Origin of the sequence: Micromonospora sp. URMC 103 (assembly GCF_051386435.1) — a bacterium.
Taxonomy (GTDB): Bacteria; Actinomycetota; Actinomycetes; order Mycobacteriales; family Micromonosporaceae; genus Micromonospora.
The window spans coordinates 568,196-624,947 of sequence record NZ_JBPQTR010000004.1; the positions used below are offsets into that span (position 1 = coordinate 568,196).

The window sequence follows — 56,752 nt, forward strand, 5'->3', positions numbered from 1 at the left end:
CCGCCGCCCGGCACAGCGGCGGGACGGCCGTGACCGCCGCCATCGACGAGATCGTCTTCTCCGAGCCGGTCCGGGTCGGCGACCTCGTGCACGCGCACGCGCAGGTGAACTGGACCGGCCAGACCTCCATGGAGGTCGGCGTCCGGGTCGTCGCCGAGCGGTGGGACTCGGCCGAGGACGAGCCGATCGACGTGGCCACCGCGTACCTGGTCTTCGTGGGTGTCGACGTGGGTGGCGCGCCACGCCAGGTGCGGCCGGTGCTGCCGGAGACCCCGGAGGACGAGCGCCGGTACCGGGAGGCGGAGATCCGCCGGGCGCACCGGCTCGCCCGCCGCCGCGCGATCCAGGCCCACCGCGCGGCCTGACCGGCCGCCTCCCACACAGGGTGGCCGGTGGGGGTGTGGGCCGGGCACGCGTCGTGGGCGGCACCCGGTGCGCAGAATGGCGCTCTGAGGTAGGGCAAGATGGCGCCACGGCCCATTCACAGTGTCGTGCGAGGGCCAGGGGAGGGTGGAGCAGTGGGTGACGTGCTGTGGACGCCGCCGGCGGACGTACGCGAGCGGTCCCGGATCGGGGCCTACCTGCGCTGGCTGCGGGAGCACCGCGGCCTGGACTTCGCCGACTACGACGCGCTGTGGCGGTGGTCGGTCACGGACCTGGAGGCCTTCTGGCGCTCGGTCTGGGACCACTTCGAGGTGGTGGCGCACACCCCGCCAACCGCCACGCTGACCGACCGGCAGATGCCCGGCGCGCGGTGGTTCCCCGGCGCCACCCTCAACTACGCCGAGAACGTGCTGCGCATGCCGGGCCGGGCCGACGACGACCCGGTGGTGGTGGCGCACGGCCAGACCCGCCCGCCGGTCACCCTGACCGCCGCCGAGCTGCGCGAGCAGGTCCGCCGGGTGGCCGCCGGGCTGCGCCGGCTCGGCGTCACGGCGGGTGACCGGGTGGCGGCGTACGCGCCGAACATCCCGGAGACGTACGTGCTGCTGCTCGCCACGAGCAGCCTCGGAGCGGTCTTCTCCTCGTGCGCGCCCGAGTTCGGCACCCGCAGCGTCACCGACCGTTGGCAGCAGATCGAGCCGAAGGTGCTGGTGGCCGTCGACGGCTACCGGTACGGCGCGAAGGCCGTGGACCGGCGGGCCGAGGTGGCCGCCGTCCGGGCCGCCCTGCCGTCGCTCGCGCACACCGTGCACATTCCGTACCTCGACCCGACCGGCGCCCCGCCGCCGGACGCGATCGGCTGGGCCGAGCTGGCGGGCCCCACCGACGAGCCGTTGGCCTTCACCCCGGTCGCCTTCGACCACCCGCTCTACGTGCTCTACTCCTCCGGCACCACGGGGCTGCCCAAGCCGATCGTGCACGGGCACGGGGGCATCCTGCTGGAGCACCTGAAGATGCTGGCCCTGCACCACGACCTCGGCCCGGCGGACCGGTTCTTCTGGTTCACCACCACCGGCTGGATGATGTGGAACTTCCTGGTCTCCGGCCCGGCGGTGGGCGCGGCCATCGTGCTCTTCGACGGCAACCCGGCCCACCCGGACCTGGGCACGCTGTGGCGGCTGGCCGAGGAGACCGGCACCACGTACTTCGGCACGTCCGCGCCGTTCCTGCTGGCCTGCCGCAAGGCCGGCCTCGTGCCCCGGGAGATCGCGGACCTCTCCGCGCTGCGCGGTCTCGGGTCGACCGGCGCGCCGCTGCCCGCCGAGGGCTTCACCTGGGTGTACGAGGCGGTCGGCGACCGCCTCCAGCTCCAGTCCCTGTCCGGCGGCACCGACGTCTGCACCGGGTTCGTGGGCGGGGTGCCGCTGCTGCCGGTGCACGCCGGGGAGATCACCTGCCGGGCCCTCGGCGCCAAGGTGGAGGCCCGCTCCGCCGACGGCACGCCGGTCGTCGACCAGCTCGGCGAGCTGGTGATCACCGAGCCGATGCCGAGCATGCCCGTCGGCTTCTGGAACGACCCGGACGGGTCGCGTTACCGGGAGGCGTACTTCGACGTCTACCCGGGCGTGTGGCGGCACGGCGACTGGATCACGGTCAACTCGCGGGGCGGCTGCGTGATCACCGGACGCTCCGACGCCACGCTCAACCGGGGCGGCGTACGGCTCGGCACCGCCGAGTTCTACTCGGTCGTGGAGGGGCTCGACGAGGTCGTCGACTCCGTGGTCGTGCACCTGGAGGACGGCGAGGGCGGCGCCGGCGAGCTGCTGCTCTTCGTCGTGCTGGCCGAGGGGCTGGAGCTGGACGACGCGCTGCGCGGGAAGATCTGCCGCGAGCTGCGTACGGCCCTCTCGCCCCGGCACGTGCCGGACGAGATCCACCAGGTCCGCGCCGTCCCGCGCACCCTGTCGGCCAAGAAGCTCGAGGTGCCGGTCAAGAAGATCCTCACCGGCACGCCGGTCGACCGCGCGGCGGCCAAGGGCGCCCTCGCCAACCCGGAGTCCCTGACCGCGTTCGCCCAGTTGGCCCAGCGTCGCGCCCCGCACGACAACCCGGCCCCCGCCTGACGCGCCCTCAGCCGGCCGAGCCGGGGCGGGGGATCAGGTCAGGTCGCGGGTCACCTTTTCGGACGTGCGGCGGGTGGGGAGGCGGGACTCGTCCGCGTTGCCGCAGAGCACCACGCTCGCTCCGGCCGTGAGTGGGGTGAGCAGCCAGTCCACCGGGTCGGGGTGCCGCGCGGCGTCGACCAGGACCCGGTCGTCGGGCGTGAGACCGGCCGCCGTGGCACGGGCGCGTGCCCGGGCGAGCAGGTCCTCCTCGACCGGGCCGCCCGCGGGGGCGTACGGCGTGAAGTGGTCGCCGTGGCCGCGCACCTCCACCACGTAGTCGAGGAAGCCGGGCGGCACCTCGCGCAGCGGCATCGCGAACGGGGCGAGCGCGAGCGCGTACCGCTCGCCGGCCGGCCAGGCGTCCGCCTCGGTCACCCGGTCGGCGGCCGCGAAGAGCACGTCGACCGGCCCGGCCACCTCGGCCACCGTGAGCCCGGCGGACCAGCAGCCCAACAGCACGGCGGCGGTCTGCCAGTGCGGAGGCAGCAGCACGCCGGCCCGGTCGTCGGGCCCCAGGGTGAGCCCGTCGACCAGCAGGTTGGCCGTCTTGGCCACCCAGTTGGCCAGCGTGGCACCGGAAAGTTCGGTCCGCTCACCGGTGGCGTCGTCGTACCAGGTGAGCAACGGTCGGGTCGGGTCGGACGCCACCGCGTCGGCGAGGACCCGGGCAATGTTCTCGGCCATCGGCGCGAACGATACGCCCCCGCGGGCCGTACCCGATGGCGACGACAAGTCGGCGTACGGTCGGGTCGCAGTCAGCGCCCGGGCCGGGCCCCGGCGTAGGCTTGCCCCCGGAGTGTTGTTCCCCACAGATCGCCAGCTTCCAAGGAGTCGCCCCGTGACCCCCGGTCGCCCGCCCCGCGTGCTCATCGACGCCACGAGTGTCCCCGCCGACCGCGGCGGCGTGGGTAGATACGTCGATGGCCTCCTCGGCGCCCTCGGAAAGGTGTGCGGGTCGGGTGTGGACCTGGCCGTGGTGAGCCTCCGCACCGACCTCGAGCGTTACTCGCGCATGCTGCCCGGGGCCGAGATCATCCCGGCGCCGGCGGCCGTGGCACACCGGCCCGCCCGGCTCGCGTGGGAGCAGACCGGCCTGCCGATGCTGGCACAGCAGGTGGGCGCGCAGGTGCTGCACTCGCCCTTCTACACGTGTCCGCTCCGCGCGGGCTGCCCGGTCACGGTGACCGTGCACGACGCGACGTTCTTCACCGAGCCGGAGCACTACGACAAGTCCCGCCGCACGTTCTTTCGCAGCGCCATCAAGACGTCGCTGCGCCGGGCCGACCGGGTGATCGTGCCGAGCAAGGCGACCCGCGACGAGCTGATCCGCCTGCTGGACGCCGACCCGACGCGGATCGACGTGGCCTACCACGGGGTCGACCACGCCGCGTTCCACGCGCCGAGCGACGAGGAGAAGGCCCGCGTACGCGCGCGGCTCGGGCTCGGCAGCAGCAGCTACATCGCCTTCCTCGGCGCGAAGGAGCCGCGCAAGAACGTGCCCAACCTGATCCGGGGCTGGGCGCGGGCGGTCGCCGACCGGCCCAACCCGCCCGCGCTTGTGCTGGCCGGCGGCCAGGGGCACGACGACGACATCGACCGCGCGGTGGCCGACGTGCCGTCGCACCTGCGACTGCTGCGCCCCGGCTACCTGCGTTACGCGGACCTGCCCGGTTTCCTCGGCGGTGCGCTGGTGGCGGCCTACCCGTCCTACGGCGAGGGCTTCGGCCTGCCGATCCTGGAGGCCATGGCGTGCGCGGCTCCGGTGCTCACCACGCCCCGGCTCTCCCTGCCGGAGGTGGGCGGCGACGCCGTCGCGTACACGAGCGAGAGCCCCGACCAGATCGCCACCGACCTGGCGGCGCTGCTCGACGACGAGCAGCGCCGGTTGGCACTGGCCAAGGCCGGATTCGACCGAGCCAAGGAGTTCACGTGGGAGTCCAGCGCCGAGGTGCACATCGCGGCGTGGAGCCGTGCGCGGTCCTGACGTCCGCGCAACCGGCGCTCCGGGCGTGCACGGGTCGGGCATGATGTGCTGATGCTCTATGCCGTCATCCCGGCGGGTGGCAGCGGCACCCGGTTGTGGCCGCTGTCCCGTGCCGGGCATCCGAAGTTCCTCCACCCGCTCACCGGCACGTCCGCCTCGCTGTTGCAGGCGACAGTGGAGCGGCTGGCGCCGCTGACGACGCCCGACCGCACACTCGTGGTCACCGGTGCCGCGCACGTGACGGCGGTGGCGCGACAGCTCGCCGGCCTGCCCGAGGAGAACATCCTGGTCGAGCCCTCGCCACGGGACTCCTGCGCGGCGATCGCGCTGGCCGCCGCCGTCATCGCGCTGCGGGACGAGGACGCCGTGATGGGCTCGTTCGCCGCGGACCACCTCATCGGTGACCCGCAGGGCTGGGCGGAGACGGTCCGGGAGGCGATGCGGGGGGCCGAGCAGGGGCTGCTCATGACGGTCGGGATCACCCCGACCCGGCCGGAGACGGGCTACGGCTACCTGGAGTGTGGCGACCTGATCGGCGACGGCCCGCTGCGGATGGTCGCCGAGTTCAAGGAGAAGCCGGCCGCCGAGGTGGCCGAGGCGTACGTGCGTTCGGGACGGCACCTGTGGAACGCGAGCATGTTCGTCTGGCGGGTGGACGTCTTCCTCGCCGAACTGGCCCGGCAGCAGCCGGCCCTGCACGCGGGCGTCACCGCGATCGCCGCGGCCTGGGGCACCCCCGAGCAGGACGACGTGCTGGGCGCGGTCTGGCCGACGCTGCCGAAGATCTCCGTCGACTACGCGGTGATGGAGGGGGCGGCGACGGCCGGTCGGGTCGCCACGGTGCCCGGCGACTTCGGCTGGAACGACGTGGGCGACTTCCACACCCTGGGTGAGGTGCTGCCGGCGGACCACACGGGCAACGTGGTGCTGGGCGCCGCGAAGCCCGGCGTCCTGCTGCGGGACAGCACCGGCGTGGTGGTCGTGCCGCACTCGGGTCGGCTGGTGGCCGCGCTCGGGGTGCGTGACCTCGTGGTGGTGGACACGCCGGACGCCGTGCTGGTCTGCCCCCGCGATCGGGCCCAGGACGTGAAGGCCCTGGTCGACGAGCTCAAGGAGCGCGGCGAAGAGGGCTACGTCTGAGCGCCGCCCGGGCCGGCGCGACGAGTTGGACGGTGCCGTCGGCCAGCGGCTCGGGCAGCGCGCCCGGCGGGAACCAGCCGAGCGCCGACGACTCGTCGCTGACCCGCTCCACCGCGCCGGCCGGTGCCAGCACGGCGAACCGGACGTCGTGGTGCAGTGAGCCGCCCTGACAGGCGACGGGATGGATGTCCACGTCGATCGGCACGGGGTCGATCCGCAGGCCGGCGATCCCGGACTCCTCGGTCGCCTCGCGCAGCGCGGCCCCGGCCAGGGTCCGGTCGCCGACCTCGCAGTGCCCGCCCAACTGCACCCAGCGGTGCAGCTTGCCGTGGAGGCAGAGCAGCACCCGAGTCCCGGTGGCGTCCAGCACCAGGGCGCTCGCGGTGACGTGACCGGCCCGGTGCGTCCGGCTCATGGCCACCGGTCCCGCGGCGAGCAGCGCCAGGGTGCGGTCCCGCGCCGCGGCGGCCGTCCGGCTGGTCGGTTCCCAGCTGGCGAGCACCGCGGTGGCGTCGGCGTGCAGCGCCGCGTACGCCTCCTCGTGGGCCACCTCCGGCGACCCGGTGGACGCCACGGGCGTCCGGCCGGCGGTGGTCGGGGCGGAGGCGTGTGGTGCGTCGGGCATGCGGACACTGTACGAGCCGGCCCCGCCTACCCTGGCCGGGTGACCCTGCGACTCGTCGAGTTCGTCGTCGGCGGCAACGAGGCAAGTGACCTGCTTCCGGTCCGGTCCGCGGCGCTGCTGCGCGCCCACCGCGCCCGGCGCGGCTTCTGGACGGTGCTCGACGAGGGGCCGGTGGAGCGTTGCCTGGCCCTGCTGCTGGAGCGGGAGGACGGCGTCTGGGTCGCCCACCACATGCCCGCCGACGCGGGCGCGGAGAACGGCCGGACCGAGGACGGGGAGGCGCTGGCCCACCACGACGGCTGGGTGTACGTCTTCGGCTCGCACTTCGGCTCGAAGGCGGGCCCGCTGCGCCCGCGCCGGGCGTTCGTGGCCCGGTTCTGGGAGGAGGCCGCCGCGACCGGCGCGCTGCCGGTGCAGGTGGTGCGCAACCGGTTCCGGCTGCACCGGGCGGTCAACGACGCGCTCGCCGGCTCGGCGCTGAGCCTCCTGCCGCCCGGTGAGCGGGTGCGGGCCCGGTTCATCGTGGAGACGTTGGCGCGGGGCACCGCCCGGGAGAAGAGCTGGGTCCGCCGCCTCACGCCGGACGACGTGCCGCTGAACGTCGAGGCGGCCACCTTCACGCCGGCCGGCACCGTCCTGCTGGGCTTGCGGTTTCCGGTCACGGTCGACGGGGAGCCGATCCTCGTGGAGCTGGCCGGCGTGCCCGCCATGTTCGACGCCGCGCCGGCCTGGCCGCGAGCGGTCGGGGCGTACGCGGTCGGCGGGGTGACCCCGCCGGGCGCCCTCACCGGGTTCCGGGCGATCGCCCCCGTCGCCGACGGCGGGTACGCGGCCGTGATCGGCTCCATCGACGCGCTCGGCAAGGGCTCGGTGCTGCTCGACGACCACCCGACGGGCGGCGACGTCACCTCCCGCCATGTCCGTTTCCGCCTGCCCGCGACGCGCACGCCGGCGACGTTGCCCGCGACGCGCACGCCGGCGACCCTGCCCGCGACGCGCACGCCGACGACCCTGCCCGCGACCGACACGTTGGCGGTGCCCGGTGCCGGACCGATCGGGACGCGAAAGCCGGACGAGCAGGTGCTCGCCGGCGAACTGGTGGCGGACCTGGCGCCGTTCCACCACGTGGAGGGGCTCGCCGAGTCGGACGGCGGGTGCTTCTACGTCACCGACGAGGACCACCGGGTGGCGCTCTGGGTGGGTTGACCAGGAGCGACGCGTGTCGGTCACGTACGGCGGGACAGCCGGGCGGCACCCCTGCGGTGCGAAGGGCCGCAGACCCTCGTGGTGCCGCCCGGTCGCCGGTCCTCCCCGGTCCCGGTGCCCGGATGCCGGGCGTGCGCGACGCGCCGACACCGGTGGGCATTCGAAGCATGCCCAACCCGCCCTGTGGACGTCGAGGTTTTTCAGCTCACGCTTAAAGATGGAGATAAGTGCCGGCCGGTAGAGTGCTAACGGTCGTCCGGCACCCCCATGCCGGGCGAGCGGGAGCGCGACATGCTGAAGATCTACTTTTCGGGTGAGGACATACTGCGGACCCGGGTGGCCCCGGCAGCGGACCCGGTCTGGGAGCTCATTCTCAGCCTGCACCTGCTGCAGGGCCGCAGTCGCGAGCCCATGATGGCCACCTGGCGCCGCACCGTGGCCCGCGGCCTGCGCCAGGAGAGCACCTCGGACCAGCTCCGCCTTCTGTTCGCGCTGAACCCGCCCCGCGGCTACTTTCCCGACTTCCTCACCCCGTACGCCAGCCTCGGCGGTTTCGAGGCGGGTCTGGACGCCGTCCGCAGCACGCCCACACCGCTACTGCATCACGACCTCACCGTGCTCGCGAGCGAGAGCCCGCTCCCGGCGTCGGCGTCGGCGCTGGCGCGGGGTGAGCCGGAGGTGCTGCGACACCTCACCGACTCGATGCAGCGGTACGGCTCGGTGGCCATCAACCCGTACTGGGGGCGGATCCAGGCCGCCGTGGAGGCCGACCGCACCCGGCGGGCCCGAGCCCTGCTCGACGGCGGCGTCGAGGGGTTGCTGACCAGCCTGCGCCCGGCCATGCGGTGGGCCTCGGGTGTGCTCGAGGTACACGACTATCCGGACAGCCGCGAGCTGCACCTGGACGGCCGGGGGCTGCTGCTCGTGCCGTCCTTCTTCTGCGCGCGTACCCCGGTGGCGCTGCTCAATCCGGCGCTCCCGCCGGTGCTCGTCTATCCGGTGGACCGGCTCGGCGGCCTGTTCCCGTCGTCCGGCGAGGGTGGCGGGCCCGCGCCGGGGCGTGAGGCGCTCGCCGCGCTGCTGGGCCGGACGCGGGCGGCGGTGCTGGAGGTCAGCGACGAGGGCTGCACCACCGGCGAGGTGGCGCGCCGGTTGAACATCTCGGCCGCGGCGGCCAGCCAGCACACGGCCGTGCTGCGCAACGCCGGCCTGCTGGTCAGCCACCGGGACCGCAACACGGTCCTGCACACCCTGACCCCGCTGGGGCGCGCCATGCTGGACGCCTGACCCCGACGTCGGGGCCCGGCCCTCGCCCCGCCCCTGGCGGTGATCATGAAGTTATTGCCGCGACACGCCGTGTCGACGGGCGACAACTTCATGATCACCGCGGAAGGAAGCGCGGCGGGCGGCGGTCACAGGGCCAGGGCGGCGCTCGCGGTGCTGGCGTCGGGGGGTGGCAGGAGCAGCGAGGGGATCCCCTCGACGGCCAGGGCGACGCGCAGGCGGTGCAGGTCCGCGCCGAACCGGACCAGGTCGACCGGATCCACCGGGGTGGGCGGCGAGCCGAGCACCAGCGCGGTGGCCGCCTCCGGCCAGCCCGGAACCGCGGCGGTCAGGCCCGCGCGCAGGTCGTCGGCGACGAGCGTGAACACCGTTCCGGGTGCGACGACGGCGGCCACCGCGTCGATCGCGCGCCGGATCGCCGCCGGGTCGGCCGGCGTCTCGCCCGGGCCGTCGGGCAGCGCGGCGGCGGCCGCCAGGCCGGCGGCCCGCGCCTCGGCGGTACCGAGGGAGAACAGGTCGTACGCCGCGTCCCGGATCAGCGCCGAGGCGCCCGCCCCGTCCTCGTCGCGATTGGTGGCCGCGCTGAGGTAGCCGCGGACCACGGCCACCGGCACCTGGTCGATCTTGCCCTTGATCAGCTCCCCGGCCCCGGCCAGCTCGTCCACCACGGCCATCTGGGTCAGGTGGAGCTCGTTGCCGTACGGGTCGAACTCGCCCCGGTGGTCGCGGATGGCGTCCATCCCGGCCACGCCGAGCGCGACGTCGGTGAGCCCGTTGCGCCAGGGCCGGCCCATGGTGTCGCTGATGATCACCGCGACGTTCCGATCGAAGCGCTCGCGCAGGGCGGTGCGCAGCGCCCGGGCCGAGGCGTCCGGGTCCTTGGGAAGCAGCACGAGCCGGGTCTTGTCGACGTTCGAGGCGTCGATGCCGGCGGACGCCATCACGAAACCGTGGTGCGTCTGGACGATCCGGGTGGTGCCGCGGCTGGCGACCACCCGGGCCGTCTCGGCGGCCAGTACCTCGTCCCGGGCGGCCTGCCGCTCGGGGCCGTCCGCCGGGACGTCGACGAGCCGTCCCTCCGCCTTCGAGACGATCTTGCTGGTCACCACCAGCACGTCGCCGTCGCGCAGCCACGGCGCCGCCGTGGCGATCAGCGTCGCCAGGTCGTCGCCCTCGGACACGTGGCCGATGCCCAGCACCGGCAGGATCTCCAGCTTCACCGCAACTCCACCGCGGCGCGGACCATCGCCGCCGTCGCCGCCTCGTCGGTCATCCGCAGCGGTACCGCGCGGACGGTCACCTCGGGCACCAGCGTGCCCTCGTCCTCCTCGGCCACGAGCCAGCCGTCCAGAAGGCCGCCGGCCGAACGGCTGCCGTAGAGGCCGCCCACCCCGGCCGCGCTGCACTCGACGCCGAGCACGGCGAGGCAGCGGTCCGCCATCCCGCGCACCGGGGCGCCGCCGATGATCGGCGAGACGCCGACCACGGGCGCCGGGCCGTCGGTGACCGCCTCGCGCAGTCCCGGCACGGCCAGCACCGGCGCGATGCTCACCACCGGGTTGCTCGGCGCGACCAGCACGACGTCCGCCGAGGCGATGGCGTCGAGCACGCCGGGTGCCGGCTTGGCCGTCTCGGCGCCGACGAACACGAAGCGGTGGGTCGGGACGTCCGCCCGGTGGCGTACCCACCACTCCTGGAAGTGGATCGCCCGCTGGCCGCCGTCGAGGTCGACCACCGCGTGCGTCTCCAGCCGGTCGTCCGTGGCCGGCAGCAGCCGTACGCCGGGCTGCCAGCGGGTCGCCAGCGCCTCGGTCACCGCGGAGAGCGGGTAACCGGCGTTGACCATGGTGGTGCGCACCAGGTGCGTGGCGATGTCCTTGTCGCCGAGGCCGAACCACGTCGGTTCCGCGCCGTACGCGGCCAGCTCCGCCTTGACCGTCCAGCTCTCGCCGACCCGCCCCCAGCCCCGCTCCGGGTCGGCGCCGCCGCCGAGCGTGTACATGACGCTGTCCAGGTCGGGGCAGATCTTCAGGCCGTGCAGCCAGAGGTCGTCGCCGACGTTGACGACGGCGGTCACCTCGGCGCCCACCTCGCGGGCGTACGCCCGCACACCGACCAGGAACCGGGCGCCTCCGATGCCGCCCGCGAGAACCACGATGCGCATGTCGACCATCCTCGCGCACATGACGCCTGCGGTCCGCCGGTGGCCGGGGAGACTAGGCTCACGTCGGCAACTGTCCGCTTCCGCCCAAGGGAGAGCTCGTGACCAGCCCCGCCGAGCCCACGTCCGCCGACGCGACGCAGGCCCGCCAGCTGACCAAGCCGCTACGCGACCTGGCCGCGCTCGTGCTGCTCGGCGCGAACGCGGTGCTGCTCTTCGTCGCCCTGCTCCGGCTCCTCGCGCCCATCGGTCCGCAAGACTTCACGGGTCGCGCGGGGGACGCGTTCCTCGCGTTCGTCGGCCTGCAGGCCGCCGTCCTGCCGGTGCTCGCCGTGCTGCTGGCCACCCACATCCAGCCGGTGCTGCCGAGGGCGCGGACCATCACGCAGGTGGCGCTGGCCGAGTACGCCGTGAGCACGTTGTTCGGCGCGCTCACGTTCCTCATCTGGATGGTCGGCCGGCTCGCCCAGGGCGAGCTGGTCGACGTCCTGCTCGGCCTGCTCTCCCGCCTGGCCTGGTTCGCCATCTTCGGCGTCGCCGCCTTCGTGGTCTACACGATCTGGCGGGCGCTCTACTACGTGCCGAAGCCCAAGCCGCAGCCGGGCGTCTACGGCTCGCCGCAGCCGGGCTGGCCGCAGCAGCCGGGTGGCTGGCCGGGCGCCGGGCAGCCCGGCGGTTACCCGGCACCGGGGCAGCCCGGCGGATACCCGGCGCCGGGGCAGGCCGGCGGTTACCCCGGCCAGCCGGCCGGCTACCCGGCGCCCGGCCCGTACGGCAGCCCGTACGGCCAGCCGCCGTTCGCCCCCGCTCCGCAGTCGGCTCCGCCCGCGAACCCCGCCCCGCAGTCGGCTCCGCCCGCGAGCACCGCGCCGCACTCGGCCCCGCCCGCGAGCCCGGCTCCGCACTCCGCCCCGCCGTTCGGGCAGCCGCCGTCGGCCGACCCGACCCAGGCCATCCCGCGCCAGGGCGCCGAGCCCACCCAGGCCATTCCGCGCCCGGCGGACGGTGGCAGCGACCGGACCCAGCCGATCAACCCGGGCGACGACCCGACCGCCACACGCTGATCCCGCTCCGGGCAGTGCTGCCTTCCGAGCCAGGAGGCAGCACTGCCTCGGCGAAGCCGACGTCCGTCGATCCGCGGCGGAGGTGTGGTGCGCCACGGTGCGGGCGGAGGCGGCGGGACCGTGCCGATCACGTCATAGGCTGAGCGGATGGTTGATCGCACCAGTTCCGGCGTCACCGAGGCGAGCGTGCGCAGGGCCCTGCGCCGGGCGGCCACCGGGCGGGCGCTGGACGTCGACGAGGCCACCGCGCTGCTCGGCGCGCGCGGCGACGCCCTCGACGAACTGCTCGGCGTCGCCGCCGCGATCCGGGACGCGGGGTTGCGCGAGGCCGGTCGACCCGGCGTCGTCACGTACTCCAAGAAGGTCTTCGTCCCGCTGACCCGGCTGTGCCGGGACCGCTGCCACTACTGCACGTTCGCGACGGTGCCGCACCGGCTGCCCGCGGCCTTCCTCGACCGGGACGAGGTGCTGGCGATCGCCCGCGCCGGTGCGGCCCAGGGCTGCAAGGAGGCGCTGTTCACCCTCGGCGACCGGCCGGAGGAGCGCTGGCCGGCGGCCCGGAAGTGGCTCGACGAGCGCGGCTACGACTCCACTCTGGACTACCTGCGCGCGTGCGCGGTGGCGGTGCTGGAGGAGACGGGGCTGCTGCCGCACCTGAACCCGGGGGTGCTCACCTGGTCGGAGCTGCAACGGCTCAAGCCGGTCGCGCCGAGCATGGGGATGATGCTGGAGACCACGGCGACGCGGCTCTGGTCGGAGCCGGGCGGCCCGCACTTCGGCTCGCCCGACAAGGAGCCGGCGGTGCGGCTGCGGGTGCTCGACGACGCCGGTCGGGTCGGCGTGCCGTTCACCACCGGAATCCTCATCGGCATCGGCGAGACGCCCGCCGAGCGGGTCGACGCGATCTTCGCGATCCGCCGCGCCCAGCGGGAGTACGGCCACCTCCAGGAGGTGATCGTGCAGAACTTCCGCGCCAAGCCGGACACCGCGATGCGCGGCATGCCCGACGCGGAGCTGCACGACCTGGCCGCCACGGTGGCGGTAGCCCGGGTGCTGCTCGGCCCCCGGGCGCGCATCCAGGCGCCGCCGAACCTCATCGAGGGCGAGTACGAGCTGCTGCTGCGCGCCGGCATCGACGACTGGGGCGGGGTCTCCCCGCTGACCCCCGACCACGTGAACCCCGAGCGTCCGTGGCCGCACCTCGACGAGCTGGCACGGCGTACCGCCGAGGCCGGGTTCACGCTGCGGGAGCGGCTCACCGTCTACCCGGAGTACGTGCGCGCCGGCGACCCCTGGCTCGACCCACGCCTGCTGGCGCACGTGAGCGCGCTGGCCGACCCGGAGACCGGGCTGGCCGTCGAGGACGCCCGCCCGGTGGGCCGGCCGTGGCAGGAGCCCGAGGAGGTGTTCGGCGGGCGTACCGACCTGCACGTCACCATCGACACGAGCGGCCGTACGGAGGACCGGCGGGGCGACTTCGACAGCGTCTACGGCGACTGGGCCGAGGTGGCCACGAAGGTGACCTCCGCGCCCGCCGTGGCCGCGTCCGGTGACCACGACCTCCGCGCGGGCCTGCGGCTCGCCGCCGAGGATCCGGCCGCGCTGCTGGAGCCGCGGCACACCGACGCCGCCCTCGCGCTCTTCGCCGCCGACGGTCCGGCGCTCGACGAGCTGTGCCGCATCGCCGACGACGTCCGCCGGGAGGCGGTCGGCGACGACGTGACCTACGTGGTCAACCGCAACATCAACTTCTCGAACGTCTGCTACGTGGGTTGCCGGTTCTGCGCCTTCGCGCAGCGCGAGCGGGACGCGGACGCGTACCGGCTCTCCGTCGACCAGGTCGCCGACCGGGCCGAGGAGGCGTGGGCGGCCGGCGCCACCGAGGTGTGCCTGCAGGGCGGCATCGACCCGAAGATGCCGGTGACCGGCTACGCCGACCTGATCCGGGCGATCAAGGCGCGGGTGCCGGGGATGCACGTGCACGCCTTCTCGCCCATGGAGATCGTCACCGCCGCCGCGAAGGCCGGGATGCCGGTGCGGGACTGGCTCGGCATGCTGCGCGAGGCGGGGCTGGACACCATCCCGGGGACGGCCGCCGAGATCCTCGACGACGACGTCCGGTGGGTGCTCACCAAGGGCAAGCTGCCGGCCGCCGCCTGGGTCGACGTGGTCACCACCGCCCACGAGCTGGGCATCCGCTCGAGCTCCACGATGATGTACGGGCACGTCGACCACCCGGGGCAGTGGCTGGCCCACTTCCGGGTGCTGGCCGGCGTGCAGGACCGCACCGGTGGCTTCACCGAGTTCGTGGCGCTGCCGTTCGTGCACACCAACGCGCCGATCTACCTGGCCGGCATCGCCCGCCCGGGTCCCACGTGGCGGGAGAACCGGGTGGTGCACGCCATGGCCCGGCTGCTGCTGCACGGGCGGATCGACAACATCCAGTGCTCCTGGGTGAAGCTCGGCGACGCCGGCACGGTGGCGATGCTCCAGGGCGGGTGCAACGACCTGGGCGGCACCCTGATGGAGGAGACGATCTCCCGGATGGCCGGGTCCGCCAACGGGTCGGCCCGCACCGAGGAGCAGCTGAGGGGCATCGCGGCGGCGGCCGGGCGCCCCGCGCGCCGGCGTACGACCGCGTACGGGCACGCCAGCCGCTGACATCGAACCTTTCCGCGCCGCCGGCCGTACCACCGCACGCCGGCGGCGGTCGTGGCGAGGACCTCCGCCGCCGGCACTCCCAGGTGGGGCCGGCGGCGGGTGTTCCGCGGCCGGCCCCCGTAAGACCCGGCCTGAGCGCCGCCGACGTGACGGCGGCCTCCTTCCTCGACCGTTTCCCCTACCTGGGCCTGTCGTACGGCGGGGTCGGCAACCCGCGGGCGGCGGCGTGACGGGGGCGGGCGCGGGCACGCGTACGGGCCGTCGGAGGTCGGCACCGTGGCGCTGGACGCCGGTGGCGACACCGGGGCTCCCGGTTCATCCACACGGGACGCGATCTGCACGGGCGGGAGATCGAGGTCAGCCCCGCCGAGCGCCTGGACGGACCCGTACGTACGCGGCGTCCGTGAGCGCCGGGTGCGCGGCGGCATCTTCCACAGTGCCGTGTACCCGGATCTGCCCGCGGCCCTCGATACCGTCTGGTGGGACGAGAGAGGCCGGTCGGGAGGATCCGTGCCATCGGGGGCGCGGTGGCGGGCTCCGTCTGGCCGAGCAGCGCTCCGGCCGGCCCCGCCGGACCGCCGACCGCGCCCCGGCGCCGGGCACTGTCCATCATGTGGACGGTGCGCGGTCATGCCGGCCCGCTCGACGGGCGGCTCGGCTCGACTCGCGTTAACCTGTGCCCCACCAAGATCAGCATTGCTGTCGGGGGTCGCCGCCGTGGCGGTCCGCCGGCCGACGGGGGGACGCCACGAGCAGAAATCTTCGGCAACTCGCCGGAGAGGGCGTTACTCGGCCGGGGTCTGAATCGATAGGGCAGGTTGCGAGGGCCGGGTGGTCGGATGGCCGTCCGGGGCGTGTCGGGAGGGCGACTCCATTATCAAGTTCCGCTTGACGGCGCACGCATTACACGCGTGTAATTTGAATGGGGTTGTTCGCACGGAACGCATCAAAACGGGACCGGACGGACAAGCACGCCTTTCGCGTGGGGGGTTGCAGCGGCGATGACGCCGGTGCGCGACAAGGAGGCATTTGATGGACGGCCAGCTTGAGGTGGCCGACCTGCTCGGAAACGCGCCGGAGTGGCAGGAGCGGGCGCTGTGCTCGCAGACCGACCCGGAGGCGTTCTTTCCCGAGAAGGGCGGCTCGACCCGCGAGGCGAAGCGGATCTGCTCGCGTTGCGAGGTCAAGACGGAATGCCTCGAATACGCTCTCGGTCACGACGAGCGGTTCGGGATCTGGGGCGGCCTCTCCGAACGAGAGCGGCGGAAGCTGAAGCGGCGGGCCGCCTGACACGACGTCGGGCCCGGGCGGTGGGGGCCGCCCGGCTCGAACGTTCGGCCGGCGGGGCCGACCCGGCGCGGGGGCGCCGGAGGTCCGGGGCGCCAAGGTCTGCGGCTCCGAGGTCGGGGCCGGCGGGGGCCGGCGGGGGCGGAACCGCTCAGGCCAGCTCGTCGGGGTCGACCCCGAGCAGGTTCGCCACCTGCTCGATGATCACGTCATGCACCAGGTCGGCGAGGTCCTCCCGATCCATGGCCCGGAACTCGAGCGGCCGCCGGTAGAGCACGATGCGGGGTGGCACCTCCTGGCGGCCCGGCCGCCCGGGCAGCAGGCGGGCCAGCGGCACCTCGCCGTCCTCCAGCACGTCGGAGTCGTAGACGTTGAGCTCCGGCGGGACGTCCTCGACCGCGAACTCGACCCCGGCAAGCTCCTTGGCGAACCGTCGTTCCAACGTCTCGACGGTGTCCAGGACCAGGTCGTCGAACACCTCGGCCTTCGTGCGGGCCAGCGGCACGGTCGCCGGCACCAACCGTCCGCGCAGACCACGCCCGTGCCGGTCACGGTGGGCCCGCCGGCCGGAGCCGGGGCGGCGGTGTTCCGGGCTCGTCATGAGGCACAGGGTAGCCCCCGAGGCGGCCTGGCCTGCGGCAGCGCCACCGGTTGGCGCGCCGGAGCCGGAACCGTCTGCCGGACGGGCGAATTGTGATCACCACGACGGGCGTGTCGCAACGCGAACCGGTGCGCCGGACCCGGTAATGGAGATACCCTGCCGCCGTGAGGTCACCACGGCGCTGCTCCCGTAACGGCTGCCCCCGGCAAGCGGTCGCCACATTGACCTATGTCTACAACGAGTCCACAGCCGTGGTGGGTCCGCTGGCCGCGTTCGCCGAGCCGCACACGTACGACCTCTGCGAGCCGCACGCCCGCAACCTGACCGCCCCCCGCGGCTGGGACGTCGTGCGCCACGAGGGCGAGTTCGAGCCGCCGCCGCCCACGACCGACGACCTGGTGGCGCTGGCCGAGGCGGTCCGCGAGGCCGCCCGCCCCGCTCCCCGCCCGCCGGAGGACGACCAGGACCCGCAGGCGCACTCCACCGGCCGTCGTGGCCACCTGCGCGTGATCCCGCCGAACCTCTGATCGGCTCCGCCACCGGAGCCGGCGACCCGACCGCGGTCAGCCGAGCGGCACCTGCACGGCCACGTCGTGCTTCGGGTAGTAGCTGCGCACCTGGTCGGCGCCGTACTTGTCGCGGAACATCCCCACGATGTGGTCGACCCGGTCCGGCTCGGTGATCGGCGTGGCGCTCGAGTTCACGGCCGTGCCGTTCGCCGCCACCCGGATCGCCGGCGTCCGCCGGATGTTCTTGTACCAGTCGCTGTCCGAGCCGCTGACCGGCACCAGGAACATGCTCTCCTCTTCCTGCACGAACCAGACGGGGTGGGAGATCTGGCGTCCGGTCTTCCGGCCGGTCACCGTGATCTCGATCTCCTGCTCCCCGTCGAACGCGTCCATGACCGCCTCAGTGCTCACCCTGGCCTCCGTCGAAGGATCCCCCCAGCCTGCTCTCTGCTGTCAGGCTAGGCAGCCGGGCGACGGGCCGGTGCCGGTTCCGGCGCAGGTCCCCGGGTTCCGGGCGTCCGGCGCGCGTCAGTGCCCGAGGAAACGACCGAACAGGGCCGCTCGCCGCGACGGGCGGCCGGTACGTGCCTCCGCCGCGTCCGCGGAGGCCATCACGTGCAGCCCGGCGTTGACGGCGAGCCACCGCAGCGGCTCGGGCTCCCAGCGCGGCGACCGGTGCCCCACCCAGGGCAGCGTCGTGAGGTCGCTCGCCACGCCCCGGATCAGGTCGGCGAGCGTACGGCCGGCGAGGTTCGTGGTGGCGACGCCGTCGCCGACGTACCCGCCCGCCCAGGCGAGCCCGGTCGCCCGGTCCAGCCCCACCGACGCCGACCAGTCCCGGGCCACGCCGAGCGGCCCGCCCCAGCGGTGGGTCACCGCCACGTCCGGGCCGAGCACCGGGAAGAGCTCGCCGAGGGTGCGCCGCAGGGCCGCGAAGACCGCCGGCTCGCGGTCGAAGCCGGGCCGGACCCGGGACCCGAAGTGGTACGGCGCGCCGCGCCCGCCGAAGGCGAGCCGCCCGTCCGCGGTGCGCTGCCCGTAGATGATCATGTGCCGGTGGTCGGCGAACGTCTCCCGTTCGGCCAGCCCGATCCGCGCCCAGGTCTGCGCCGGCAGCGGCTCGGTGGCCACCATGAGGGAGTAGACCGGCACCACGGTCCGCCGCTGGCCGGGCAGGCCCGGGGTGTAGCCCTCGGTGGCCCGGACCACCACGGGTGCGCGGACCCGCCCGGCCGGGGTCAGCGCGGCGCCGGGCCGGATCGCGGTGACCGGGGTTCGCTCGTGGATGGTCACCCCGAGACGCTCCACGGCCCGCGCGAGCCCCCGGACCAGCTTGGCCGGGTGCACGGCCGCGCAGTGCGGGGTGTACGTGCCGCCGCGTACGCCCTCGGCGGCGCACCGGTCGGCCGCCTCGCGGGCGTCGAGCAGCGTCAGGTCCTCCGGACCGAAGCCGAACGCCCGTGCCTCCGCGACGGCGGCGCGCGCCCGGCCGAGTTGGGCGTCGCTGCGGGCGAGCACCACGGTGCCGCCCGGAGCCCAGTCGCACTCGATGCCCTCGGCCGCGACGGCCCGCCCCACCTCGCGCACCGTCGCCTGCATGGCCCGCTGCATGGCGACCGCCGCGTCACGGCCGTGCCGGCGGGCCAGGCCGGTGAGCGAGGTGGGGAAGAGCGCGGAGCACCAGCCACCGTTGCGGCCGGACGCCCCGTACCCGGCGATGTCCCGTTCGAGCACGACGATCCGCATCGTCGGATCGGCCCGGGCCAGGTGGTACGCCGTCCAGAGCCCGGTGTAGCCGGCGCCGACGACGGCCACGTCCGCGTCGGTGTCGCCGGGCAGCGGCGGGCGCGGCGCCAGCGAATCGTCCACGGTGGACAGCCAGTACGACAGGTCCCGGTACGACACGGCGGTCAGAGCCACCGCCACGCCTCGGTCAGCACCGCGCGGAGGATCTGCTCCATCTCGTCGAACTGCTGCTGGCCCGCGATCAGCGGCGGGGCGAGCTGCACCACCGGGTCGCCGCGGTCGTCGGCGCGGCAGTAGAGACCGGCCTGGAACAGCGCCGTCGAGAGGAAGCCCCGCAGCAGTCGCTCCGATTCGGCCTCGTCGAACGTCTCCCGGGTCGCCTTGTCCTTGACCAACTCGATCCCGTAGAAGTAGCCGTCGCCGCGGACGTCGCCCACGATGGGCAGGTCGGTGAGCTTCTCCAGGGTGGCGCGGAACGCGGCCTCGTTGGCCCGGACGTGGCCCACCAGGTCCTCCCGGGCGAACACCTCCAGGTTGGCCAGGGCCACCGCGCACGAGACCGGGTGGCCGCCGAAGGTCACCCCGTGGGCGAACATGCCGGTCTCGGTGAGGAACGGCGCCATGAGCCGCTCGCTCGCGATCATCGCGCCGAGCGGGGCGTACCCGGAGGTGATGCCCTTGGCCGTGGTGATGATGTCGGGCTGGTAGCCGTACCGGACGGCGCCGAAGTACTCGCCGAGCCGGCCCCAGGAGCAGATCACCTCGTCGGAGACGAGCAGCACGTCGTACGCGTCGCAGATCTCCCGTACGCGCTCGAAGTAGCCGGGCGGCGGCGGGAAGCAGCCGCCGGAGTTCTGCACGGGCTCCAGGAAGACGGCGGCCACCGTGTCCGGCCCCTCCCGCTCGATGGCCCGGCCGATCTCGTCGGCCGCCCAGCGGCCGAACGCCTCGGCGTCGTCGCCGTGCTCCGGGGCGCGGTAGAAGTTGGTGTTCGGCACCTTGATGCCGCCCGGCACGAGCGGCTCGAAGTCGCTCTTGATGCCGGGCAGGCCGGTGATCGACAGGGCACCCATCGAGGTGCCGTGGTAGGCGATGTAGCGGCTCACGACCTTGTGCTTCGTCGGCTTGCCGGTGCGCTTGAAGTAGGCGCGGGCGAGCTTCCACGCCGCCTCGACCGCCTCCGAGCCACCCGTCGTGAAGAAGACGCGGTTCAGGTCGCCGGGCGTGAGCGAGGCGATCTTCTCGGCCAGCTCGACGGCCTTCGGATGGGCGTACGACCAGAGCGGGAAGTACGCGAGTTCCGCCGCCTGTTTCGCGGCCGCGTCGGCCAGCTCGGTGCGGCCGTGGCCGGCGTTGACCACGAAGAGTCCGGCGAGCCCGTCGAGGTAGCGGCGGCCCTGCGCGTCCCAGACGTACGCGCCCTCGCCGCGCACGATGGTCGGCACCTCGCCCGCGGAGTAGCTCGCCATCCGGGTGAAGTGCATCCAGAGGTGGTCGGTGGCGTTGGCCATGTGAGCCCCATCGGTCCCGGGCCGGTCGGGGGTCGTACCGGCCGCTCTGCCCACGGTTATCGCACAGCCGGACTGCCCACGGCAAGTGGTATCGGTGGTACATCATCGCTGTCGCAACGAAATCTGCTAACCAGAGTCCGAGGGGCAACGGATTCCGTACCGTCGGCTCGCGCCTGGTCGGCGCCCGGCAAACGCCTCAGGCCGTACCCCAGGTGTAGGTCTGCTTGCGGAGCTTGAGATAGACGAACGCCTCGGTGGACAGCACGCCCTCGACGGCGCGCAGCCGTTGCAGGATCTCCAGCAGGTGGTCGTCGTTGCGGCAGACGACCTCGGTGAGCAGGTCGAAGGAGCCAGCGGTGATCACCACGTAGTCGACCTCGTCCAGCTCCGCGAGCCGGTCGGCCACCGCCTCGAGGTCGCCGTCGGTGCGCAGGCCGATCATGGCCTGGCGGGGGAAGCCGAGCTGGAGCGGATCGGTGACGGCGACGATCTGCATCACGCCGGCGTCGAGCAGCCGCTGCACCCGCTGCCGTACGGCCGCCTCGGAGAGCCCCACGGCCTTGCCGATGGTCGCGTACGGGCGACGCCCGTCCTCCTGGAGCTGCTCGATGATCTGCTTGGCCACGTCGTCGAGCAGGGCGTGACTGGCGCCGTCACGCACCGCCACCCGCCGCCCGCCGTTGCCGTGCTCCTGCTGCCGGTTCGTCATCGACCGCTCCCCATGTCCGATCCGCGGTGTGAGCCTAATGCCTCGCGCAGTCTGGCGTATTTCGTCGTGGAGAGCTAATCCCGCAACGGAATCCCTTGTAAGGAAGGTCACCTCATGCCAGGATCGGTCGTCAATCGCACTTGACCTCCCGCCGGCGTCGTCACCCCCGTCCCCGCCGCCGACGATGACCCCCCGAAGGAGTCGTCACATGCGTACTCCCCTCCGGCCCCTCTCCCGGCGCGGTCTGCTCACCGGCACCCTCGGATCGGCCGCCCTGCTCGCCGCCGGCGGTTCGCTGGCCGGCTGCGGCACCAAGGGCGCGCAGCAGACCGAGGCGGGTTGCGTCAGCGAGGACCTCTCCGGCACCGAGAAGAAACTCGCGTTCTCCAACTGGCCGCAGTACATGGACGTGGACGAGAAGGACGAGTCCAAGCGACCCACCCTCGACGCGTTCGTCGCGCGCAGCGGCGTCCAGGTCACGTACACCGAGGACGTCAACGACAACAACGAGTTCTTCGGCAAGGTGCAGAACCAGCTCGCCGGGTGCCAGTCCACCGGCCGGGACATCATGGTGCTCACCGACTGGATGGCCGCGCGCATGATCCGGCTCGGCTGGATCCAGAAGCTCGACCCCGCGAAGATGCCCAACGTCGCGGCGAACCTGCTGCCCTCGCTGCGCGGACGCTCCTTCGACAAGGAGAACCAGCTCGCCGTGCCGTGGCAGTCCGGCCTCGCCGGCATGGCCTACAACGGCAGGGTCGCCAAGGAACTGCGTACGGTCGACGAGCTGCTCACCCGCCCCGACCTCAAGGGCAAGGTGACGGCGCTGTCCGAGATGCGCGACACCATGGGCCTGTTGCTCCAGTCGAACGGCCACGACCCGTCGAACTTCACGGCGGCGCAGTTCGACGACGCGCTCGCCAAGCTCAAGAAGGCCGTCGACTCGGGTCAGATCCGCAAGTTCACCGGCAACGACTACGCGCCCGACCTGGCCAAGGGAGACATCGCGGCGTGCATCGGCTGGTCCGGCGACGTCATCCAGCTCGGCTTCGAGGACGACAAGATCAAGTTCGTGGTGCCCGAGTCGGGCGTCATGCTCTGGTCGGACAACATGCTGGTGCCGAACAAGGCCACCCACAAGGGCAACGCCGAGCAGCTCATGGACTACTACTACGAGCCGGCGGTGGCCGCCCAGCTCGCCGCGTACGTGAACTACATCTGCCCCGTCCAGGGCGCCCAGGCCGAGATGGAGAAGATCGATCCCGATCTCGCCGCCAACCCGCTGATCTTCCCCGACGACACGATGCTGTCGAAGGCCAAGGTGTTCATGGCCCTGGACGAGAAGCAGGAGCGCGAGTACGAAGGCAAGTTCCAGCAGGTCATCGGGGCCTGACGAGGAGATGGGCGGGACGACAGTGGGACGCGAGACACCGGTCGGCGACCTGCGGCTGGCCAACCTCACCAAGCGGTTCGGCGTCTTCACGGCGGTGGACGACCTCGACCTGACGGTCCCGCAGGGCTCGTTCTTCGCCCTGCTCGGCGCGTCCGGCTGCGGCAAGACGACGACACTGCGGATGATCGCCGGCCTCGAGGAGCCCACCAGCGGGCAGGTGCTGCTCGGCGACCGGGACATCGCCCGGCTGCGCCCGTACAAGCGGCCCGTCAACACGGTGTTCCAGAGCTACGCGCTCTTCCCGCACCTGGACATCTTCGAGAACGTGGCCTTCGGGCTGCGCCGGCGCGGCATCCGCAGGGTCGACGACCAGGTGGCGCGGATGCTGTCGCTCGTGCAGCTCGACGGGTACGGCCGCCGGCGTCCCGCCCAACTCTCCGGCGGGCAGCAGCAGCGCGTGGCCCTGGCCCGCGCGCTCATCAACCACCCGCAGGTGCTGCTGCTCGACGAGCCGCTCGGCGCGCTCGACCTGAAGCTGCGCCGGCAGATGCAGATCGAGCTGAAGCGGATCCAGACCGAGGTCGGCATCACGTTCGTGCACGTCACGCACGACCAGGAGGAGGCCATGACGATGGCCGACACGGTCGCCGTGATGAATGCCGGGCGCATCGAACAGCTCGGCGCGCCCGCCGACCTGTACGAGTTCCCGGCGACCGCGTTCGTGGCGAACTTCCTCGGCCAGTCCAACCTGCTCGCCGCCGAGGCCGCCGGCGCCACCGGGGGAGAGGTGCCGGTCACCGCGCACGGCGCCCGCTACTCGGTGCCCGCCGAGCGCGCCCGGGCCGACCGGGGGCCGGTCCACCTGGGCGTACGCCCGGAGAAGCTGCACCTCGTCGACTCCGCCGACCAGGTGCCCGTCGGCCACCAGCACCTCACCGGCGTGGTCACCGACGCCTCCTACGTGGGCGTCAGCACCCAGTACCTGCTGCGTACACCGTGGGGCGCCGAGCTGTCGGTCTTCGCGGCGAACAGCGGCGCCGCGCAGCGGGTGGCCGTCGGCGTCGAGGCCGTCGCGCACTGGGACCCCCGGCACGCGTTCCTGCTGCCCCGCGAGCCCGGCGCGGACGACCGCACCACGCCCGTGCTCGACGAAGCGGTGGGTGCCACGTCATGACGGCCCTGGCGCAGCTGCCCACCGGGCAGCCGGGAACGGCGGCCCCGCCGCCGGCCGCACGACGCGGGCGGCACCGGCTCCTGCCGTACCTGCTCCTGCTGCCCGGCGCGGCCTGGCTGTTCGTCTTCTTCGCGCTGCCCCTGCTGCAACTCGCCGCCGCGAGCCTGTACGACCCCGGCGGGTCGCTCTCCACCGGGTACGCGTTGACCTGGGCGTTCGGCAACTACCCGGACGCGCTGGCGGCGTACTGGCCGCAGTTCGTCCGCTCGTTCGGCTACGCCGGCCTCGCGCTGCTGCTCGCGCTGCTGATGGGCTACCCGCTCGCGTACGCCATCGCGCAGAAGGCCGGCCGGTGGAAGAACCTGCTGCTGGTGTGCGTGGTCGCGCCGATGTTCACGAGCTTCCTGGTGCGCACGCTGGCCTGGAAGACGATCCTGTCCGACAACGGCTGGCTCGTCGGGCTGCTGCGCGACGTGCACCTGCTGGGGGCCGACGGTCGGCTCCTGGCCACCCCGTTCGCGGTGGTGCTCGGCCTCACGTACAACTTCCTGCCGTTCCTCGTGCTGCCGCTCTACGCGAGCCTGGAACGGCTCGATCCCCGGCTGCTGGAGGCGGCGAGCGACCTGTACGCGAGCCCCCTGCGGGCGTTCCGCCGGGTAACGCTGCCGCTGTCCATGCCCGGCCTGGTCGCCGGCACGCTGCTGTTCTTCATCCCGGCGAGCGGCGACTACATCAACGCGGAACTGCTCGGCACGCCGAACGAGTACATGATCGGCAACGTGATCGACTCCGCGTTCCTGGTCCGGCTCGACTACCCCCAGGGCGCGGCGCTGTCGTTCCTGCTCATGGCGGCGATCCTCGCGGTGGTGTTCGTCTACCTGCGGCGGGCCGGAACGGAGGACGTCCTATGAGTAACCGATTCTGGCGGTGGGTCGCCGACCGGTGGGTGATGGGCGTGGCGCTGCTGGTGCTGGGCTACCTGTCGTTGCCCATCGTCGTGGTGGCGGCGCTGTCCTTCAACCGCCCGTCGAGTAGGCTGTCGTACGACTTCCACGAGTTCACGCTCGACAACTGGCGGAACCCGTGCGCCACCTCCGACATGTGCGACGCCGTGGTGCGCAGCGTGCAGATCGGCTTCCTCGCCACGGCGGTGTCGACGGTGCTCGGCACCCTCATGGCGTTCGCCCTGGTGCGGCACCGGTTCCGCGGCCGGAGCGGGATCAACGTGCTGATCTTCCTGCCGATGGCCACCCCGGAGCTGGTGATGGGCACCTCGCTGCTCGCCCTCTTCGTGGCCGCCGGGGTGCCGCAGGGCTTCTGGACCATCGTCATCGCGCACGTCATGTTCTGCGTCTCGTTCGTGGTCGTGACCGTCAAGGCGCGCCTCGCCGGCATGGACTCCCGGCTCGAGGAGGCCGCCATGGACCTCTACGCCAGCGAGTGGCAGACGTTCCGGCGGATCACCCTGCCGCTCGTGCTGCCCGGCATCGTGGCCGCCGCGCTGCTCGCCTTCTCGTTGAGCTTCGACGACTTCATCATCACGAACTTCAACGCGGGCACCACCGTCACGTTCCCCATGTACGTCTGGGGCGCCGCCCAGCGGGGCATCCCACCGCAGGTCAACGTCATCGGCACCGCGATGTTCGCGATCGCCCTGCTGCTGGTGCTGGCCTCGATGTTGCGCGGCCGGCGCGCCCGCCGCGCCGCCCTGCCGGTCACCCCCGTGGGCGGCGGGGTCGCCCGGCCCCGGTCATGATCCGCCCGGGCATCGGCCGGGCGCTCGCCGACGCGGTGCCCGTGCCGTACTGGCTGGACCGTCCCGAGCGCCCGGACCCGCTCCCGCCGCTGCACGGCACGCACACGGCCGACCTGCTCGTGATCGGCGGCGGCTACAGCGGGCTGTGGACCGCGCTGCTGGCCAAACGGGACGATCCCGGTCGGGACGTGCTGCTGGTCGACGCGGGCACCTGCGGCTGGGCGGCCTCCGGGCGCAACGGCGGCTTCTGCTCCGCCTCGCTCACCCACGGGCTGGCCAACGGCGTCGAGCGGTTCCCACACGAGATCGACGAGCTGGAGCGGCTCGGCCGGGAGAACCTCGACGCCATCGCCGCGACCGTGGCCGAGTACGGCATCGACTGCGACTTCGAGCGCACCGGCGAGCTGGCCGTCGCCGTCGAGCCGTACCAGGTCGACGGGCTCGCCGCCGACGCGGAGCTGGGCCGCCGGTACGGCCGCGACGTGCGGCTGCTCGACGCCGACGAGGTACGCGCCGAGGTGGAGTCGCCCACGTACCTCGGCGGGCTGTGGGACCGCGACCGGGTGGCCATGCTCGACCCCGCGAAGCTGGCGTGGGGGCTGCGCCGGGTGTGCCTCGACCTCGGGGTGCGGATCGCCGAGCACACCCGGGTGACCGGGTTGAGCGGCGACGGCGCGGCGCTGCGGGCCACCACGGCCGGTGGCCGGGACGCCGCCCCGGGCCGGGTCCACGCCCGCCGGGTCGTGCTCGCCACCAACGCGTTCCCGCCGCTGCTGCGCCGGCTGCGGGCCTGGCTCGTGCCGGTGTACGACTACGCGCTGATGACCGAGCCGCTCGGCGACGACGAGCGGCGATCGGTCGGCTGGGCGAACCGCCAGGGGATCGCCGACACCGGCAACCAGTTCCACTACTACCGGATCACCCCCGGCGGCCGGATCCTCTTCGGCGGGTACGACGCCGTCTACCACTACGGCAACCGGACGCACCCGGCACTGGAGCAGCGCTGGGACACCTTCAACACGCTCGCCGACCACTTCTTCCGCACGTTTCCGCAGCTCGACGGCCTGCGCTTCAGCCACCGCTGGGGCGGGGTGATCGACACCTGCACCCGGTTCTGCCCGTTCTTCGGCACCGCCTACTCCGGGCGGCTCGCGTACGCGGCCGGCTACACCGGCCTCGGCGTCGGCGCCACCCGGTTCGGCGCCCGGGTGATGCTCGACCTGCTGGCCGGCGCGGACACCCCGCTCACCCGGCTCGACCTCGTCCGCACGGCACCCCTGCCGTTCCCGCCGGAACCGTTCCGCGCGACCGGCATCAACCTGACCCGCTGGTCCCTGGCCCGCGCCGACGCCGACCACGGCCGGCGCAACCTCTGGCTCCGTACGCTCGACCGACTCGGTTTGGGGTTCGATTCCTGATGCGCATCCTGCTGGTGGGTGCGGGCGGCGTCGGTTCCGCGGCCGTCGCCATCGCCGCCCGTCGCTCCTTCTTCGAGACCATGGTGGTGGCCGACCGCGACCCCGCCCGGGCGCGCAGGGCCGTGGCCGGCCGCGACGACCGGTTCGTGGCCGCGTCAGTGGACGCCTCGTCGGCGGAGGCGGTCGCCGCGCTCTGCCGGGAACAGCGGATCACGCACGTGCTCAACGCCGTCGACCCGCGCTTCGTTCTGCCGATCTTCGAGGGCGCGTACGCGGCTGGCGTCGACTACCTCGACATGGCGATGTCCCTGTCCCGCCCGCACCCCGCCCGCCCGTACGCGGAGACCGGGGTCAAGCTGGGCGACGAGCAGTTCGCCCGCGCCGACCGGTGGGTCGACGCCGGGCGGCTCGCGCTGTGCGGCATCGGCGTCGAGCCCGGCCTCTCCGACGTCTTCGCCCGGTACGCGGCCGACGAACTCTTCGCCGAGATCGACGAGATCGGGGTCCGCGACGGGGCGAACCTCACCGTCGACGGCCACGAGTTCGCCCCGTCGTTCTCCATCTGGACCACCATCGAGGAGTGCCTGAACCCGCCCGTCGTCTGGGAGGCCGGCCGCGGCTGGTACACGACTGCGCCCTTCTCGGAGCCGGAGGTCTTCGAGTTCCCGGCGGGCATCGGCCCGGTCGAGTGCGTGAACGTGGAGCACGAGGAGGTGCTGCTCATCCCGCGGTGGGTGGACGCGAAGCGGGTCACGTTCAAGTACGGTCTCGGCGCCGAGTTCATCGACGTGCTCCGGACGCTGCACAAGGTCGGCCTGGACTCCACGGCGCCGGTGCCCGTCGGCGGCGTGTCCGTCTCGCCGCGCGACGTGGTGGCCGCCTGCCTGCCCGATCCCGCCACGCTGGGCGACCGGATGCACGGGAAGACGTGCGCCGGCACGTACGTCACCGGCACCGGTGTCGACGGCCTGCCGCGGCGCGTCTACCTCTACCACGTGGTCGACAACGAGTGGTCGATGCGGGAGTACGGCCACCAGGCCGTGGTGTGGCAGACCGCGCTCAACCCGGTGGTGGCGCTGGAACTGCTCGCCACCGGCGCCTGGACCGGCGTGGGGGTGCTGGGCCCGGAGGCGATGCCGCCGAAACCGTTCCTGGATCTGCTGACCGCCTACGGCTCACCCTGGGGAATGGAGGAGCGGTGACCCGCTACGGGGCCATGTACGGGCCGGACCTGACCTTCCTCGGCGTACCCGCGTGCGACCTGTCCGACCCGGCCTCCTTCGCCGACGCGGACGTGGTGATCGTCGGAGCGCCGTTCGACGGTGGCACCTCGCACCGGCCGGGCACCCGGTTCGGGCCGTCCGCCATTCGGCAGGCCTGCTACCTGCCGCACGACGGCTCCCGCCCGTCGCTCGCGCTGCGCGTCGACGGGCTGCGGGACCTGCGGGTGTACGACGCCGGCGACGTCGAGATGTTCTCCGGCGACATCGAGCGGTCCCTGGCGGCGCTGGAGTCCGCGGTGCACACCGTCGCCTCGGCCGACGCCATCCCGGTCGTTCTCGGCGGCGACCACTCCATCGCCCTGCCCGACGCCACCGGGGTGGCCCGCCGGCACGGGCTCGGTCGGGTGTCGCTGGTGCACTTCGACGCGCACGCCGACACCGGTGACGTCGAGTTCGGCAGCCTGCACGGCCACGGCCAGCCGATGCGCCGGCTCATCGAGTCGGGTGCGGTGCGCGGCGACCGGTTCCTCCAGATCGGCCTGCGGGGCTACTGGCCGGGCCCTTCGGTGCTGTCCTGGATGGCGGAGCAGCGGATGCGCTCGTACGAGATGACCGAGCTGGTGACGCGCGGCCTCGACGAGTGCCTGACCGAGGCGTTCGGCATCGCGGTGGACGAGTGCGAGGGCGTCTTCCTCTCCGTCGACGTGGACGTCGTGGACCCCGGCATGGCGCCCGGCACCGGCACCCCGGAACCGGGCGGGCTGACCTCGCGGCAACTGCTCGACGCGGTGCGGCGCTGCTGCTACGAGCTGCCCGTGGTCGGGGTGGACGTGGTCGAGGTCGCACCCCCGTACGACCACGCGGACATCACCGCGTACCTCGGCAACCGGGTCGTGCTGGAGGCCCTGTCGGCGATCGCCCGCCGCCGGCGCGACGCCGAGGGCGGCACCCCCTGGAACCCGCACCAGCCCCTCCTAAACACCCGCTAACCCGCCCCCCTCCCCGCCCCCGCCCCGCACCTCCGCGATCTTGCACTTTCTGCCCCGGCTTTTCGCATGTAACGGACATATCCAGGGCCACAAGTGCAAGATCGCGGGCTGAAGTAGGAGGGGGCTAGCACGGGCCGGGGCTCTCGGGGTGGTTGTCCACAGGGGAGAGGTTGTCCACAGCGGGCGGGTGCGGGGGCGGCTCGTAGGTGGCGGGGTTCGGGATAGTGCGGCTGTGGCGACTCAGTTGCGGCGCGTCGAGTACCTGTTGCGGCGGCTCACGGTGAAGCGGCTCCGGACTCAGGTCGGCAGGGAGGAGCTGTTCCGTGTACGCCGGGGCGTCTACGCCGCCCGGCCCTGCGAGAACGACGACGAACTCCGCGCACTGCTGCTGTGCCTGCCCGAGGGCGCTGCGCTGACCCGGCAGAGCGCGGCCCGCCGGCACGGGTTCGGCGTCCTCCGCGAGGATCAGGTTCATGTCCAGCTGCCGGCCAGCGTGCCCCGGCCACGGCTGCCCGGGCTGGTCGTGCATCACTCGGCCCTGCCCGTGCGGCCGGTTCTCGTCGGTGGGCTGCCCTGCGTGCCGGCGGCCCGGTGCGCCGTCGACCTCGCTCGGAGAGTGCGTCGGCTCGACGCTCTGCCGGTGCTCGACGCGGCCCTCCGGTCCGGCGCCGTCACGCGAGACGAACTGCTCGCGGAACTGCCGGCGCACCGGGCTCTGCGTGGCGTCCGGCAGGCGCGGGACCTCGTCCCACTGGCGGACGGCCGGGCGGAGTGCCGTCAGGAGAGCCAGCTTCGCCTGATCGTGCTGGACGGCCGGCTGCCCGCACCCGAGCCGCAGATCTGGGTTCACGACTCGTACGGCATCCGCCGCTACCGCCTCGACCTGGGTTATCGCGAGTGCAGGCTCGGCGTCGAGTACGACGGGCAGTCGCACCTGAACCGTGACCGCCTTCGGAACGACCGCGAGCGTATGAACTGGCTCGACGCCAACGGCTGGCGCATGCGGTACTTCACCGACCAGGATCTCTACCGCCGGCCGCAGCACATCATCACGACGATCCGCGCGGCCCTGGCCTGAGCCCGCACGACTCCGCGATCTTGCACTTCCTGCCCCGACATTCCCGACATTGAACTCATTTCAGGGGCGCAAAGTGCAAGATCGCGGGGCCTGGGGTTACGCCAGGTGGGAGCGGATCAGGAATCTCACGCCCTCGGGGGCTTCCAGGGAGAAGCCGCTCCCTCGGCCGGGGACCACGTCGACCGTGAGCCTCGTGTGTTTCCAGAGCTCCCACTGGCTCTTCGACATCCAGAACTCGACCGGCTCCGGCACGCCCTCCACCTCGAGCGCCGCGAGCAGCACGTCCGAGCCGCCGGTGCGGAACTCGCCCGCCGGGTAGCACATCGGGGCGCTGCCGTCGCAGCACCCGCCGGACTGGTGGAACATGAGCGGCCCGTGCTGCTCCCGCAGCGTCCGGATCAGCTCGGCCGCGGCCGGCGTCACGCTGACGGGGTCCGTGGCGGGCGCAAGCGAGACCGGCGACGCCGCCCGGGGAAGCGGCGCCGAGCCCGGAGACGCCGCCCCGAAACGCGGCGTCGATGCCGGAGACGCCGCCCCGGAACGCGGCGTCGATGCCGGAGACACCGCCTGGGGAACCGGCGTCGAAGCCGGCCCAGCCGCTCCGGGACGCGGCGCCGACGAATCCCGAGGCGGCGGAACGGGACCGGGCGGCGGAACGGCGCCCGGCGGCGGAACGGGACCGGGCGGCGCCGCGACGCCCGGCGGCGCCGCGGCGCCCGGCGGACCGGGAACCCCGGCGCCCTCACGAGCGGCGTCCATCAGAAGAACCCGAGCTTCTTGGGGGAGTAGCTGACCAGCAGGTTCTTGGTCTGCTGGTAGTGCTCCAACATCATCTTGTGGTTCTCCCGGCCGATGCCGGACTGCTTGTACCCGCCGAACGCGGCGTGCGCCGGGTACGCGTGGTAGCAGTTCGTCCACACCCGGCCGGCCTGGATGGACCGCCCGGCCCGGTACGCGGTGTTGATGTCCCGGGTCCACACGCCGGCGCCCAGCCCGTACAGGGTGTCGTTGGCGATCTTCACGGCGTCGTCGAGGTCGGCGAAGGAGGTCACCGAGACGACCGGGCCGAAGATCTCCTCCTGGAAGATCCGCATCGAGTTGTCGCCCTCGAAGATGGTCGGCTGGACGTAGTACCCGCCGGAGAGTTCGCCGCCCAGGTCGGCCCGCGCGCCGCCGGTGAGGACGCGCGCGCCCTCCTGCCGGCCGATGTCCAGGTAGGACAGGATCTTCTCGAGCTGATCGTTGGAGGCCTGCGCGCCGATCATCGTGTCCGTGTCCAGCGGGTGTCCCTGCGTGACCGCCTCGGTGCGGGCGACGGCCGCCGCCAAAAAGTCCGCGTAGTGGCCCTGCTGGATGAGCGCCCGGGACGGGCAGGTGCAGACCTCGCCCTGGTTGAGGGCGAACATGGTGAACCCTTCGAGCGCCTTGTCGAAGAAGTCGTCGCGGGAGGCGCTCACGTCGTCGAAGAAGATGTTCGGGCTCTTGCCGCCCAGCTCCAGGGTGACCGGCTTGATGTTCTCGCTGGCGTACTGCATGATCAGCCGCCCGGTGGTGGTCTCGCCGGTGAACGCCACCTTGGCCACCCGGGACGAGGAGGCGAGCGGCTTGCCGGCCTCGACGCCGAAGCCGTTGACCACGTTGACAACGCCGGGCGGCAGCAGGTCGGCCACCAGCGACAGCCAGTAGTGGATCGAGGCGGGCGTCTGCTCGGCCGGCTTCAGCACGACCGCGTTGCCGGCGGCGAGGGCCGGGGCGAGCTTCCAGGTGGCCATGAGCAGCGGGAAGTTCCACGGAATGATCTGCCCGACCACGCCGAGCGGCTCGTGGAAGTGGTACGCCACGGTGTCGTCGTCCAGCTCGCCGAGCGAGCCCTCCTGCGCCCGGATCGCCCCGGCGAAGTACCGGAAGTGGTCGATGGCGAGCGGAATGTCGGCGGCCAGGGTCTCGCGTACGGGCTTGCCGTTCTCCCAGGTCTCCGCGACCGCGAGGGCCTCCAGGTTCTCCTCCATCCGGTCAGCGATCCGGTTCAGGATCAACGACCGTTCGGCGACCGGTGTGCGGCCCCACGCGTCGGCGGCGCCGTGCGCGGCGTCGAGCGCCTTCTCGACGTCCTCGGCCGTGCCGCGGGCCACCTCGCAGAAGGTCTGGCCGGTCACGGGCGTGGGGTTCTCGAAGTACCGACCGTTGTGCGGCTTGACGTACTCGCCGCCGATGTAGTGGTCGTAGCGGGACTGCCAGTGGGTGGGCGCGTCGTAGCGTGCCATGGTTACCTCCGCCGTCGAGGTGCGGGAACGGCGGCGACGCTAGTTGCCGGGACGTTGCAGGAACGTTGCGCGCGTCAGGTCGTACTCCCGGGCGAGCTGGTGGATGCGGGCGACGGCGAGCGGCCGGCGCGGCGCGCCCGGCGGCAATGCCCGCGCCAGCGCCTGCCAGGCGGTCAGGTCGTCGGCGCCGGCGGGGGTCGCGGTCCAGGCCGCGAGCAGCACCGGGTCCGCGGCGGCGAGGACGGCCGCGCGGAGCTGGCCGTCGATGAGCCGGCGCAGTCGCGTCACTCCCGGCGCGTCGGAGGCGGGCAGCAGCGGCCCGGCGTACGCGTCGAGCGCGCCCGCCGGATCGCCCCGGTCGAGCAGCGCCGTGACGGTACGGAAGTCGGCGCGCACGGGCCCGCGCAGCCGGTACGGGCGGGAGTCGAGCAGCTCGGGGCCGAGCACCCGGCGCAGGCGCGACAGTTCGGCGCGCAGGGTGACCGGGTGCAGCCGGTCGTCGCCGTACAGGTCGATGCCGAGTTGTTCACCCGTGCGCCCCTCCGGGTGGTCGAGCAGCAGCACCAGGAGTTCGCTGTGCCGGCGGCCGAGCCGGATCCGCCGTCCCGCCACCCGCAGTTCCGCCTCGTCCCGCCCGAGCGCCGCGACGGTGACCACGCCCGGCTCGGCCGGCCGGTCGGCGGCGAGCTGCACCTCGGCGGCCCGGGCGGTGGCCCGTACCAGCGCGAGGCTCTGCGGGGTGGCCAGGTGGTCGCCCCCGGTGATGTCGACGGCGCCGAGCAGGCGGCCGGTGGCGGGGTCGTGGATGGGCGCGGCGGCGCAGGTCCACCGCTGGACGCGCCGGCTGAAGTGCTCGGTGGCGAAGATCTGCACGCTGTGGTCGACGGCGAGGGCGGTGCCAGGGGCGTTGGTGCCGGCATGCGCCTCGTCCCATCGGGCGCCGGGGACGAAGTTCATCCGCTCGGCGCGCCGGAGCACCCCGGGGTGGCCCTCGACCCAGAGCAGCCGCCCGTGCGCGTCGCAGATCGCCATGAGGTGCGCGCCGTCCTGGGCGATCCCGCCGAGCAGGTCGCGGAAGAGCGGCAGCACCCGGGCGAGGGAGTGCCCGGCGCGGTAGCTCGCGAGCGCGTCGTCGACGAGGTCGACCGGCGGGGTGCTCTCCGGGTCGAGCAGCGCCCCGGCCGAGCGGCGCCACGAGTTGGCCACGACGTCGCGCAGGTGCCGGTCGGTGCGCCGGGCGGCCTCCGGGCCACCGGCGAGGAAGGCCTCGTGGGCGGCACCGACCCGCGCCATCCGCTCCGCCGGATCGACGCCGATTTCCAGGGCGAGCCACGGGTCGGCCATGGGCGACCTCCTCGCGCCCATCGTGACGCAGCTCACCCGGAACCGCCAAGCCGAACCGATGCCGACCGGGATCCGTGTACGCGACGTCCCGCTCCGGTTGCCCCGGACAACGACCCGGTCCCGACGGAATCAAGGAGAAACGATGTCGCGCACAGAACCGGCCGTACCGCCCCCGCCGGACCGTGCTCGCGTGCAGGAGGCCGCCTGGTGGCTGTCCGGCCGGGTGGTGCGTACGCCCGTCCTGAACTCACCGGTGATCGACCGGCTCGCCGGCGCCCGCGTCCTTCTGAAGGCGGAGAACCTGCAGGCCGGCGGCTCGTACAAGATGCGCGGCGCGATGCTGGCGGTGGGCCGGCTCGCCGCGGCCGGGCACGGCGGGGTGGTCGCGCAGAGCACCGGCAACCACGCGGTCGCGGTGGCGCTGGCCGCCCGACGGCACGGCCTGACGGCGACCGTCGTCCTGCCCGCCGACGCGGCCCAGACCAAGGTCGCCCGGGCCCGGGCGGCGGGCGCCGAGGTCGTCGTGGCCGGCACCACGCTCGACGAGCGGGTCGCGACCGCCCGCCAGATCAGCGAGACCCGGGGCCACCCGCTGATCGACGCGTACGACCACCCCGACGTCATCGCCGGGCAGGGCAGCGCCAGCCTGGAGCTGATCGAGGAGGCGGAGCGCGTCGGCAGCCCGCTGGACGCGCTGGTGGTGCCCGTGGGCGGTGCGGGCGGCGTCGCGGGCGCCTGCCTGGCCGCGGCCGGAACCACCATCCAGGTGTACGGTGTCGAGCCCGTGGGCTGCGACTCGCTGGCCCGCAGTCTCGCCGCCGGACGCCCGACACCGGTCGCCCCGGCACCGACGATCGCCGACGGCCTGCGCCCCACCTGTGTGGGTGAGCTGCCGTTCGCCATCGCGCGCGACGCGATCCGGGGCGTCGTGCGGGTCGACGACGACCAGATCGCCGACGCGTTCCGGCTGCTGCTGATGGAGCTGAAGGTGCTCGTCGAACCCTCGGGCGCCGCCGGTCTCGCGGGCGCGCTGCGGCTCGCGGCGAGCCTCGGCGACGACGTGGTCGATCGGCCCGGCGCCGGCCCGGAGGGCGGGCGCCGGGAGGAGTACCGCACGGTCGGCGTGGTGCTGACCGGCGGCAATGTCGAGGCGGAGCTGGTCGCGCGCCTGGCGACCCGGCAGCTCGCCGACCTGACGAGTGTGGAAGAGGTGGCGGCATGAGCACGCCTGTCCGGATCGGAATTCTGTTCGGTGGCCCGTCGGCGGAGCACGAGGTTTCGTGTGCCTCGGCTCTCGGTGTGGCCCGGGCCCTCACCGAGGCCGGTCACCGCGTGGTGGCCATCGGGGTGACCCGCACCGGCGTCTTCCGGCTGGTGCCGGACGCGGTGCTTGCCGAGCTGCGCGCCGGCGTGGGGGCCGCCCGCGCGATCGACGACCGGTTGACGGTGACGGGGCCGGTCGTGGAGTTGCGTGCCGGCAAGCGGCCGGGGACGGCCGTCGTCGCTCCCGCGGACGCGCCCGGGACGGCGCACGCCGAGCTGGACGTGGTCTTCCCGGTGCTGCACGGCCCGTACGGCGAGGACGGCGTCGTGCAGGGCGTGCTGGAGTCGCTCGGTGTGCCGTACGTCGGGTGCGGCATCCTCGCCTCCGCCGTCGGCATGGACAAGGTGGCCATGAAGCGGGCGCTGCGCGCCGAGGGGGTGCCGATCACCCCGCACGTGTGGTTCGACGAGCAGACCTACCGGGCCGCCGACGACCCGGAGAAGCTGGTGCTGGGCCTGCGCCGGCCGCTGTTCGTGAAGCCGTCCCGGATGGGTTCCTCCATCGGGATCTCCCGGGTCGCCGAGGGGGACGACCTGGGCGCGGCCGTCGAGGAGGCGCTCCGCCACGACAACGTCGTCCTGGTCGAGCAGGGCGTCACCGGCCGGGAGCTGGAGTGCGGCGTGCTCGGCGGCTGGCGGCCGGAGGCGTCGGCCGTCGGCGAGGTCCGGGTGACGGGCGGCTGGTTCGACTACCAGCAGAAGTACTTCGGCGACGCCGACCCGATGGTCGTTCCCGCTCCGCTGCCGGACGAGGTGACCGAGCGGATCCGCGAGCTGTCGGTGCGGGCCTTCACGGCTATCGGCGGCTGGGGCCTGGCCCGGGTGGACTTCCTCTACGACGAGGCGACCGGTGACCTGTACGTCAACGAGCTGAACACCATGCCGGGGTTCACCGCGCACTCGATGTACCCGAAGGTGTGGGCGGAGTCTGGGGTCAGCTACCGGGAGGTCGTCGACCGGTTGGTCGCGCTCGCCTTCGCCCGCCACGCGGAGCGGCCCGGCACCCCGACCCCGGACGGCCCCCGGTGATCGTGCGCCCGCACTGAACGGTGGAGGCATCCCGTCCGTACCAGGCGTCGTACGACACCACCGGACGACGGGAGAGACACGGTGAGGGTGCAACGCAGGCACGTGCTGGCGGCGGGTGTGGCGGTGGCCGCCACGGCGGTCGTCGCGGTGGGCACCGGGCTCGGGTTCGCGGACACCGCACCGGCACGGCAGTCCGCCTGCTCCGGCTCGGTGACGTTCTCGGCCGAGGGTGGCGCGCCGGCGGCCACGAGCGACCGGTTTCCGGTGGGGACGCGGCTGCGGGTGACGAACCTGGACAACAACCGGGCGACGACGGTGACGGTGACCGGCCCGTCGGGCAGTTGTGTGCTGCTCAACGTGGCTGCCATGGACCAGATCCGCGAGCCGGGAAAGAACGTGGTGCGCCGCAACGTGGTCGAACGGCTGGACGACGCGGCGCCGCCCGCGCCGGGCGCCGGTGAGATGCGGCCCGGCGCGGCCTCGCCGGGCGCGCCCGGGCCGGCACCCCGCTCGGTGTGCACGGGCTCGGTGACGTTCTCGGCCGAGGGTGGCGCGCCGGCGGCCACGAGCGACCGGTTTCCGGTGGGGACGCGGCTGCGGGTGACGAACCTGGACAACAACCGGGCGACGACGGTGACGGTGACCGGCCCGTCGGGCAGTTGTGTGCTGCTCAACGTGGCCGCCATGGACCAGATCCGCGAGCCGGGGAAGAACGTCGTCCGCCGCAACACGGTCGAACTGCTGCGCTGAGGAGCGGGCGGGGCCCGGTCTCGGGTGCCGGGCCCCGCCCGCTCCTCAACCGAACGCGGCGTCGAGGATGTCGAGGCCGCGGTGCAGCTCGGCGTCGGAGATGACCAGCGGGGGCAGGAAACGCAGCACGTTGCCGTACGTGCCGCAGGTGAGCGTGAGCAGCCCCGCGGCGTGGCAGGCGGCCGACACCGCGGCCGTGGCGGCCGGGTCCGGCGTGAGGGTGCCCGGGCGTACCAGCTCCACGGCGAGCATCGCGCCCCGGCCGCGCACCTCGGCGATCCGCGGATCCCGCTCGGCGATGGCGCGCAGGCGGGGCGTCAGCACCGACCCGATCCGCCGGGCCGCGGCGGCCAGGTCCCGCTCGTGCATGGTGTCGATGCTGGCGAGCGCCGCGACGCAGGCCAGCGGGTTTCCGCCGTACGTGCCGCCGAGGCCGCCGACGTGCACCGCGTCCATCAGCTCGGCGCGGCCGGTCACCGCGGCGAGGGGCAGCCCGCCGGCGATCCCCTTCGCGAGCGTCACGAGGTCCGGCTCGACACCCTCGTGTTCGCACGCGAACCAGTCGCCCGTCCGGCAGAACCCGGTCTGGATCTCGTCGGCCACGAAGACGACACCGGCCGCCGTCGCCCACTCGCGCAGCGCCGGCAGGAACCCCTCGGCCGGTACGACGAAGCCGCCCTCGCCCTGGATCGGCTCGATGAGCAGCGCGGCCACGTTCTCGGCGCCGACCTGCTTCTCGATCATCTCGATGGCCCGGGACGCCGCGGACGCGCCGTCGAGGCCGCCGTCGCGCAGCGGATACGACATCGGCACCCGGTAGATCTCCCCGGCGAACGGCCCGAACCGGTGCTTGTACGGCATGTTCTTCGCGGTCAGCGCCATGGTGAGGTTGGTCCGCCCGTGGTACGCGTGGTCGAAGACCACCACGGCGGGCCTTCCGGTGGCGTGCCGGGCGACCTTCACGGCGTTCTCCACCGCCTCGGCGCCCGAGTTGAACAGCGCCGATCGCTTCTCGAACCCACCCGGCGTGAGCGCGTTGAGCCGCTCGCACACCGCCACGTACGACTCGTACGGCGCCACCATGAAGCAGGTGTGCGTGAAGCGCTCGACCTGCTCCCGCACGGCCGCCACGACCCGCGGCGCGGAGTTGCCCACGTTGGCGACCGCGATACCCGCCGCGAAGTCGATCCACTCCCGCCCGTCGACGTCGACGATCGTCCCGTCCGACGCCCGGTCCACATAGGATGGAATCACGCTGCCCACACCCCGGGCGACCGCCGCGCCTCGTCGCTTGTGCAGTTCCTCGGAGGACGTCATGGGGCTCAGCCCTCGATGTTGTGCATGACGTGCTTGATCCGGGTGTAGTCCTCCAGGCTGTAGACCGAGAGGTCCTTGCCGTGCCCGGAGTGCTTGAACCCGCCGTGCGGCATCTCGGAGACGAACGGGATGTGGGTGTTCACCCAGACGCAGCCGAAGTCGAGCCGCCGGGTCATCCGCATGGCCCGCCCGTGGTCCTTCGTCCAGACCGAGGCCGAGAGGCCGTACTCGACACCGTTCGCCCAGCGCACCGCCTCGTCCTCGTCGGAGAACCGCTGCACGGTGATGACCGGGCCGAACACCTCCTGCTGGATGATCTCGTCGGCCTGCCGGACCCCGGAGACGACCGTCGGCGAGTAGAAGAAGCCGCGCTCGCCGACCTGCGAGCCGCCCGCGTCGAGGTTCGCGTGGTCCGGCAGCCGGTCCACGAAGCCGCGGACCCGCGCGAGCTGGTTGGCGTTGTTGAGCGGGCCGTAGAGCACGTCCTCGTCGTCCGGCGCGCCGGTCCGGGTGTTACGGGCCTGCTCCGTCAGCGCCGCCACGAAGTCGTCGTGGATGCCGGGGCCGGCCAGCACCCGCGTCGCCGCCGTGCAGTCCTGCCCGGCGTTGAAGTACCCGCCGACCGCGATCGCCTCGGCCGCCGCCGCGACGTCCGCGTCGTCGAAGATCACCACCGGGGCCTTGCCGCCCAGTTCGAGGTGGGTGCGCTTGAGGTCGGGGGCGGCCGCCGCCGCGACCTCCATGCCGGCCCGGGTCGAGCCTGTGATCGACACGAACTGCGGGGTGGGGTGGGCCACGAGGGCCCGCCCGGTGTCCCGGTCGCCGCAGACCACGTTGAACACGCCCGGCGGCAGGAACTCGGCGGCCATCTCGGCGAGCAGCAGGGTGGAGACCGGGGTGGTGTCCGACGGCTTGAGCACCACCGTGTTGCCCGCCGCCAGCGCCGGGGCGATCTTCCAGACCGCCATCATGAGCGGGTAGTTCCAGGGCGTGACCTGGGCGCAGACGCCGATCGGCTCCCGTCGCACGTACGACGTGTGCCCGGCCAGGTACTCGCCGGCCGAGCGGCCCTCCAAAAGCCGCGCCGCTCCCGCGAAGAAGCGGAACTGGTCGACGCAGGGCGGCAGCTCCTCCTCGGCGGTGAGCTGACGCGGCTTGCCGGTGTTGCGGACCTCCGCGTCGACCAGCTCGGCGGCCCGGGCCTCGACGGCGTCGGCGAGCTTCAGCAGCGCCTTCTGCCGCTCGGCCGGCGTGACGTCCCGCCAGCTCTCGAACGCGTCGGCGGCGGCCCGCATGGCGGCGTCCACGTCGGCGGCGCCGGAGATCGGGGCCTGCGCGAAGACCTCACCGGTGCACGGATCGACCAGGTCGGCGTACCCGCCGTCCACCGGGTCGACGTACTGGCCGTTGACGAAGTTGCGCAACTGCTGCTGGTCACTCATGAGGAGTCTCCGAGGGTGGCCGGGGGATGAGGAGGTCAGCGGAGGTATTCGCAATCTGAGTGCCATATTGGCCACTGAATTCGCGGCATACAAGCCCTAACGCGACTGTTTCCGTGCGGATCGGTGGTCGTCTAGGCTGCGTGCGTGGAGCCGAGAGCCTTCTACGTGGCCGGCCGTCCCGCACACGGCGAGGACGAGCTGACCGTCCACCACCCCTACGACGGCCGCGCGGTGGGGCGTACCACCGTGGCCACGCCGGACCAGGTCGAGGCGGCCGTCGCGGCCGCGGCCGGAGTGGCCGCGGAGGCCGCGGCCCTGCCCGCGCACGTCCGCGCGGCCGCCCTCGACCACGTGTCCCGGCGGCTCGCCGAACGGGCCGACGAGGTCGCCCAGCTCGTCACCGCCGAGAACGGCAAGCCGCTGAAGTGGGCGCGCGCCGAGGTGGGCCGGGCCGTGTCCACGTTCCGGTGGGCCGCCGAGGAGGCCCGGCGCTTCTCCGGCGAGCTGCAACGCCTCGACACCGACCCGGCCGCCACCGGCCGGATCGCCCTGGTGCGGCGGGTGCCCCGGGGCCCCGTCCTCGGGATCACGCCGTTCAACTTCCCGCTCAACCTCGTCGCGCACAAGGTCGCCCCCGCCATCGCCGTTGGCGCGCCCATCGTGGTCAAGCCGGCCCCGGCCACCCCGCTCTCCGCGCTGCTCCTCGGCGACCTGCTCGCCGAGACCGAGCTGCCGGCCGGGGCGTTCTCGGTGCTGCCGCTGCCCAACGACCGCGCCGCCGACCTGGTCACCGATCCCCGGCTGCCGGTGGTGTCGTTCACCGGTTCCGGCCCGGTCGGGGCGGCCATCCGCCGCGCCGCGCCCGAGAAGCACGTCACCCTGGAGTTGGGCGGCAACGCGGCAGCCGTCGTCTGCGCCGACTGGGCCGCCGACGAGGACCTCACGTTCGCCGCGCAACGGATCGCCACGTTCTCGAACTACCAGGCCGGGCAGTCCTGCATCGCCGTCCAGCGGGTCTACGTGCACGAGTGGATCTACGACGGCTTCCTGCCGCGGCTCGTGGCCGCCGTCCAGGAACTGCGCACCGGCGACCCGGCCGACGAGCGGACCGACGTGGGGCCACTCATCTCCACGGACGCCGCGCGCCGGGTCGAGGCATGGGTCGACGAGGCGGTCGTCGCGGGCGCGACCATCGAGGTCGGCGGACGCCGCGAAGGGGCCACCTACCCGCCCACCGTGCTCTCCGGGGTGCCGGCCGACGCCCGGGTCAGCGCCGAGGAGGTCTTCGGGCCGGTGCTGGTCGTCGCCCGGGTCCAGGACGACGACGCCGCGTTCGCCGCCGTCAACGACTCGGCGTACGGGTTGCAGGCCGGCGTCTTCACCCACGACGTCCGGACGGCGTTCCGCGCCGCCCGAGTGCTCGAGGTGGGCGGGGTGATCGTCGGGGACGTGCCGTCGTACCGGGCCGACCAGATGCCGTACGGCGGGACGAAGGGCAGCGGCGTCGGCCGCGAGGGCCTGCGCAGCGCCATGGACGACTACACCGAGCCGCGGGTCCTCGTCCTCACCGGGGTGTCCCTGTAGGCGGGGCGGGCGGCCGTCGGCGGCGCCCCGTCACCAGGTGCCGTCGTCGCGGACGCGGGCCGGGGCCCGGCCGAGCAGCAGGGTGGTGAGGGCGCCGCAAGGAGGCTGGCCAAACCGCTTGCCGCGTCGCGGCCGGTCGGCGAGGGTCGCGGTATGGCCGATTCGTCCGCTGATCACGCCGCCGACTCGCCCGCAGAGAAAGGGCAGGGCTTCGCCTGGTCGAACATGTTCATGCACCCGGACGAGGATCCGCGTTCGGACGGTGGCTTCGACGACGAGCGGGCGATGTTCGTCGGGTACCTCCGCGACCAGCGCCTCACACTGCAACTGAAGTGCGCCGACCTGGACGCCGAGCAGTTGGCGCGCCGCGCCGTACCCCCGTCGACGCTGTCGCTGCTCGGCCTGGTCCGGCACATGGCCGAGGTGGAGCGTGGGTGGTTCCGCCGGGTGATGGCCGGCGAGGACGTTCCGGCGATCTACCGCACGGACGCCGACCCGGACGCCGATTTCAACGAGGCGCTCGCGGAGCCCGACGTGGTTGCCGAGGCGTGGCGGAACTGGCGGGCCGAGATCGAGTTCGCCGAGCAGTTCGTCGACCGGACGGACCTCCGCGCGACGGGGACCACGCGCGACGGCGACAGCATCTCGTTGCGCGAGCTGCTCCTGCACATGATCGAGGAGTACGCCCGGCACAACGGCCACGCCGATCTGCTGCGCGAGCTGATCGACGGCCGTATCGGCCAGTAGCGGCGACGGTGGCCGCGGGGCGCACCGGGCACCCACGGGGAGCGACGTGATCCACTCCGGTTCGCCGATGTGGCGGTATCCCGACGTGCCGGACACCGCTACATCGCCGCAATGGTGTCGATCAACACCCATCGACGGCCCGGAACTACCATCGGGTGATGGAGAGATCCGAGAGCAGCCAGCAGCAGGTCTGGGCCTGGCCGGTGGGGATCCTGCTCGGCCTCGTGATCGGCGTGAGCACGCTGGGCGGTCTCGGCGGCGTCGGCTTCGGGATCGCCATCGGCATCGCCTTCGCGCTCGCGTTCGGCGCGAACGGCGGCGGCACCCGCAAGGCCGCGGACGGCGCCGACGGCGCGACCGGGTTGGGCGCTCCCGGGGCTGCCGGCAACGAGCCGGGTTCTCCCGACGAAACCCGATGAGCTCCTCGGCATCGCGAAAGTCGGCGCCTCGACGAGAGCCGGGTCTCGGGGACGTCGCGTCGATCGATCAGCAGGACGGAGCCCGCGGGCGATGACAGCCGCACCCACACCGAACCCCGTACCCGCGCGGGATCCCGTCGCCGCGCCTAATCGCTGGGCGGTGCCGGGCAGCGTCGCCGAGGCGGTGGCCGTACAGGAGGAGTTGCGGTCGCGGGTCGACCTGGTGGGGCCGGGTCCGTCCGCGCCGGAGACGGTGGCCGGGCTCGACGTGGCGTACGCGGAGAGCGGTGAGCTGCTCGCGGCGGCCGTGACGGTGCTCGACACGCGGACGCTCGCGGTGGTCGACGAGGCCGTCAGCGTCGGGCGGCCCGCGTTCCCGTACGTCCCGGGGCTGTTCGCGTTCCGGGAACTGCCCGCGCTGCTCGCCGCGCTGGACCGGCTGCGCGTCCGTCCCGAGCTGCTGGTCTGCGACGGGCACGGCCTGGCGCACCCGCGTCGGTTCGGGCTGGCCTGTCATCTCGGCGTGGTCACCGGCCTGCCCGCGATCGGTGTGGGCAAGACGCCGCTGGTCGGCGAGTGGGCGCCACCGGCCGCCCGGCGGGGCGCGTGGTCGGCGTTGCGCGACGGGGGTGAGGTGGTGGGCCGGGTGTTGCGTACCCGTGACGGCGTGAAGCCCGTCTTCGTGAGCGTCGGCCACCGGATGAGTGTGGACAATGCCGTGGCGCAGGTGCTCGCACTGACCCCGCGGTACCGGCTACCGGAGACGACACGGACCGCCGACCGGCTCGCGCGGGAGGCCCTGGCCGCCGCTGAAGGAAGGTCAGGCCGGTCACCCACGACACCGGCCGGACGCGACGGGCGGACACCGACGACACGGGACGCCGACGCAGCGACGACACCGGACCCCGAGGCCCCGGCGACACCGGACCGCGACGACTCGGCAGGGTAATGCGGCACACATGCGGTGCGCTCTATGACGGGTGGGTCTCATGGGGCGGTAGTAGCCTGACCGGCGGTCCCCACCCGGGGAGGACGGCGAGGTGATCATGGCGGTACGGGGGCACGTGAAGCGGCTCGCGACGGTCTTCGCGGTGCTGGGTGGCCTGGTGCTGCTCGGCGCCTCACCGGCCATGGCCGACGACGACTCGGTGCGGCTGCGCTCGGCCGACAGCTTCACGGCCGGCGGCTCGGCCGAGGGGGTGAACCTCGAGGTGCGCAAGCGCAGCGACGGCTGCGTGATGCTGCGTACCGCGCTCGGCCTGCGGCTGGAGGGCCTCGAGGCGAGCCAGGTGACCGTCCAGGTCAACTACGGCGGGCGCTGGTTTCCGGTGCCGCTGGGCGGCGGCTCCGGCCACGTGACCACGTCGCAGACCTCGCCGGCGAAGCCGACGCTCTGCAAGGGCAAGGGCGTCACCGTGCGCTACCGGATCTCGTTCGAGCGCGGCGCGCCGAACGGCCGGCTGAGCGTGACGGGCGAGGCCAGCAACGCGGTCGGCCAGGCGCTGGGCCGGGACGCGGAGTCCGCGCGGGTGGTCGGTGGGCGGGCCACGGCCTCGCCGACCCCGTCGAAGAAGCCGTCGCCGTCGCCGACCCCGGAGGCCACCGAGGCGCCCTCCGACGCCGGTACGACCCCGGCGGCGCTCGCCGTGCCCACGGGCGGGCCGTCCACCCGGGCCGCCGAGGAGTCCTCGGGGCTCTCCCCGGTGATGTTCGTGGGGCTCGGCCTGGTCGTCGCGGGCGCGCTGCTGATCGTGCTGCTGGTCCGGCGGTCCCGCCAGGACAGGGCGCCCGCCGACGAGCCGGTCCTGCCGCTCGCGGGCAGCCCCGGTGGCACCACCTACCGCTCGGGCGGTGGCGTTCCGGCCGCGCCGGGCCAGCCCGGCCAGGTGTACGGCCAGCAGCCGGCCGCGGGCGGCGTCTACGGCGTCCCGTCCTCCCGGCCCGCCGGCGGCGTCTACGGATCCCGTCCGGCCGCCGAGCCGGACACGACCCGACCGATCTCCGCGCCCGGCGAGACCTGGTCGCCGGCCGAGGGGGACGCGGCCCTGCCGTCGCCCACGCCGGACGCGACCCGGCCGCTGCCCGGTCACGCGGGCGGCCGGATCCCGAGCCAGCCCGGCACCGTGCCGCCGCAGGTCCCGGGTCCGGTGGCGGACGCGCCCGGTGAGCCACCGGCGTCCGCCGGGGACGGCGACCACACCGTGTACATGCCCCGGCTCCCCGGCTGAGCGAAGCGCAGCCGCACGCTCCGATACGCTCAAGGTTCGTGACGACCTGCGGCCAAGGAGTGAAACCGGTGTCTGATCTGTCCCAGATCGTGAAGGCGTACGACGTCCGCGGGACGGTGCCGGACCAGTGGGACGAGCGGGCCGCGGAGGCACTCGGTGCCGCCTTCACGCAGCTGCTGAACGCGACCGACGAGCCCGGCGACGCCGTCGTGATCGGACACGACATGCGGGCCACCTCGCCCGGTCTGGCCGCCGCGTTCGCCGCCGGCGTACGCGCCGAGGGGCGGTCGGTCGTCGAGATCGGTCTCGCCTCGACCGACATGCTCTACTTCGCCTCCGGCTCGCTCGACCTGCCGGGCGCGATGTTCACGGCGAGCCACAACCCGGCCCGGTACAACGGCATCAAGATGTGCCGCTCCGGCGCCCGCCCGATCGGGCAGGGCACCGGGCTCGCCGAGATCCGCGACCGGGCGCAGGCGCTGCTCGACAAGGACGAGCCCCGGCCGGCCGGCGACCCGACGCGTCCGGCCGAGCGGCGGGACCTGCTTCCGGACTACGCCGCGCACCTGCGCAAGCTGGTCGACCTCTCGGGCATCCGCCCGCTGCGGGTGGTCGTCGACGCGGGCAACGGGATGGCCGGCCACACCGTGCCGAGCGTGCTCGGCGACGCCAGCCTTCCGCCCCTGCCGCTGGAGATCGTGCCGCTCTACTTCGACCTGGACGGCAGCTTCCCCAACCACGAGGCCAACCCGCTCGACCCCGCCAACCTCGTCGACCTCCAGCGCGCGGTTGTCGCGCACGGCGCGGAGATCGGGCTGGCGTTCGACGGCGACGCGGACCGCTGCTTCGTGGTGGACGAGCGGGGCGAGCCGGTGTCGCCATCGGCGATCACCGCGATGGTCGCGGCCCGGGAGCTGGCCAAGCACCCGGGTTCCACGGTCATCCACGGGCTGATCACGTCCCGCGCGGTCCCGGAGATCATCCGCGAGCACGGCGGCGAGCCGGTGGTGGCCCGGGTGGGGCACTCCTTCATCAAGGCGGAGATGGCCCGCACGAACGCGGTCTTCGGCGGCGAGCACTCCGCGCACTACTACTTCCGGGACTTCTGGTTCGCCGACACCGGCATGCTCGCCGCCATGCACACCCTGGCGGCGCTCGGCGAGCAGTCGCTTCCGCTGTCGGTGCTGGCCGGCGAGTACGAGCGGTACGTCGCGTCCGGCGAGATCAACTCGACGGTGGCCGACCAGGCCGGGGCGATGCGCGACGTGCGCGCCGCATACCCGGACGCCGAGGCCGACGAAATGGACGGGCTCACCCTGCGCTTTCCCGACGGGGCCTGGTTCAACCTGCGTGCCTCCAACACCGAGCCGCTGCTGCGGCTGAACGTCGAAGCCCCCACCCGCGCGCGGATGGTCTCCCTCCGCGACGAGGTGCTCGACCGGGTTCGCCGATAAGATCCCCTGCGCCGTCCGGCACCGCCGGCGGTGAAGCCGCACACGTGGAAGGAGCCGCGCCGTGGCCCTGGATCCGCAGTTGCTCGAGATACTCGCCTGCCCCGACACGCACCACGCACCACTCGACTACGACGCGCAGGCGCAGACGCTGACCTGCACCGAGTGCGGCCGCGTCTTCGAGGTCCGCGACGACGTGCCGGTGCTGCTGCTGGACGAGGCGCGCGGCGGCCCGGGGCAGCAGTCGTGATCGACGGTACGGCCGGGGTCAGCGGCCACCGGGAAGCCGACGAGTCGCTGCTCGACGACCCGGACGCGCTCGCCGAGCGCGACCCGGGCGGCATGCTGCGGCACACCGCGTCCGCGGGCGCCCAGGTGCGGGAGTCGGCCGCGCTGGCCGCCGAGGCGAACCTCTCCGTGCTCGCCGACGAGGGGCGGCCGCGCGCCGTCGTGATCGCCGGCATCGGCACGGCCGGTCGCACCGGCGACGTGCTCGCCACGGTCGCGGGGCCGCGCTGCCCCGTGCCGGTCATCCCGCACCGCAGCGCCGGCGTGCCGGGCTGGGTGGGCGCCGCGGACGTGGTCATCGCGGTGAGCGCCTCCGGCCGCAGCCCCGAGGCGCTCGGGGCCGCCGAGGCCGCGCACCGGCGGGGCGCCCGTCTGGTCGCCGTCGGCGCGCCGGACTCGCAGCTCCAGTCGGTCGCCGAGCGGGCACGCGCGCCGTTCATCCCGGTGCCCCGGCGCGCGCCCGCCCGGGCCAGCCTCTGGGCGCTCACCGTGCCGGTGCTGCTCGCCGCCCGTACGCTCGGGCTCGTGAAGGTCAACGAGGCGGACCTGGCCGAGACCGCGGCCCGGCTCGACGCGGACGCCGACCGGTGCCGGCCCACCGCCGAGTCGTTCGTCAACCCGGCGAAGTCGCTGGCCCTCGGGCTGGCCGGCTCGATCCCGATCGTCTGGGGCTCGTCTCCGCTGGCCACCGTGGCGGCCCGCCGCTTCGGCGACACGCTCTCGGCCAACGCCCGCTACCCGGTGGTGACCGGGGCGCTTGGTGAGGCCGGGCGGGGCCGGGTCGGCCTGCTCGACGGTGTCTTCGGCGGCCTCGCAGAGGGGGAGCGGGACATCTTCGCCGACCCGGACGAGACCGGTGGCGACGGGACCCGGCTGCGGCTGGTGCTGCTGCGCGACGGTGGCCTGAACGCCGAGGACGACACCGACGAGCCCCTCGCCGTCGAGGAGCGCCGCGCCGAGGCGGTGCAGACGCTCGCCGAGCGCCGCGGCGTGCGCTGCGACGTGGTGGCCGCCGAGGGCGGGTCGGCGATCGAGCGGCTCGCCTCGCTCGTCGCGGTCCCGGACTTCGCCTCGATCTACCTCGCCATGGCCCACGGCCTGGATCCGATGGCGGTACCGGCCATCACCGAGATGAAGGAGCTGTCGAACCAGTGATCGAACGTTGGGGGCGGCGCGGCACTCCGGCGCCCGCCGGTGTCGCGCGGCCCGAGGGAGCGGTGGCGTGAGCGCCGAGGGTGGGACCAGGGCGATCATCGCCGCGCTGCTGGCGAACATCGGCATCGCCATCACGAAGTTCCTCGCGTTCGTGCTGACCGGCTCCTCGTCGATGCTCGCGGAGGCGATCCACTCGGTCGCCGACTCGGGCAACCAGGGCCTGCTGCTGCTCGGCGGCAAGAGGGCCAAGCGGGAGGCCACGCCGCAGCACCCGTTCGGCTACGGGCGGGAGCGCTACGTCTACGCGTTCATCGTGGCCATCGTGCTGTTCAGCCTCGGTGGCCTGTTCGCCCTGTACGAGGCGTACCACAAGTGGCAGCACAAGGAGGGCATCGAGTCCTGGCACTGGGTGCCGGTCACCGTGCTGCTCGTCGCGATCGTCATGGAGTCGTTCTCCTTCCGTACGGCCATCAAGGAGTCGAACCACACGCGGGGCAACCAGTCCTGGCTGCGGTTCATCCGCCGGGCCAAGGCGCCCGAACTGCCCGTGGTGCTGCTGGAGGACTTCGGCGCGCTCGTGGGTCTGGTGTTCGCGCTCTTCGGCGTGAGCATGACGCTGGCCACCGGTAACGGCCGGTGGGACGCGTTCGGCACCGCGATGATCGGCATCCTGCTCGTGACCATCGCCATCGTGCTCGCCATCGAGACGAAGAGCCTGTTGCTCGGTGAGGGCGCGGAGACGCACGACCTGGCCGCCATCGAGCGGGCCGTGACCGAGGGCCCCGAGGTGGAGCGGATCATCCACATGAAGACCCTCTACCTGGGGCCCGAGGAGCTCATGGTGGCCGCGAAGGTCGGCGTGACGGCCTGTGAGACCGCCGAGGAGGTGGCCCGCGGCATCAACGCCGTCGAGGCCCGCATCCGCGCCGCCGTGCCGATCGCCCGGGTCATCTACCTGGAGCCGGACATCTACAGCGCCGCCGCCGAGCGTGCCGGCACCGGGTCCGCGGCCCGGACGGCCGTCCCGCAGCCCGAGGACGAGGCGTCCGGGCGGTCGGGGAGCTGAGCGTGGAATTGCTGTACGGACCGATCCGGGACTACGCCTGGGGGTCCCGCTCCGCCATCGCCGCCCTACAGGGGCGCCCCGTGCCCAGCGACGGCCCCGAGGCCGAGCTGTGGCTCGGGGCGCATCCCGGCGCTCCGGCCGCCATCGAGCGCGCCGGCGCCCGGATCAGCCTTCTCGACGTCCTGGCCGCCGAGCCGGCCCGCTGGCTCGGTGAGCAGGGGGTCAACCGCTTCGGCACGCGCCTGCCGTTCCTGCTCAAGGTGCTCGCCGCGGACGCCGCGTTGAGCCTCCAGGCGCACCCGGACGCGAAGCAGGCCCGGGCCGGCTACGCGGCCGACGCGGCCCGGCCGCCGGAGCAGCGCAACTACGTCGACCCGTACCACAAGCCGGAACTGCTGGTGGCGCTCTCGCCGTTCGAGGCGCTCTGCGGGTTCCGCGACCCGGCGGAGTCGGCGGAGGCGCTCGCCGCGTTCGGCGTACCGGCGCTGGAGCCGGTGGTCACGGCGCTGCGGTCCGGGGTGTCCGGCCTGCGGACGGCGGTGCGCACGCTGCTCATGTGGCCGCGGGAGGAGCGTGCCGCGCTGGTGGCCGCCGTGGTGGCGGCGCCGGTCGACGGGCCGGAGGCGGAACTGGCGCGGTCGCTGGCCGTGGACTATCCGGCCGACCCCGGGGTGCTGGTGGCGCTGCTGCTGCACCACGTACGCCTGTCGCCCGGTGAGGCGATCTGGATGCCGGCCGGCAACCTGCACGCCTACCTGCGCGGCTGCGGCGTGGAGATCATGGCGGCGAGCGACAACGTGCTGCGCGGGGGGCTCACCCCGAAGCGGGTGGACGTTGACGAACTGCTCCGGGTGCTGCGCTTCGAGGTGCTGGACGAGCCGGTGTGCCGGGCGCAGCCGGTGGGTCCCGGGGTCGACTGCTGGCCGGTGCCGGTGGACGACTTCGCGCTCTGCCGGGTGACGGTGGGCGACGCGGTGCCGTCGGCCGAGCTGTCGCCCGTCGGCCCGCGGGTGGTGCTCTGCGTGACCGGCTCGGTGTCGGTGGACGACGGGACCGGCGCGCTCACGCTGGAGCGCGGCCAGGCGGCCATCGGCGCGGCGGCGGGCGGGCCGGTGCGGATCAGCGGGAGTGGGGAGGCGTACGTGGCCTCCGGTGGCCTGAGCTGACCCGGACACGGCCGCGGGGTGAAAATCGCAAGTCCGACTTTCCCGGAATAGCTTGACGCGCTCCTAGCGCAGTGTGACTCTATGGGTACGCAGCGTTATCGCGACGACGGTCCGACAACGTGCGGGGAACCAAACCGGGGGGATGCACGGGGCGGCCGGCTGGTGGACGGAAAGTCCGTTCACGACCGACCGCCCCGTGCGCTGTCCGCGGCACCTCCCACCGGCCGACCCTGGCATCCGCGCCCGCGGCGATGGCCGGCCGGGGCGCCCGCCGTCCGGCGCGCGCGTAAGGTGGAGGGTCGCGCAGCACATCGTCCGACAGGAGCTTCCATGACCAGCACCCTCCCGACGGCCAGCGGCACGCCGGCCCAGGCTAGGCCGGGCAGCGTCGCCGAGGGCGACTACAAGGTGGCGGATCTGTCGCTCGCCGAGTTCGGCCGCAAGGAGATCCGGCTCGCCGAGCACGAGATGCCCGGTCTCATGGCGATCCGTCGCGAGTTCGCCGACGCCCAGCCACTGGCCGGCGCCCGGATCACCGGTTCGCTGCACATGACCATCCAGACGGCCGTCCTCATCGAGACGCTGACCGCGCTCGGCGCGCAGGTCCGCTGGGCGTCCTGCAACATCTTCTCCACCCAGGACCACGCCGCCGCGGCCATCGTGGTCGGCGCCGACGGCACCCCCGACGCCCCGGCCGGCGTCCCGGTGTACGCCTGGAAGGGCGAGACGCTCGAGGAGTACTGGTGGTGCACCGAGCAGGTGCTCACCTGGCCGGACGGCCAGGGGCCGAACATGATCCTCGACGACGGCGGTGACGCCACGCTGCTCGTGCACAAGGGTGTCGAGTTCGAGAAGGCCGGCGCCGTGCCGCCGGTCGAGTCGGCCGACTCCGAGGAGTACGCCGTCATCCTGGGCCTGCTGCACCGCTCGCTCGCCGAGGACGCCCAGCGGTGGACGCGGATCGCCGCGGGCATCCGGGGCGTCACCGAGGAGACCACCACGGGCGTGCACCGGCTCTACGAGATGCAGCGCGAGGGGAGCCTGCTCTTCCCGGCCATCAACGTCAACGACTCGGTGACCAAGAGCAAGTTCGACAACAAGTACGGCTGCCGGCACTCGCTCATCGACGGCATCAACCGCGCCACCGACGTGCTGATCGGCGGCAAGATGGCCGTGGTCATGGGCTACGGCGACGTGGGCAAGGGCTGCGCCGAGTCGCTGCGGGGCCAGGGCGCGCGCGTCGTGGTGACCGAGGTCGACCCCATCTGCGCGCTCCAGGCCGCCATGGACGGCTACCAGGTGGCCACCCTGGACGACGTGGTCGAGCAGGCGGACATCTTCGTGACCGCCACCGGCTGCTTCAACGTCATCACCCACGAGCACATGGCCCGGATGAAGCACCAGGCGATCGTCGGCAACATCGGCCACTTCGACAACGAGATCGACATGGCCGGCCTGGCCAAGCGCCCGGACGTCACGCGGGAGAACATCAAGCCGCAGGTCGACCTCTGGCGCTTCGACGACGGCCACGCCATCATCGTCCTCTCGGAGGGTCGCCTGCTGAACCTGGGCAACGCGACCGGGCACCCGAGCTTCGTGATGTCGAACTCCTTCTCGAACCAGACGATCGCCCAGATCGAGCTCTTCACGAAGACCGACGAGTACCCGGTCGGCGTCTACGTGCTCCCGAAGCACCTGGACGAGAAGGTCGCCCGGCTGCACCTGGGCGCGCTCGGCGCGAAGCTGAGCACGCTCACCAAGGAGCAGGCCGCCTACCTCGGCGTGCCCGTCGAGGGCCCGTTCAAGCCGGAGCACTACCGCTACTGATCCTGTTCCCGACACACCGGGCCGGCCGCACCACGCGGCCGGCCCGGTGTTCGTTTCGGGGATGCGGGCGCGGTGGCGGGCGGTCAGTCGCGGCGGCGAACTTTGGCGGGCGGTCAGTCGCAGCGGCGCCGTAATGGCGGGCGGTCAGTCGCGGCGGCGGGGGCGGATCCAGGTCCAGACACACCAGGCGAGCCAGGCGAGCGAGACGGCCGTGGCGAGCGCCCGCAGTCGCAGCGCGCTGAGCAGCAACACGACGGCCAGGACGGCGAGCCAGGGCCCGAAGCCCTTCACGGCCGCGGCCGGAGGGTCGTGGTGGGCGTGCGGGGGGAGGCGGGGTGATCGTCGGGCACGGTCGTCCTGTCTGCGTGGGGGCGAGCCGGAATCCTGCCACAGCCGCCCGCCGCGCGGTGGCCCACGGCGCGCGTACGTCGAGTTCACGGGCCGGACGAGTGGCGTTGGCATGAACAACTTGACGAGGCTTCCGAACAGGAGGAAGGTATGGCTGCCCTTACTTAGCTGAGGCGTGCCTAAGAACCGGAGCACCGATGTTCGCCACCTACCTGATCGGCCTGCGCGAGGGCCTCGAAGCGACCCTCGTGGTCAGCATCCTCGTCGCCTTCCTCGTGAAGTCGCAGCGCCGGGACCGGCTGCCCCAGGTCTGGGGTGGAGTCGGGCTGGCCGTGGCGCTGTCGGTGCTGTTCGGGTGGCTCATCGAGTACACGTCGACCACGCTGCTGGCCCGTTCCGAGGACCGCGAGCTGTTCGAGGCCGTGACGTCCGTGGCGGCCGTCGTCTTCGTCACCTGGATGATCTTCTGGATGCGCCGGGCCGCCCGCACCATCGCGGGCGAGCTGCGCGGCAAGCTCACCGACGCGCTGGCGGTCGGCTCGCTCGCCGTGGCGGGGATGGCCTTCCTCGCGGTGATCCGGGAGGGCCTGGAGACCGCCCTCATCTTCTACTCGGCGGCGCAGGGAGCGGCCGGTGACAGCGGCCCTCTCCTCGCGTTGATCGGCGGCATCGTCACGGCCGTCGTCATCGGCGTGCTGCTCTACGCCAGCGCGTTGAAGATCAACCTGAGCCGCTTCTTCACCTGGACGGGGGCGCTGCTGATCCTCGTGGCCGCCGGCATCCTCAAGTACGGCGTGCACGACTTCCAGGAGGCCGGTGTCCTGCCCGGCCTCAACGACCTGGCGTTCGACATCACCTCCGTGCTCGACCCCAGCACCTGGTACGCGGCCCTGCTGGCCGGCATGTTCAACGTCACGGCCGCACCCACCGTGCTCGAGACGATCGCCTGGGTGGCGTACGCCGTGCCGGTCCTCGCGCTCTTCCTGTTCCGCCCCGCGGCGCCGGGCAAGGCCGCCGCGCCGGGCAAGGCCGCGGCCCCGAGCGCGGCCGCCCCGGACGCGGCCGCCACGCCGAGCGCGGCCGCCACTCCCGGTGCGGCCCCTGCCGCCGAGACCGCTGGCCCGGGCGACACGGCCGGAACCACCACCACCGCGGCCGGGGCCGAGGCGCCCTCCGCGCCGCAGCGTGCCTGATCCGACGAGGAGAACTGCCCAGATGCGTACCACCCGTTACCTCACGCTGGCCGCCGTCGGCCTGCTGGCCACGGCCGGCGTCGTCGCGTGCTCCGGTGAAAAGGAGGAGCCCGCGGCGGCCGGCGGCCCGATCGTGGTCAAGGCCGACGACACGGCCTGCCAGGTCGCCGACACCGACCTGCCCGCTGGAACGGCCACCTTCAAGATCACCAATGCGGGCGCGAAGGTCACGGAGTTCTACGTCTACGCGAGCGGTGACCGGGTGATGGGCGAGGTGGAGAACATCGCTCCCGGGCTGAGCCGCGAGCTGCGGGTCGAGCTGCCGGCCGGGACGTACGAGACGGCCTGCAAGCCCGGGATGAGCGGAAAGGGCATTCGGGGGGCGCTGAAGGTCAGCGGCTCCTCCGCGCCGCTCACCGAGGACGCCGCGCTGGCCGGGGCCGCCGACAGTTACCAGCGTTACGTGAAGAGCCAGACGGCGGCCCTGCTGGAGAAGACCGAGGAGTTCGTGACCGCGGTCAAGGCCGGGGACGTGGCGAAGGCCAAGACGCTCTACCCCGTGGCCCGGACCTACTGGGAGCGGATCGAGCCGGTCGCCGAGATCTTCGGCGACCTCGACCCCAAGATCGACGGCCGCGAGGAGGTCATCGAGGAGGGGATGGAGTTCACGGGCTTCCACCGGATCGAGAAGGACCTCTGGACCACCGGTGACATCAGCAAGGACGGCCAGATCGCGGATCGGCTGCTGACCGACGTCAGGGAGATCGTGGCGAAGGCCAACGCCGAGAAGCTCTCCCCGCTGCAGCTCGCCAACGGCGCCAAGGAGTTGCTCGACGAGGTGGCCAGCGGCAAGATCACTGGCGAGGAGGAGCGCTACTCGCACACCGACCTGTGGGACTTCAGCGCCAACCTCGAGGGGTCCAAGGCCGCGATCGCCGCGCTGCGCCCCGCGCTCGAGCAGCGGTCGCCCGACCTCGCCAAGCAGCTCGACACCGAGTTCGCGAACGTCGAGACGCTGCTCGGCAAGCACCGGGACGGCGACGGGTGGAAGCTGCACACCGCGTTGAGCAAGGCCGATCTCAAGGAGCTCTCGGACGGCATCAACGCGCTCGCCGAGCCGATCAGCAAGGTCGCCGCGGTCGTCGCCAAGTGAGCCGGGACGGGTGGTGTCGATGAGTGGAGTCAGTCGCCGGCGGGCCATCACGCTGGCCGGGGCCGGGGTGGCCGGCGTCGCCGGGGTGGCCGCCGGCACGGGCGCGCTGCTGCGCGGCTCGCCTGACCAGGCCGCCGCCAGCGAGCACGCGTCCGGGGCGGTGCCGTTCCACGGCGAGCACCAGGCCGGCATCGTCACGCCGGCCCAGGACCGGCTGCACTTCGTCGCGTTCGACGTGATCACGAAGGACCGCGCGCGTCTCGTCGACCTGCTCCAGGAGTGGACGGCCGCGGCCGCCCGGATGACCGCCGGTCAGGAGGCCGGGGTGCTCGGCGCGGTGGGCGGTGTGCCGGAGGCGCCGCCGGACGACACCGGCGAGGCGCTCGGCCTGCCCCCGTCGCAGCTCACGCTCACCGTCGGCTTCGGTCCCACGCTGTTCCGCGACGCCGAGGGCCGGGACCGGTTCGGCATCGCCGACCGGCGCCCGGCAGCCCTCGCCGACCTGCCCCGGTTCCCCGGCGACGCCCTGCAGCCGCAGATCTCCGGCGGTGACCTGTGCGTCCAGGCGTGCGCGAACGACCCGCAGGTGGCCGTCCACGCGATCCGCAACCTGGCCCGGATCGGCATGGGCGTGGTGAGTGTCCGCTGGTCCCAGCTCGGCTTCGGCCGGACGTCGTCCACATCCCGCGGCCAGGCCACCCCGCGCAACCTGTTCGGCTTCAAGGACGGCACGGCGAACCTCAAGGCCGAGGACACCGACCTGCTCCGGGACCAGCTCTGGGTGCAGCCGGGCGACGGGCCGGACTGGATGGCCGGTGGCTCGTACGTGGTCACGCGGAAGATCCGCATGTTGATCGAGACCTGGGACCGGACCTCGCTGGCCGAGCAGGAGGAGATCGTGGGGCGGGCCAAGGGCAACGGCGCCCCGCTCGGACAGCGGGACGAGTTCGAGGAGCCGGACTTCGCGGCCACGGGCGACGACGGCCAGCCGCGCATCCCCGCGCACGCGCACGTCACGCTCGCCCACCCGACGCGCAACGGCGGGGCGCGTCTGCTGCGCCGCGGCTACAACTTCGTGGACGGTTCGGACGGCCTGGGCCGACTCGACGCCGGCCTCTTCTTCATCGCCTACCAGCGCGACCCGCGCCGGCAGTTCGTACCGATCCAGACCCAACTGGCCCGGCACGACGTGATGAACGAGTACCTGCGGCACGTCTCGAGCAGCCTGTTCGCCTGCCCGCCGGGCGTGCGGGACGGCGGCGACTACTGGGGTCGGGCGCTGTTCGCCTGACCCGTCCGGTCGTCAGGCGGCGGGACCGTCGACGGCGTCGACCGGCGGGCGTACGACCGGCGGCCCCGCCTGTGCCGGCGGCGCGGCGGGGCGTAGGGCCGTGGTGGGACGGGCCGGCGGGTGCGGATCGGGCACGGCCCGGCGGATCGGCTCGGCCGGGGGCGGCGCCAGCTCCGGCCAGAGCGCCGCGGTGACGGCGCGGGCGCGGTGCAGCCGGTGCATGGCCCGGCGGTGGCGCTCGCCGAGGACGGCGGCCAGGTAGACGGTCTCGGACGCGGGCAGCGGCGGGGGTGGGGTGGTCACCGCGGCCACCTCGGTCCACAGACCGCGGGCCAGCCGGCTCCGCGCCGGTTCCGCGAGCTGGTGGACACGGGCCAGGTACTGCCGCGCCGCGAGCGCCAGGGCGTCGTCGAGCCGGCTCAGGTCCAGGGTGTACGCCCAGTCGACGAGCGGCGGCACCGCCGTCGGGACGGGCCGCCACACGGCAGCGGCGCGGGTGTGGACGACGAGCGTGCCGGCCACCAGGTCGCCGAGCCGGCGGCCCCGCCGGTCGGTGAGCATGACCGTCACTCCCGCCGCCCAGCTGAGCAGCGGCAGGACGAGCCCGGGCCACTCCACGGCGACACCGACGAGGGCGCGGGTCAGAGACTGCCGCAGCCCGACCGGGCCACCGTCCGCGCTGACCACCCGCAGGCCGACCGCGATCTTGCCCGGCGTCCGGCCGTCGTTGAACCGCTCGAACAGCACGGGGTAGCCGACCAGCACCGCGATGAGCGTGAGGGTGCCCGTGGCCCCCGTGAGCGCCGCGTCGACCACTCCGAAGGGCAGGGCCTCGATGGCGAGCGCGACCAGCACGGCCAGCACCAGCGCGAGTCCCAGCTGGACCAGGACGTCGACCAGCAGGGCGAGCACCCGGGAGCCGAGCCGGGCCACCCGGATGTCCAGCTCCACGGCTTCACCGCTGACCAGCCCGGCGTCGTTCCAGGGAACGGTCCGGGTGGCGGCCGGTGCCGATGGTTGCGCGCTCACCCCGACAGTGAACACTATGATCCGCGGACGGGGGTGAGCGTGGATCTCGACGCGTACGTCGCCGAGCACGGCGAGCAGTGGCGGCGGCTCGAGGAGCTGTGCCGGCGCCGCCGGCTCGACGCCGCCGAGGTCGACGAGTTGGTCGCCCTCTACCAGCGGACGGCCACCCAGCTCTCCGCCCTGCGCAGCCGGTCACCCGACCCGGCGCTGGTGAGTCAGCTCTCCCAGCTGGTGCTCCGGGCCCGGGCGAGGCTCACGGGCCGGCCCCGC

At 73.4% G+C, this 56,752-nt stretch carries 50 protein-coding genes and 2 pseudogenes (2 of these 52 cut by a window edge); 36 read left to right on the forward strand and 16 right to left on the reverse strand.

All coding sequences use genetic code 11. From position 1 onward, the window contains the following. Together ACSNOA_RS06225 and ACSNOA_RS06230 are read left to right on the forward strand one after the other, a co-directional pair. Positions 1-365, forward strand: the 3' portion of a protein-coding gene (locus tag ACSNOA_RS06225; RefSeq protein WP_436656969.1) for an acyl-CoA thioesterase. It extends 154 nt beyond the left edge of the window; the window shows 365 of its 519 coding nt (coding positions 155-519); its start codon lies beyond the left edge, outside the window; the stop codon is at positions 363-365. A gap of 153 nt (positions 366-518) precedes the next feature. Next, the gene (locus ACSNOA_RS06230) at positions 519-2,507 is read left to right on the forward strand and encodes an acetoacetate--CoA ligase (protein ID WP_436656970.1); all 1,989 of its coding nucleotides are present in this window, start codon (positions 519-521) and stop codon (positions 2,505-2,507) included. Positions 2,508-2,540: 33 nt separating this feature from the next. Here ACSNOA_RS06230 and ACSNOA_RS06235 read toward each other — a convergent pair whose 3' ends face one another. Further along, complete coding sequence (locus ACSNOA_RS06235; protein ID WP_436656971.1) at positions 2,541-3,233, reverse strand: TIGR03089 family protein; 693 nt, start codon at positions 3,231-3,233, stop codon at positions 2,541-2,543. 154 nt (positions 3,234-3,387) lie between these two features. Here ACSNOA_RS06235 and ACSNOA_RS06240 point away from each other — a divergent pair, with 154 nt between their 5' ends. Together ACSNOA_RS06240 and ACSNOA_RS06245 are read left to right on the forward strand one after the other, a co-directional pair. Next, positions 3,388-4,533 (forward strand): glycosyltransferase family 4 protein, encoded by a 1,146-nt coding sequence (locus ACSNOA_RS06240; protein WP_436656972.1) that lies wholly within the window; start codon positions 3,388-3,390, stop codon positions 4,531-4,533. A gap of 51 nt (positions 4,534-4,584) precedes the next feature. Beyond that, positions 4,585-5,673, forward strand: a complete 1,089-nt coding sequence (locus ACSNOA_RS06245; RefSeq protein ID WP_436656973.1) for a mannose-1-phosphate guanylyltransferase — start codon at positions 4,585-4,587, stop codon at positions 5,671-5,673. Here the strand turns inward: ACSNOA_RS06245 and ACSNOA_RS06250 are convergent. Next, complete coding sequence (locus ACSNOA_RS06250) at positions 5,642-6,298, reverse strand: NUDIX hydrolase (protein WP_436656974.1); 657 nt, start codon at positions 6,296-6,298, stop codon at positions 5,642-5,644. The two genes, ACSNOA_RS06245 and ACSNOA_RS06250, sit on opposite strands and share 32 nt — an antisense overlap. A gap of 39 nt (positions 6,299-6,337) precedes the next feature. Between ACSNOA_RS06250 and ACSNOA_RS06255 the strand changes: the two are divergent. Then, positions 6,338-7,231: pseudogene (locus ACSNOA_RS06255) on the forward strand (hypothetical protein); the annotation flags it as partial. Between the two features lie 564 nt (positions 7,232-7,795). Then, positions 7,796-8,791: an ArsR/SmtB family transcription factor gene (locus ACSNOA_RS06260; RefSeq protein ID WP_436656975.1), complete on the forward strand. Its 996-nt coding sequence runs from the start codon at positions 7,796-7,798 to the stop codon at positions 8,789-8,791. 125 nt (positions 8,792-8,916) lie between these two features. On the opposite strand, the gene ACSNOA_RS06265 is transcribed toward ACSNOA_RS06260, so the two are convergent. Both ACSNOA_RS06265 and cofD read right to left on the reverse strand, forming a co-directional pair. Further along, positions 8,917-10,008, reverse strand: coding sequence for a coenzyme F420-0:L-glutamate ligase (locus ACSNOA_RS06265; protein ID WP_436656976.1), 1,092 nt, complete (start codon positions 10,006-10,008; stop codon positions 8,917-8,919). Then, positions 10,005-10,952, reverse strand: a complete 948-nt coding sequence (gene cofD / locus ACSNOA_RS06270) for a 2-phospho-L-lactate transferase (RefSeq protein WP_436656977.1) — start codon at positions 10,950-10,952, stop codon at positions 10,005-10,007. The genes ACSNOA_RS06265 and cofD overlap by 4 nt, the downstream gene beginning before the upstream one ends. Positions 10,953-11,050: 98 nt before the next feature. Between cofD and ACSNOA_RS06275 the strand changes: the two genes are divergently transcribed. From ACSNOA_RS06275 to ACSNOA_RS06285, 3 genes are all read left to right on the forward strand, one after another. Then, positions 11,051-12,013, forward strand: a complete 963-nt coding sequence (locus ACSNOA_RS06275) for a hypothetical protein (RefSeq protein ID WP_436656978.1) — start codon at positions 11,051-11,053, stop codon at positions 12,011-12,013. Between the two features lie 147 nt (positions 12,014-12,160). Further along, positions 12,161-14,674 (forward strand): bifunctional FO biosynthesis protein CofGH, encoded by a 2,514-nt coding sequence (locus ACSNOA_RS06280; RefSeq protein ID WP_436656979.1) that lies wholly within the window; start codon positions 12,161-12,163, stop codon positions 14,672-14,674. A 1,032-nt stretch (positions 14,675-15,706) separates the two neighbouring features. Further along, positions 15,707-15,964: a WhiB family transcriptional regulator gene (locus ACSNOA_RS06285; RefSeq protein ID WP_007455784.1), complete on the forward strand. Its 258-nt coding sequence runs from the start codon at positions 15,707-15,709 to the stop codon at positions 15,962-15,964. Positions 15,965-16,112: 148 nt separating this feature from the next. Here ACSNOA_RS06285 and ACSNOA_RS06290 read toward each other — a convergent pair whose 3' ends face one another. Then, positions 16,113-16,562: a metallopeptidase family protein gene (locus tag ACSNOA_RS06290; RefSeq protein ID WP_076471216.1), complete on the reverse strand. Its 450-nt coding sequence runs from the start codon at positions 16,560-16,562 to the stop codon at positions 16,113-16,115. A gap of 164 nt (positions 16,563-16,726) precedes the next feature. Between ACSNOA_RS06290 and ACSNOA_RS06295 the strand changes: the two genes are divergently transcribed. Beyond that, complete coding sequence (locus ACSNOA_RS06295) at positions 16,727-17,089, forward strand: DUF3499 domain-containing protein (RefSeq protein ID WP_436656980.1); 363 nt, start codon at positions 16,727-16,729, stop codon at positions 17,087-17,089. A gap of 36 nt (positions 17,090-17,125) precedes the next feature. On the opposite strand, the gene ACSNOA_RS06300 is transcribed toward ACSNOA_RS06295, so the two are convergent. The 4 genes from ACSNOA_RS06300 to ACSNOA_RS06315 all read right to left on the reverse strand — a co-directional run bounded on the left by ACSNOA_RS06300 (position 17,126) and on the right by ACSNOA_RS06315 (position 21,037). After that, positions 17,126-17,482, reverse strand: a complete 357-nt coding sequence (locus tag ACSNOA_RS06300) for a nitroreductase/quinone reductase family protein (RefSeq protein ID WP_436656981.1) — start codon at positions 17,480-17,482, stop codon at positions 17,126-17,128. 117 nt (positions 17,483-17,599) lie between these two features. After that, the gene (locus tag ACSNOA_RS06305; RefSeq protein WP_436658333.1) at positions 17,600-18,976 is read right to left on the reverse strand and encodes an NAD(P)/FAD-dependent oxidoreductase; all 1,377 of its coding nucleotides are present in this window, start codon (positions 18,974-18,976) and stop codon (positions 17,600-17,602) included. Positions 18,977-18,981: 5 nt separating this feature from the next. Continuing rightward, complete coding sequence (locus ACSNOA_RS06310; protein ID WP_436656982.1) at positions 18,982-20,328, reverse strand: aspartate aminotransferase family protein; 1,347 nt, start codon at positions 20,326-20,328, stop codon at positions 18,982-18,984. A gap of 196 nt (positions 20,329-20,524) precedes the next feature. Next, positions 20,525-21,037 carry an Lrp/AsnC family transcriptional regulator gene (locus ACSNOA_RS06315; RefSeq protein ID WP_436656983.1) on the reverse strand — a complete coding sequence of 171 codons (513 nt, stop codon included), beginning with the start codon at positions 21,035-21,037 and terminating at the stop codon, positions 20,525-20,527. A gap of 208 nt (positions 21,038-21,245) precedes the next feature. Here ACSNOA_RS06315 and ACSNOA_RS06320 point away from each other — a divergent pair, with 208 nt between their 5' ends. From ACSNOA_RS06320 to ACSNOA_RS06355, 8 genes are all read left to right on the forward strand, one after another. Further along, positions 21,246-22,430 (forward strand): extracellular solute-binding protein, encoded by a 1,185-nt coding sequence (locus tag ACSNOA_RS06320; protein WP_436656984.1) that lies wholly within the window; start codon positions 21,246-21,248, stop codon positions 22,428-22,430. Between the two features lie 7 nt (positions 22,431-22,437). Beyond that, positions 22,438-23,604 carry an ABC transporter ATP-binding protein gene (locus ACSNOA_RS06325; RefSeq protein WP_436656985.1) on the forward strand — a complete coding sequence of 389 codons (1,167 nt, stop codon included), beginning with the start codon at positions 22,438-22,440 and terminating at the stop codon, positions 23,602-23,604. Continuing rightward, the gene (locus tag ACSNOA_RS06330) at positions 23,601-24,515 is read left to right on the forward strand and encodes an ABC transporter permease (protein ID WP_436656986.1); all 915 of its coding nucleotides are present in this window, start codon (positions 23,601-23,603) and stop codon (positions 24,513-24,515) included. Before ACSNOA_RS06325 ends, ACSNOA_RS06330 begins: the two co-directional genes overlap by 4 nt. Next, complete coding sequence (locus ACSNOA_RS06335) at positions 24,512-25,360, forward strand: ABC transporter permease (RefSeq protein ID WP_436656987.1); 849 nt, start codon at positions 24,512-24,514, stop codon at positions 25,358-25,360. Before ACSNOA_RS06330 ends, ACSNOA_RS06335 begins: the two co-directional genes overlap by 4 nt. Next, positions 25,357-26,778, forward strand: coding sequence for an NAD(P)/FAD-dependent oxidoreductase (locus tag ACSNOA_RS06340; protein ID WP_436656988.1), 1,422 nt, complete (start codon positions 25,357-25,359; stop codon positions 26,776-26,778). Before ACSNOA_RS06335 ends, ACSNOA_RS06340 begins: the two co-directional genes overlap by 4 nt. After that, complete coding sequence (locus ACSNOA_RS06345) at positions 26,778-27,980, forward strand: saccharopine dehydrogenase family protein (RefSeq protein WP_436656989.1); 1,203 nt, start codon at positions 26,778-26,780, stop codon at positions 27,978-27,980. Before ACSNOA_RS06340 ends, ACSNOA_RS06345 begins: the two co-directional genes overlap by 1 nt. Then, on the forward strand, positions 27,977-28,990 hold the full coding sequence (speB, locus tag ACSNOA_RS06350; RefSeq protein ID WP_436656990.1) for an agmatinase: 1,014 nt from the start codon (positions 27,977-27,979) through the stop codon (positions 28,988-28,990). Before ACSNOA_RS06345 ends, speB begins: the two co-directional genes overlap by 4 nt. A 232-nt stretch (positions 28,991-29,222) precedes the next feature. Next, positions 29,223-30,068, forward strand: coding sequence for a DUF559 domain-containing protein (locus ACSNOA_RS06355; RefSeq protein ID WP_436656991.1), 846 nt, complete (start codon positions 29,223-29,225; stop codon positions 30,066-30,068). A gap of 96 nt (positions 30,069-30,164) precedes the next feature. On the opposite strand, the gene ACSNOA_RS06360 is transcribed toward ACSNOA_RS06355, so the two are convergent. The 3 genes from ACSNOA_RS06360 to ACSNOA_RS06370 all read right to left on the reverse strand — a co-directional run bounded on the left by ACSNOA_RS06360 (position 30,165) and on the right by ACSNOA_RS06370 (position 33,676). Beyond that, entirely contained in the window at positions 30,165-30,491 is a 327-nt protein-coding gene (locus ACSNOA_RS06360; RefSeq protein ID WP_436656992.1) for a DUF779 domain-containing protein, read from the reverse strand. Between the two features lie 335 nt (positions 30,492-30,826). After that, entirely contained in the window at positions 30,827-32,332 is a 1,506-nt protein-coding gene (gene adh / locus ACSNOA_RS06365; protein ID WP_436656993.1) for an aldehyde dehydrogenase, read from the reverse strand. A 39-nt stretch (positions 32,333-32,371) separates the two neighbouring features. After that, positions 32,372-33,676 (reverse strand): GAF domain-containing protein, encoded by a 1,305-nt coding sequence (locus tag ACSNOA_RS06370; protein ID WP_436656994.1) that lies wholly within the window; start codon positions 33,674-33,676, stop codon positions 32,372-32,374. 142 nt (positions 33,677-33,818) lie between these two features. Between ACSNOA_RS06370 and ACSNOA_RS06375 the strand changes: the two genes are divergently transcribed. From ACSNOA_RS06375 to ACSNOA_RS06385, 3 genes are all read left to right on the forward strand, one after another. Next, entirely contained in the window at positions 33,819-34,898 is a 1,080-nt protein-coding gene (locus ACSNOA_RS06375) for a threonine ammonia-lyase (RefSeq protein WP_436656995.1), read from the forward strand. After that, a complete protein-coding gene (locus tag ACSNOA_RS06380; protein WP_436656996.1) occupies positions 34,895-36,028 on the forward strand; it encodes a D-alanine--D-alanine ligase family protein in 1,134 nt (377 codons plus the stop codon). The genes ACSNOA_RS06375 and ACSNOA_RS06380 overlap by 4 nt, the downstream gene beginning before the upstream one ends. An 87-nt stretch (positions 36,029-36,115) precedes the next feature. Continuing rightward, entirely contained in the window at positions 36,116-36,778 is a 663-nt protein-coding gene (locus ACSNOA_RS06385; RefSeq protein ID WP_436656997.1) for a hypothetical protein, read from the forward strand. 45 nt (positions 36,779-36,823) lie between these two features. Here ACSNOA_RS06385 and gabT read toward each other — a convergent pair whose 3' ends face one another. Together gabT and ACSNOA_RS06395 are read right to left on the reverse strand one after the other, a co-directional pair. Beyond that, entirely contained in the window at positions 36,824-38,095 is a 1,272-nt protein-coding gene (gene gabT, locus ACSNOA_RS06390; protein WP_436656998.1) for a 4-aminobutyrate--2-oxoglutarate transaminase, read from the reverse strand. Positions 38,096-38,100: 5 nt separating this feature from the next. Continuing rightward, on the reverse strand, positions 38,101-39,537 hold the full coding sequence (locus tag ACSNOA_RS06395) for a gamma-aminobutyraldehyde dehydrogenase (protein WP_436656999.1): 1,437 nt from the start codon (positions 39,535-39,537) through the stop codon (positions 38,101-38,103). A gap of 144 nt (positions 39,538-39,681) precedes the next feature. Between ACSNOA_RS06395 and ACSNOA_RS06400 the strand changes: the two genes are divergently transcribed. The 11 genes and pseudogenes from ACSNOA_RS06400 (at position 39,682) to ahcY (ending at position 51,468) form a co-directional block, all read left to right on the forward strand. After that, positions 39,682-41,121: an aldehyde dehydrogenase family protein gene (locus tag ACSNOA_RS06400; protein ID WP_436657000.1), complete on the forward strand. Its 1,440-nt coding sequence runs from the start codon at positions 39,682-39,684 to the stop codon at positions 41,119-41,121. A gap of 153 nt (positions 41,122-41,274) precedes the next feature. Further along, on the forward strand, positions 41,275-41,868 hold the full coding sequence (locus tag ACSNOA_RS06405; protein WP_436657001.1) for a DinB family protein: 594 nt from the start codon (positions 41,275-41,277) through the stop codon (positions 41,866-41,868). 158 nt (positions 41,869-42,026) lie between these two features. Further along, on the forward strand, positions 42,027-42,287 hold the full coding sequence (locus ACSNOA_RS06410) for a hypothetical protein (protein ID WP_436657002.1): 261 nt from the start codon (positions 42,027-42,029) through the stop codon (positions 42,285-42,287). A 160-nt stretch (positions 42,288-42,447) separates the two neighbouring features. Next, positions 42,448-43,113 (forward strand): annotated as a pseudogene (gene nfi / locus ACSNOA_RS06415) (deoxyribonuclease V); the annotation flags it as partial. Positions 43,114-43,327: 214 nt separating this feature from the next. After that, a complete protein-coding gene (locus tag ACSNOA_RS06420; RefSeq protein WP_436657003.1) occupies positions 43,328-44,515 on the forward strand; it encodes a hypothetical protein in 1,188 nt (395 codons plus the stop codon). 68 nt (positions 44,516-44,583) lie between these two features. Further along, the gene (locus ACSNOA_RS06425; protein ID WP_436657004.1) at positions 44,584-45,969 is read left to right on the forward strand and encodes a phosphomannomutase/phosphoglucomutase; all 1,386 of its coding nucleotides are present in this window, start codon (positions 44,584-44,586) and stop codon (positions 45,967-45,969) included. A 61-nt stretch (positions 45,970-46,030) separates the two neighbouring features. After that, on the forward strand, positions 46,031-46,216 hold the full coding sequence (locus ACSNOA_RS06430; RefSeq protein WP_436657005.1) for a Trm112 family protein: 186 nt from the start codon (positions 46,031-46,033) through the stop codon (positions 46,214-46,216). After that, on the forward strand, positions 46,213-47,409 hold the full coding sequence (locus ACSNOA_RS06435) for an SIS domain-containing protein (protein ID WP_436657006.1): 1,197 nt from the start codon (positions 46,213-46,215) through the stop codon (positions 47,407-47,409). The genes ACSNOA_RS06430 and ACSNOA_RS06435 overlap by 4 nt, the downstream gene beginning before the upstream one ends. 67 nt (positions 47,410-47,476) lie before the next feature. Further along, positions 47,477-48,475: a cation diffusion facilitator family transporter gene (locus ACSNOA_RS06440; protein ID WP_436657007.1), complete on the forward strand. Its 999-nt coding sequence runs from the start codon at positions 47,477-47,479 to the stop codon at positions 48,473-48,475. Between the two features lie 2 nt (positions 48,476-48,477). Further along, positions 48,478-49,641, forward strand: coding sequence for a mannose-6-phosphate isomerase, class I (gene manA / locus ACSNOA_RS06445; protein ID WP_436657008.1), 1,164 nt, complete (start codon positions 48,478-48,480; stop codon positions 49,639-49,641). Positions 49,642-49,971: 330 nt separating this feature from the next. Beyond that, positions 49,972-51,468, forward strand: a complete 1,497-nt coding sequence (gene ahcY / locus ACSNOA_RS06450) for an adenosylhomocysteinase (RefSeq protein ID WP_436657009.1) — start codon at positions 49,972-49,974, stop codon at positions 51,466-51,468. 144 nt (positions 51,469-51,612) lie between these two features. Here ahcY and ACSNOA_RS06455 read toward each other — a convergent pair whose 3' ends face one another. Then, positions 51,613-51,759 (reverse strand): hypothetical protein, encoded by a 147-nt coding sequence (locus tag ACSNOA_RS06455; RefSeq protein ID WP_436657010.1) that lies wholly within the window; start codon positions 51,757-51,759, stop codon positions 51,613-51,615. A 254-nt stretch (positions 51,760-52,013) separates the two neighbouring features. Here ACSNOA_RS06455 and efeU point away from each other — a divergent pair, with 254 nt between their 5' ends. The 3 genes from efeU to efeB are packed head-to-tail and all read left to right on the forward strand — an operon-like array spanning position 52,014 to position 55,453. After that, on the forward strand, positions 52,014-53,009 hold the full coding sequence (gene efeU / locus ACSNOA_RS06460; RefSeq protein WP_436657011.1) for an iron uptake transporter permease EfeU: 996 nt from the start codon (positions 52,014-52,016) through the stop codon (positions 53,007-53,009). A 22-nt stretch (positions 53,010-53,031) separates the two neighbouring features. After that, positions 53,032-54,162, forward strand: coding sequence for an iron uptake system protein EfeO (gene efeO, locus ACSNOA_RS06465; RefSeq protein ID WP_436657012.1), 1,131 nt, complete (start codon positions 53,032-53,034; stop codon positions 54,160-54,162). Between the two features lie 19 nt (positions 54,163-54,181). Next, complete coding sequence (efeB, locus tag ACSNOA_RS06470; protein WP_436657013.1) at positions 54,182-55,453, forward strand: iron uptake transporter deferrochelatase/peroxidase subunit; 1,272 nt, start codon at positions 54,182-54,184, stop codon at positions 55,451-55,453. A gap of 12 nt (positions 55,454-55,465) precedes the next feature. Here the strand turns inward: efeB and ACSNOA_RS06475 are convergent, their stop codons facing one another. Further along, positions 55,466-56,482 (reverse strand): RDD family protein, encoded by a 1,017-nt coding sequence (locus ACSNOA_RS06475; protein WP_436657014.1) that lies wholly within the window; start codon positions 56,480-56,482, stop codon positions 55,466-55,468. 33 nt (positions 56,483-56,515) lie between these two features. Between ACSNOA_RS06475 and ACSNOA_RS06480 the strand changes: the two genes are divergently transcribed. After that, a protein-coding gene (locus tag ACSNOA_RS06480) for a stage II sporulation protein M (RefSeq protein ID WP_436657015.1) crosses the window boundary here: on the forward strand, positions 56,516-56,752 show its beginning. Its footprint extends 783 nt past the window's final position; only the first 237 of its 1,020 coding nucleotides appear in the window; it begins with the start codon at positions 56,516-56,518; its stop codon lies beyond the right edge, outside the window.

What these genes read in the sequence shown, in the direction of transcription:
- ACSNOA_RS06235 (WP_436656971.1), bottom strand. Translation starts at nt 3,233, where the DNA reads ATGGCCGAGAACATTGCCCGGGTCCTCGCCGACGCGGTGGCGTCCGAC.
- ACSNOA_RS06245 (WP_436656973.1), top strand. Translation starts at nt 4,585, where the DNA reads ATGCTCTATGCCGTCATCCCGGCGGGTGGCAGCGGCACCCGGTTGTGG.
- ACSNOA_RS06250 (WP_436656974.1), bottom strand. Translation starts at nt 6,298, where the DNA reads ATGCCCGACGCACCACACGCCTCCGCCCCGACCACCGCCGGCCGGACG.
- ACSNOA_RS06260 (WP_436656975.1), top strand. Translation starts at nt 7,796, where the DNA reads ATGCTGAAGATCTACTTTTCGGGTGAGGACATACTGCGGACCCGGGTG.
- cofD (WP_436656977.1), bottom strand. Translation starts at nt 10,952, where the DNA reads ATGCGCATCGTGGTTCTCGCGGGCGGCATCGGAGGCGCCCGGTTCCTG.
- ACSNOA_RS06280 (WP_436656979.1), top strand. Translation starts at nt 12,161, where the DNA reads ATGGTTGATCGCACCAGTTCCGGCGTCACCGAGGCGAGCGTGCGCAGG.
- ACSNOA_RS06285 (WP_007455784.1), top strand. Translation starts at nt 15,707, where the DNA reads ATGGACGGCCAGCTTGAGGTGGCCGACCTGCTCGGAAACGCGCCGGAG.
- ACSNOA_RS06290 (WP_076471216.1), bottom strand. Translation starts at nt 16,562, where the DNA reads ATGACGAGCCCGGAACACCGCCGCCCCGGCTCCGGCCGGCGGGCCCAC.
- ACSNOA_RS06310 (WP_436656982.1), bottom strand. Translation starts at nt 20,328, where the DNA reads ATGGCCAACGCCACCGACCACCTCTGGATGCACTTCACCCGGATGGCG.
- ACSNOA_RS06315 (WP_436656983.1), bottom strand. Translation starts at nt 21,037, where the DNA reads ATGACGAACCGGCAGCAGGAGCACGGCAACGGCGGGCGGCGGGTGGCG.
- ACSNOA_RS06320 (WP_436656984.1), top strand. Translation starts at nt 21,246, where the DNA reads ATGCGTACTCCCCTCCGGCCCCTCTCCCGGCGCGGTCTGCTCACCGGC.
- ACSNOA_RS06325 (WP_436656985.1), top strand. Translation starts at nt 22,438, where the DNA reads ATGGGCGGGACGACAGTGGGACGCGAGACACCGGTCGGCGACCTGCGG.
- ACSNOA_RS06330 (WP_436656986.1), top strand. Translation starts at nt 23,601, where the DNA reads ATGACGGCCCTGGCGCAGCTGCCCACCGGGCAGCCGGGAACGGCGGCC.
- ACSNOA_RS06335 (WP_436656987.1), top strand. Translation starts at nt 24,512, where the DNA reads ATGAGTAACCGATTCTGGCGGTGGGTCGCCGACCGGTGGGTGATGGGC.
- ACSNOA_RS06340 (WP_436656988.1), top strand. Translation starts at nt 25,357, where the DNA reads ATGATCCGCCCGGGCATCGGCCGGGCGCTCGCCGACGCGGTGCCCGTG.
- ACSNOA_RS06345 (WP_436656989.1), top strand. Translation starts at nt 26,778, where the DNA reads ATGCGCATCCTGCTGGTGGGTGCGGGCGGCGTCGGTTCCGCGGCCGTC.
- adh (WP_436656993.1), bottom strand. Translation starts at nt 32,332, where the DNA reads ATGGCACGCTACGACGCGCCCACCCACTGGCAGTCCCGCTACGACCAC.
- ACSNOA_RS06370 (WP_436656994.1), bottom strand. Translation starts at nt 33,676, where the DNA reads ATGGCCGACCCGTGGCTCGCCCTGGAAATCGGCGTCGATCCGGCGGAG.
- ACSNOA_RS06375 (WP_436656995.1), top strand. Translation starts at nt 33,819, where the DNA reads ATGTCGCGCACAGAACCGGCCGTACCGCCCCCGCCGGACCGTGCTCGC.
- ACSNOA_RS06380 (WP_436656996.1), top strand. Translation starts at nt 34,895, where the DNA reads ATGAGCACGCCTGTCCGGATCGGAATTCTGTTCGGTGGCCCGTCGGCG.
- gabT (WP_436656998.1), bottom strand. Translation starts at nt 38,095, where the DNA reads ATGACGTCCTCCGAGGAACTGCACAAGCGACGAGGCGCGGCGGTCGCC.
- ACSNOA_RS06395 (WP_436656999.1), bottom strand. Translation starts at nt 39,537, where the DNA reads ATGAGTGACCAGCAGCAGTTGCGCAACTTCGTCAACGGCCAGTACGTC.
- ACSNOA_RS06405 (WP_436657001.1), top strand. Translation starts at nt 41,275, where the DNA reads ATGGCCGATTCGTCCGCTGATCACGCCGCCGACTCGCCCGCAGAGAAA.
- ACSNOA_RS06410 (WP_436657002.1), top strand. Translation starts at nt 42,027, where the DNA reads ATGGAGAGATCCGAGAGCAGCCAGCAGCAGGTCTGGGCCTGGCCGGTG.
- ahcY (WP_436657009.1), top strand. Translation starts at nt 49,972, where the DNA reads ATGACCAGCACCCTCCCGACGGCCAGCGGCACGCCGGCCCAGGCTAGG.
- efeU (WP_436657011.1), top strand. Translation starts at nt 52,014, where the DNA reads ATGTTCGCCACCTACCTGATCGGCCTGCGCGAGGGCCTCGAAGCGACC.
- efeO (WP_436657012.1), top strand. Translation starts at nt 53,032, where the DNA reads ATGCGTACCACCCGTTACCTCACGCTGGCCGCCGTCGGCCTGCTGGCC.
- efeB (WP_436657013.1), top strand. Translation starts at nt 54,182, where the DNA reads ATGAGTGGAGTCAGTCGCCGGCGGGCCATCACGCTGGCCGGGGCCGGG.